Source organism: Mycobacterium sp. NPDC050441 (assembly GCF_040655355.1).
Taxonomy (GTDB): domain Bacteria; phylum Actinomycetota; class Actinomycetes; order Mycobacteriales; family Mycobacteriaceae; genus Mycobacterium.
On the sequence record NZ_JBFAJS010000011.1, the window covers coordinates 169129 to 226799 of the forward strand.

The following is a 57671-nucleotide window of genomic DNA, read 5'->3' on the forward strand; positions in this document are numbered from 1 at the left end:
GCTGGGTTCCTACTGGGCCTTGCTGGTGTCCATCGTCTCGATACCGATTTTCGGAGTCCGGATCGCCGACGAGGAGAAGATGCTGCGCACCGAACTCGACGGCTACGACGAGTACACCGAGAAGGTGCGCTACCGGTTGCTGCCCTACGTGTGGTGAAGAGGGCGACGTGAAGATCGGTCTACAGGCAGCGGTGTCCTCCGTCGTCGGCTTCGCGGTCTTCGTGATCCTCGTGTTCGCGCCTGCCGGCACGTTCGACTACTGGCGGGGCTGGGTGTTCATCGCCGTGTTCTCCGCCGTCTCGTTGTTGCCGAGCATCTACCTCGCGGTACACGATCCCGCGGCACTGCGGCGCCGGATGCAGGCCGGGCCGAGATCCGAGTCCCGGCCGGTGCAGAAATTCGCGAGCGCGATGGCATTCCTGTTACTCGCGGTCATGATCGTGGCCAGTGCACTGGATTATCGGTTCGGATGGTCGGCCGTACCCACGGCTGTGTCGGTGCTCGGTAATGCATTGGTGGCGACCGGACTTGGCATCGCGATGCTCGTGGTCATCCAGAACAGCTATGCAGCCGCCAACATCACCGTGGAGGCCGGCCAGACGGTGGTATCCACCGGTCTGTACGGGCTCGTCCGCCATCCGATGTACGCCGGAAACGTGATCATGATGATCGGCGTACCGCTGGCTCTCGGCTCGTACTGGGCGCTGCTGCTCATGATCCCGGGGTTGGCTCTGCTCGGCGTGCGCATCGTCGACGAGGAGAAGATGCTGCGCACCGAACTGGACGGCTACGACCCGTACATCCAGAAGGTCCGCTACCGACTGCTGCCCTACGTCTGGTGAGCGACGATGCGGGCAGCGGCTTCGACCGCGGCCGCACGGCGTGAGGCGATTACGGCTGGGTCACGGGTGACCGCTTCGCGGCTCGGTAGATGCGCCCAGGCCAGTCCGATGCCGAACAGCAGCACGATCAGCTCGGTCGAATCCCAGACCGAGTCGACATGGCCGTCGGCCTGGGCGGCTTCGATCGCGGCGACTGCCTGGGCGTGTGGTGACGGACCGTCGGTCTGCGGTTCGTCGAGGGTGAACCCCTCCAGTTGGGCCCAGCGGATCATGCGCAGATGCTCGGGACGGCGGTAGGCCAGGTCGTAGATGTCGCCGACGAATTCGGGGACAGCGTCCGGCTGGAGAGTGACCGATCGGAAGAACTCGGCACCGTCGGCGGCGAACACCTCACGGAACAGGGTTTCCTTGTCCCCGAAGTGCGCGTAGAGCCGCTCCTTGCTGGCGTGCGCCGCCCGGGCGATCCGGTCGATCCGCGCCCCGGCGAGGCCGTACTGGGCGAATTCGGCGCGCGCCGCCGCGAGGATCTCATCACGCAGTTCCGTCGTGCTTCTCACAGGTGAATCATAACCAGACGAACTAGTTCGTTCGGTATTGTGGGTGCATGGGCAGCAATGCCACCGACCAATCCCCTCCGAAGGAGCCCTCCGTGGCCGTCACCGAGATCCACGCGATCATGAACCCACCCGCCCGCATCGAGAAGATGCGGCGCGTCGTGGAGACCGTCGCCGACGGAATCGACCCGCTGGTCAAGGTGTGCCAGCCCTATGTGGCCGGGCTGGAGAATCTCCCGCGCGACGGCCGATTCCTCTTGGTGGGCAACCACACCCAGTTCGGCACCGAAGGACTGTTGATCCCGTACGTGGTGCGCCGCGAGATCGGGATGCGGGTCCGGCCGCTGACCGACCGGCGGTTCGGCGGCCTGCCGGGGCCGGCAGGCGATCTGCTGGCCGCGTGCGGCGCCGTCGTCGGCGCGCCCGAGAGCGCAAATGAACTGATGCGGCACAACGAACCGATCCTGGTGTTCCCCGGCGGCGGCCGGGAGATCCCCAAGTTCAAGGGCGAGCAGTACAAACTGCGTTGGCAGGGTCGCACCGGATTCGCCCGGATCGCCGCCGAGCACGACTACCCCATCGTTCCGGTCGCCCTTGTCGGCGGCGACGACGTGTACGTGAGCCTTACGACGCGCGAGCACTGGATCGGACGACTCAGCGAGGCGGTGTCCGAGAAGCTGACCGGTCGCGGCGACATGGTATTACCCCCGGTGCGCGGCATCGGGCCGACGATGATCCCGCGCCCCCAGCGCATGTACCTGCGCTTCGCCGAGCCGATCAGCACCACGAAACCGGCGCGGGCCTCGGACACGAAATGGGTCGGCACCGTCAAGCAACGCACCCAGGAATCGCTGGAACAGAGCCTCGACGCACTGCTGGCTGTCCGCCACGAGGACCCCTACCGCGAACTGAGCCCTCTGGCCTGGCGCAACGCGGCCCAGAGCGGATAACGGCGAACCGCCGGGCACCGGGCCGAGTTAGCCGCATACTGCAGTGATGGAACTGTTGACCGGCTTCGGCCTGGCCACCGCGGCGGGGCTCAATGCCTACATCCCGTTGCTGGCCCTCGGCCTGCTGTCACGCTTCACCCATCTGGTGTCACTGCCGGCGGGGTGGTCGTGGCTGGAGAACGGCTGGGTGATGGCGATCGTCGCGGTATTGCTGGTCGTCGAAGTGGTCGCCGACAAGATCCCTGCACTCGACTCCGTCAACGACACCATCCAGACCTTCGTCCGGCCCACCGCAGGCGGCATCGTCTTCGGGTCGGGCACCGCTTCGGCGACCGCCGCCGTCGCCGACCCCGGCGCGTTCGCCCAGTCCGGCCAATGGATTCCGGTGGCGATCGGCGCCATCACCGCACTCGTGGTGTCGCTGACCAAATCGACGGTGCGTCCGGCCGCCAACATCGCCACCGCCGGAGTCGCCGCCCCGGTGCTGTCCACCGTCGAGGACGTCACCAGTGTCGGCCTGGTCTTCGTGGCGATCCTGCTACCGATACTGGTGCTCGTTGCACTACTGGCCCTGATCTGGGGCGCATTCCGGCTGTGGCGGTGGCGCAGACGACGGGTAGAGGCCAAGGTCGGCGTCAACGCACGCAGCAATGCCGCGCGCCGACCCGCCGCGGTAGATCCCTGGGAGTAGACCCGAGCGGGGGACGCGTCAGATCCACACACCCTTGCCGACGGCAACCACACCGCCCGCACTGATCGCGAACCGCTCACGGTCCTTGTCGAGGTCCACGCCCACCATCTCGCCCGGCCCCACCACCACGTTCTTGTCCAGGATCGCGTGCCGCACCACGGCGCCGCGGCCGATCCGCACCCCCGGCATCAGCACGCTGCCCTCCACGATGGCGCCGTCATCGACGACCACGTTGGAGGACAACACCGAATTGCGTACAGAGCCAGCCGAGATGATGCTGCCGGCGCCCACCACCGACTCCTGTGCCGAGCCGCCGTTGACGAACTTGGCCGGGGCCAGGTTCTCCGACTCACCGCGGATCGGCCAGCGCTTGTTGTAGAGGTTGAACACCGGGTGGACCGACACCAGGTCCATGTGTGCGTCGTAGAAAGCGTCCAGCGTTCCGACGTCGCGCCAATAGCCGTGGTCGCGTTCGGTCGCCCCGGGTACTTCGTTGTTGTTGAAGTCGTAGACCGCCGCCATCCCGTCGGACACCAGTCGCGGGATGATGTCGCCACCCATGTCGTGGTCGGAGTGGTCGTCGTCGGCATCCGCACGGATCGCGTCGATGAGCACCTTGGTGGTGAAGATGTAGTTGCCCATCGACACGAAGGTCTGCTCGGGATCGTCGGGCGTGCCCGGCGGGTCCGCGGGCTTCTCCACGAAATCCTTGATGCGCCCGGAGTCGTCGGCGTCGATGCAGCCGAACGCGCTGGCCTCCGCACGCGGCACCCGGATTCCGGCCACAGTCGCCCCGGCCCCGCTGTCGATGTGGAACCGCAGCATCTGCTCAGGATCCATGCGATACACGTGGTCGGCACCGAAGATGATGATGTAGTCGGGATCTTCGTCGTAGATCAGGTTGAGCGACTGGTAGATCGCGTCCGCCGATCCGGTGTACCAACGCGGCCCGAGCCGCTGCTGGGCCGGCACCGGGGTGATGTACTCACCGGCCAGACCCGAAAGGCGCCAGTTCTGGCTGATGTGACGATCCAGTGAATGCGACTTGTATTGCGTGAGAACGCAGATCCGTAGATAGCGGGCGTTGACGAGATTGGACAGCACGAAGTCGATCAGCCGGTAGGCACCGCCGAAGGGAACTGCCGGCTTGGCGCGATCGGCGGTCAACGGGTACAGCCGTTTGCCCTCTCCCCCGGCCAGAACGATGCCCAGCACATGTGGCAACTCCCTCATGCGTCCAAACCTATCCGCCAACCAGCACCGCGGCCAGCCAATGGCAACAGAAGTCTGCAGCGCGTGGCTAGACCCGCCGAGACCTACTACCGTCTCGGATATGCGGGTGGCCATGATGACTCGGGAATATCCACCCGAGGTGTACGGCGGTGCCGGTGTGCATGTGACCGAACTCGTCGCACAGTTGCGTCAGCTTTGCGACGTCGACGTGCACTGCATGGGCGCCCCGCGTGACGGGGCGTTCGTGGCGCAGCCCGATCCCGCGCTGCGCGGTGCCAACCCGGCCCTGTCGACGCTGTCCGCGGACCTCAACATGGTCAACTCGGCCGAGGCGGCCACGGTGGTGCACTCGCACACCTGGTACGCCGGGATGGCCGGACATCTGACCGGGCTCCTCTACGGCATCCCCCACGTGCTGACCGCGCATTCCCTCGAGCCGATGCGGCCGTGGAAGGCTGAGCAACTCGGCGGGGGCTACCGGGTGTCCTCATGGGTGGAGCGCACCGCGATCGAGGCCGCCGACGCGGTGATCGCGGTGAGTTCCGGCATGCGTCACGACGTGCTGCGCACGTATCCGGCACTCGACCCAAGCCGGGTCCACGTGGTGCGCAACGGGATCGACACCGATGTCTGGTACCCGACTCCGCCGGCCGACACCGACTCGGTGCTCGCCGAACTCGGGGTAGACCTGAGTCGCCCGATCGTGGCGTTCGTCGGGCGCATCACCCGCCAGAAGGGCGTGGCCCATTTGGTGGCCGCGGCCCACCGGTTCAGCCCCGACGTGCAGCTGGTGTTGTGTGCCGGTGCCCCCGATACCCCCGAGATCGCTGCCGAGGTGTCCTCAGCGGTGGCCGAGCTGGCCCGGGCCCGTACCGGAGTGTTCTGGGTGCGCGAAATGCTGCCGATCAACAAGATCCGCGAAATACTCTCTGCTGCAACAGTTTTCGTATGCCCATCGGTGTACGAGCCGTTGGGTATCGTGAACTTGGAAGCGATGGCATGTTCGACGCCGGTGGTCGCCTCCGACGTCGGCGGTATCCCCGAGGTCGTCGCTGACCGACAGACCGGGCTACTCGTGCACTACGACGCCAGCGACCCGCGCTTCTTCGAGATGCGTCTGGCCGATGCGGTCAACTCACTCGTGGCCGAGCCGGAAACCGCCCGAAAGTACGGGGAGGCCGGGCGTCAACGCTGCATCGCCGAGTTCTCCTGGGCGCACATCGCTGAGCAGACCCTGGAGATATACCGCAAGGTGTCCGCTTGAGCGGACACCTTGCGAGTCGATCAGCTGGTGACGGCCTTGAGTTCGTCGCCCAGCGCAGCGGCCTCGTCGGGAGTCAGTTCGACAACGAGGCGCCCACCGCCTTCCAGCGGTACTCGCATAACGATTCCTCGCCCCTCTTTGGTTGCTTCCAGTGGACCGTCACCGGTCCGGGGCTTCATCGCCGCCATCGAGTGCTCCCTCCAACAGTGCCGACCCGCTTAAGCGGGCCAGGTTGTGGCCGAAGCCGCCCACTCGTTGGCGGCACCCGGCGTTGAACTGCTACTGAACTAGCCCTATTCTTCCTTATCCGCGGCGGTGGTTGTGCAAAGACCCGTCGGATACCGACCGAAGGCATGTTTTACCGGTCACAATTACTGCGTCGGCACCCAGCAGGCCGCGATATGGTCGTCGACCATCCCGGTGGCCTGCATCAACGCATATGCCGTGGTGGGGCCGACGAATTTGAAGCCCCGCCGCTTGAGTTCCTTGGCCATCGCGGTCGATTCCGGGGTCACGGCAGGCACTTGGTCCAGGTCAGCGGGCCGCGGCCGGGCCGGAGGGGCGAAGGACCACAACAGCTCGCTCAAGTCGACGTCCAGCTCGGTGACCGCCCTCGCATTGGCGACGGTCGCGACGATCTTGGCCCGGTTGCGCACGATGCCCGCGTCGGCCATCAACCGCTCGACATCTTCGTCGGTGTACTTCGCGACCCTGCCCGCCTCGAACCCGTCGAACGCCGCCCGGAAATTCTCCCGCTTGCGCAGAATGGTCAGCCAGCTCAACCCGCTCTGGAAGGCCTCCAGGCTGATCCGCTCGAACAACGCACCAGAATCCCGCAGGGGGACGCCCCACTCGGTGTCGTGATAGTCGCGATAGAGGGTGTCGCCGGCGGCTGCGCTACTCGATGAGACCGCCCAGCCGCAGCGGATGCGGCCATCGTCGGTCATGGCTCCTCCGAGGTGCGGACCTCACCTGCGGTGGCCGACACCTCCTCGTCGTCGGCGTCGGCCTCGTCATCGAAGTCCTCGTCGAAGTCCTCGGGCACACCGTAGGCCGCGCGCACCGTTGCCAGTTCCCCGCGCACCGCGTCGAGTTCGCGGCCCAGCCGATCCAGCACCCAGTCGACCTCGCTCGTCTTGTATCCGCGGACGACCTGGGCGAACTTGAGCGCATCCACATCGGCACCGGTCACGCCCGAGGCAGGCAGGACCGTGGCGGTGGTACCCCGCGGAAGCGGCGGCAGCGTCTCGCCCCGGCCGAAGATGACGCTGCCCAGACCGAACAGCACCGTGGCCACCAGAACCAGCACCACCAGGTACAGCAGTATCAGTGTCACGCCCTCGATACTGCCTCACGCATGCGACATCTAGCGCGGCCGCAGGGTCGCCATCGGCGGCCGGTCGGCCAGGGAGACCGACGACACCCGCGGGGTGAAGTCGTCACCGTCGGCGTAGAACTGCGTCAGCCCCACCCCGGAATCGGCAATCCCGCAGCGGGACAACAGGGTCGCGATGACCTGCCGGCTCATCGAGGCCAGCTCGGTGAGCGGGCGGTTGCGGTGGGCCCGGACCCCGAGGTTCACCTGGGCGATGGCGTCCAGGCCGAGGCGGTCGTAGGTGTCGACCAGCAGCCCGATCTCCACGCCGTAGCCGGGGGCGAACGGTACCGAGGTCAGCAGTTCGCGGGTGCCCGCGTACTCGCCGCCCAGCGGCTGCAGCACGCAGTTCAGCTCGGGCCGCAGCGAGGCCAGCAGCGGGCGTGCCACCAGCTCGGTGACCCGGCCACCGCCGTTGGCGTCCTCGGCGCCGCTGACCTTGAGCGGCCGCCGGTAGAACCCCTTGACCAGGTGCACACCGTCGGCGGTGAGCAGCGGACCGAGCAGTTTGGGGACGAACATCGGGTCGGGGTCGATCAGATCGGAGTCGACGAAGGCGATGATGTCGCCGGTCGTGGCGGCCAGCGACCGCCAGAGCACCTCACCCTTGCCCGGCTGCGGCGCGATCTCGGGCAGTGCCACCTCACGGCTGACGACTCGGGCCCCGGCGGCGACCGCACGGATCTCGGTGTCGTCGGTGGATCCCGAATCGAGCACGATCAGTTCGTCGACCAGTCCGCCGAGCAGCGGGGTGATGGTCTCGACGACGGAGGCGACGGTCTCTTCCTCGTTGAGGGCGGGCAGCACCACCGAGACGGTGCGGCCGGCCTTGGCGGCCTCGAGCTCGGCGATCGTCCAGCTCGGCCGGTTCCAGCTGTGGTCGGTCAGCCAGCGGTGGCCGATAACGCCGTCGACGAAAGACAGATCAGGCAGAGCGGTCATGCCAGTCCCCTCACTGTTCGTGCGGGTGCCCGCACTCCCTGGATCGACGCGACCATCTCCAGCACGCGCCGTGTGGGTCCGACCTCATGTACCCGGAACATGGCGGCTCCATCCGCGGCGGCCAATGCCGTCGCGGCCAGGGTGCCCTCCAGGCGTTCGGTCAGATCCACACCCAGAGTCTCCCCGACAAAATCCTTGTTGCTCAGTGCCATCAGCACAGGCCATCCGGTCTTAACAAGATCTTTTACGTGACGCAACAAACTAAGACCGTGATGAGTGTTTTTACCGAAATCATGGGTCGGATCGATCAAGATCCGGTCGCGTGGCACACCCGTTGCTACCGCTCGTTCGGCCGCGGCGGTCACTTCGGCGATGACGTCGTCGACGACGCCGCGTTCGGTGATCCCGTAGTTCACCCGGAACGGCCGGGTGCGCGGCACGGCGCCGCCGGTATGTGAGCACACCAGACCGGCACCGAATTCGGCCGCCACCTCGGGCAGACCCGGATCCGCGCCGGCCCAGGTGTCGTTGATCAGATCGGCCCCGGCCGCACAGGCCTGTTTGGCCACCGCCGCACGCCAGGTGTCGACGCTGATCAACTGGTCGGGGTAGCTGCTGCGCAGCCATTCGATGAACGGCACGACACGGGCGATTTCTTCGTCGGCGTCGACCATGCTGCCCGGGCCGGCCTTTACTCCGCCCACGTCGATGACGTCGGCGCCCTCATCGATCACACGCTGCGCCGCGGTCTTGGCGGCGTCGTCGGTGAAGGTGGCGCCGCGGTCGTAGAACGAGTCCGGCGTCCGGTTGACGATCGCCATGATCAGCGCACGGTCACCCGCGACCGGGCGCCCGCAGAACAGGCCATTGCTCGTCGACAACACGCCTCCATAGTGCCTGGTGCGGCATCCGCCGCGAATTTCTACCTCTGGGTCGTGCCCCGACGCGATCGGTGACCCGGAAGTAGAAATCGGCACGCCTACTTACCTGGGCCGCTTACCGGCCGTCACTTCGTCGGCGTATTCGGGGTAGAAGGGCACGTAGCCTTCCTCGCGGCCGGCCAGCACATACAGCGGGTCCTTGACGTCGGCGCCGTAGCCCTGCTTGCGCAGGTCGACCTTCTGGCTCTTGAACGTCGAGGTGTGCGCCAGTTCGGAGACGACGCGGACGAAAAGCGGCACGGCGTAGGACGGCAGGTGGCTATAGAACGCGTCGGCGACCTCTTTGCCGTCGAACTCGTGGTCGGCCTTGAGCTGCAGAGCAGCCATGCCGGCGCGGCCGCCTGCACCGGGCACCTCCACCCCGAACACCGTGCACTCGTCGACGGCCGGGTGCCCGGCGAGCGCGGCCTCGACCTCGGTGGTGGCCACGTTCTCGCCCTTCCACCGGAATGTGTCACCGAGCCGATCGGCGAATGCGGCGTGGCCCAGGCCCTGGGAGCGCATCAGGTCGCCGGTGTTGAACCAGACGTCGCCTTCCTTGAAGGCGTTGCGGACCAGCTTCTTCTCGCTGGCGGCTTTGTCGGTGTAGCCGTCGAACGGCTGCATTGCGTTGATCTTGGACAGCATCAGGCCCGGCTCGCCGCGCTTGACCTTGCGCAACCGGCCGTCGGCGCCGCGGGCGGGTTCGCCGCTGTCGGCGTCATATTCGACGAAGGCGACGGGGCTCGGGCAGATGCCGGTGGACTTCGACACGTTGAAGACGTTGACGAAGGCGGTGTTGCCCTCGCTGGCGGCGTAGAACTCGCACACCCGCGGGATGCCGAACCGCTGGGTGAACTCGTCCCAGATGGCCGGGCGCAGTCCGTTGCCGACGATGACGCGAACCTTGTGCGCGCGGTCGGTCGGCTTGGGCGGCTGGTTGAGCAGGTAACCGCAGATCTCGCCGATGTAGACGAAGGCGGTCGCGCCGTAGGAGATGACCTCGTCCCAGAAGCGGGATGCCGAGAACGACTTGCCCAGGGCCAGCGCAGCACCCGAGTTCAGCGCCGAACCGACCGAGACGGTCAGGGCGTTGTTGTGGTAGAGCGGCAGGCAGCAGTACAGGGTGTCATCGCTGCGCAGGCGCAGCCCCAGGCCGCCGAACCCACCCAGTGCGCGCAGCCAGCGGTAGTGCGTCATGACGCTGGCCTTGGGCATGCCGGTGGTGCCCGAGGTGAAGATGTAGAAGGCCTTGTCCTTCGCCAGGACCGCCGACGCGCTGGCCGGGTTGGTGGTGGGCGCGGTGGCCGCCAGCCGACGCAGCTCCTCGACAGTGATCAGTCCGTTGACCTCGGCGCCGCATTCGGTGATGTGCTCGATCAGATCGGATTCGGCCACGACTGCCGCGGCGTTGAGCAGCCCGATGCTGTGGGCCAGCACCTTGCCGCGCTGGTGGTAGTTGAGCATGCCTGCGACGGCGCCGCACTTGACGACCGCCAGCATCAGCAGAACGGCATCGGGCGAGTTTCGCAGCATCACCCCGACCACGTCGCCGTGGCCGACGCCTTTGGCGGCGAGGACGGCCGCATACCGGTTGACCGTCTCGTTGGCCTCGCGGTAGGTGATGCGCTCATCGCCGAACTTGAGGAAAACCCGGTCGGCGTACTGGGCGGCCCGCTCCTGGAAGACCTTGCCGATCGACGTCTTGGCGGTCGGACGGGCCATCATTCCGGTGACGACACCCCGCACGATGACCGGCGCATCCATCAGCAGACCGGGTACCTGGCTGGCGAGGTCGAGTAGGCCGACGCTGCTCCTGGTGCCCGATTTCTGGTCGGTCATGCGGTGTCCCCCTGCGCGTTGTTATGGGTCTCGAGATGGCTCTCGTGTGGCCAACACCATAGCCGCGCCTGGTAACCGCCGTTACCGCCGGTTCTAGGTAACCGGCTCGCACGCCTCGAGCGCGGCGGCGACCTCGTCGACCACGACCAACCGATCCAGGGCCGCCTCGCTCACGTAACCGGAGGCGACGAGCCCGCGCAACCAGTTCAACAATCCGTCGTAGTGGCCGAACGGGTCGAGCAGCACCACCGGCTTCTCGTGCATCCCGAGGTAGCCCGCCGTCCAGGCCTCGAAGAACTCCTCCAGCGTGCCGATGCCGCCGGGTAGCGCGATGAACGCGTCGGAGCGGTCCTCCATCTCCTTCTTGCGCGCCCGCATGGTGTCGGTGACCACCAGTTCAGCGGCGTCCACGTCGGCGAGCTCGCGGTGAACGAGCGCCTTGGGGATCACGCCGACCGTGCGGCCGTTGCTGGAGCGCGCCGCCCGCGCCACCGCACCCATGGCCGAGACATTGCCGCCGCCGGAGACCAACGTCCATCCGCGCTTGGCGATCGCCACTCCAACCTCACTGGCCAAGGCCAGCAGCTCGGGATGGGTGGGACCCGAGGCGCAATAGACACACACCGCAAACTCGCGGTCAGATTCACCGGACACGCACACAACCTAGAGGGTGCTGGTGAACCGCCGATGTCGGGTGGGCGATGTCCGTTGGGTGATGGACTCAGCCCACCCCCGCGGGGAGACTGAACGGAACTCCGAGGGCGATCCTGGTGACTGAAGGCGGCGATGACTGACTACGACGATCAACCGGCACGGTTGAGCCGCGAGTTCATCCTGGACACTGCGATCGAGCTGATCGATCGCGAAGGTCTGACCAAGCTGACCATGCGACGGCTGGGCACGGCCTGCGGTGTCGAAGCCATGGCGCTGTACCGCTATGTGCACAGCCGGGGCGACCTCCTGACCGGCGTGGTCAACCACATCGTGGACCGCCTCTACGCCGATCAGCTCGCCGCGCGCCGGCAGGAGGACGGTTGGCAGGACTTCCTGCTGCGGCTGGGTCACGGTGTGCGGCAGATCGCCCTTGACCATCCCGAGGTGTTCCCTCTGGTGGCGACCGAGGCGCCGGAGGCCCCCTGGGTGCGGCCGCCACTGCGCAGCCTGCGCTGGATGGAGACCTTCCTGGAGACGCTGATCTCCTACGGGTTCGACGATGACGCGGCCGTGGCTGCCTACCGCACGTACACCACGTTCCTGGTGGGGCAGTTGCTGCTCGAGGTGTCGGCACGTGGGGTCAGGCTCAGCCCCGACGAAGCGGCTCTCAACGACGAGCCGCGGCCCGATACGTCCCTGGCCGACTACCCGAACCTGCGTCGGCTCCAGCCGATGCTGGCCGAGGATCACAGCACCGATGAGTTCGAGGAAGCGTTGGAGGCCCTGCTCGACCGCATCGAAACCTGGCTGAACAGGCATTGAGCAGCGCTGTTTACAACGTAAACCGATCCGGTTATGCTCGATTGCACCGTGGAATCGAACCAGCACGATCATGAGCTGCACTGGATAGCTCACACCGCACCCGAAGGCCTCGTCGTTCAGGTCTTCGGACAGGTCGATGCCCACAACGAATCGACCTGGGAACGCATGCTCGGCGAGTCCGCCGGCGCCGCTCCCGAGAATTCCTTGCTCATCGTCGACGGCGGTTCCCTGGATTTCATGAGCTGCGGGGCGCTGGTCGCCCTGGCCAAGCAGGCCGTCGACAGCCGCCAGCAAGGAGTCATCGTGCGGCTCGTCACCGCACAGTCGAGCATCCGACGAATCATCGCTGAATGCGGTATGGACGACGCGATCTCGGCGCACCCGGATGTCGATTCGGCGTTGAAAGGCGACTGCCCACCATAGGATTCGGTGGATGGCTGTCGACTGGGTGATCGCACCGCGTGACCGCGCGCTCGACGGCCTGGAGGCGGGCCTGCACGAGCGTTGCGGCGCCGCATTACTGGGCCCAGCCGGGGTGGGCAAGACATCAGTGGCCCGGACCGCGGCCGAACACCTCGCGCCGGATTTCCGTCGCGTCCTGTGGATCACCGGCACGGAATCGGCTGCGGCAGTTCCGTTTGCGGCGGTCGCGCACCTGATCGACATCCCCTCGGCGGGCAGGACCGCCGACGTGATGCGCGCCGCGCGTGAGGCGCTCGGATCCGAGTTGTTGATGGTCGTCGACGACGCGCACCTGCTGGACCGCTTGTCGGCGGCGCTCGTGTACCAACTCACCGTGAGCGGCGCGGCCAAACTCATCGTGACCGCGTCCGCAGAGGCGCCCAATGACGTCGCGGCGTTGTGGGGCGACCGGCTGGTGAACCGTGTCGAGATGTCGCCACCGGGCCACGATGACGCCCGGTTGGCCGATCAGGTCGACACGTTTCTCGCCGACCTGCCCGACGACGTGGCCGTGGTCCTGCGACAGCTGGCGGTGCACGATCCGCTGCCACTCACCGATCTGACGGCACTGACCAGCGCCGATGCCGTGCAGGCGGCCCAACTTAGCGGTGTTGTCCGCGTCGACGACGACCTGGTGCACTGCGTGCATCCACTGTTCTTGAGCGCCATGCGGGCCACCATCGGCGGGCCCGGCCTGCGGCGGCTGCGCAATACGGTGGTCGAGCGGTTGTCCACAGCGCCACGGCCCGGCGTCGTGGACCGATTACGGGTGGCGGTGCTGGCCCTCGACAGCGACGTGTCCCTGCCCGTAGACGAACTCGTCGGCGCGGCCGGCGAGGCGCTGCGGTTGGGCGACCTGGAGTTGAGCGAACGGCTGGCGCGGGCCGCGACAGCGTCCGGTGGTGAATTCACGGGACTGCTGACTTTGGCGTACGCGTTGGCCTGGCAAGGCCGCGGCCGCGAGGCCGATGCGGTGTTGGGACAGATAGACCCGGCCGGCCTGTCGGAGGACCAACTGATGGCGTGGGCGCTGCCGCAGGCGGCCAATCAGTTCTGGATGCTGTCAGAACCCGAGCGCGCCACGGCGTTCTTGAGGGCCACCCGCCGACGGGTGTCGACACCGAGGGCCCAGACCACGCTCGACGCGTTGGCGGCGACCTTTGCGATGAATGCCGGTGCGCCGCAACGTGCTTTGGGGCTGGCGCTTGAGGTGCTGGCCTCCCCCGCGGCCGATGACACCGCGGTCGGCTGGGCGGGGTCGACGGCGGCGCTGAGTTGCGCGCGCCTCGGCGCCTTCGACCGGGTGGACCCGATGGCGGAGCGCGCACTGGCCGCAGGGCATCCGGGCCTGCTGCGGTTCACCAGCGGGTTCGGCCAAACCACGGCGCTCCTGATGACCGGCCAGCTGGACCGCGCCGAGGATCTGGCTCAGCGGATCACCGATTTCACCCAACTGCTGCAGCCCGGCCGCGCCGTCGGCGAGGTGCTGATGGCTGACGTGCTGCTGGTGCGCGGTCAGTTCGACGAGGCGATTGCCTTGTTACGCAAGGCAACTGCCGCGTTGGCACCGACCGGATATTCGTGGGGCCCGCTGGCCTGGATGCTGTTGGCCCAGGCGCTCGGGCAACGGGGCATGCCGGTCGAAGCCGGAAAGGCACTGTCCCGCGCGGAATCCCGGCACGGGCTCAAGTCGATGCTGTTCGCGCCGGAGCTGGCCCTGGCCCGGGCCTGGACCTGCAATGCCCGCAAGGATTCGGTGGGTGCGGTGACCGCGGCCCGCGAGGCCGCCAAAGCCGCTGAGCGCGGCGAACAATCCGCGGTGATGCTTCGGGCCTTGCACGACGGCGTCCGATTGGGTGATACCCGCGTCGGCGACGCACTGGCCAGGGCGGATCTGGATTGCGCGTTCGGGCAGCTGACGTTGGACCATGCGCGTGCGCTGGCCGCCGGGGATGGCGCGGCGTTGCAAGACGTCTCGGCTCGGTACCGCGACGTCGGGATGCTCGCGGCCGCCGGGGACGCGGAACGCCAGGCTTCTACGTGAGTGGCATCGATGGACGGACGCAGGTCGCAGGACGAGGGACCGACGAATCGCCGCGCAGCAGCCACCGAGACCGGACGTAGAATGCGCTGTTAGACCGCACGGATCTTCCAGGGGGCTCGATGAACCAGTTCGTCGCCAACACGGGCGCCATCACCGGCCTGCAGGGGGTCGTCGGCAGCGTCAGTGACGACATGAACAACTTCAAGAATGCGTTCTCGGGTCCATCGGATCTCGCATCGAGCCACGGCCCCATCGGATCTTTTGTGCAGGGCGCATCCTCTGGCGCCATGTCATCCCGGGATGGCGCCCTCGGTGCCACCCAGGTGGCCGCCGGCAGGATGGCCGATTTGCTCGGCCAGGCGTCGAAGGCCTACGAGCGTGGCGATCTGGCCGCCGCCGAGCGGCTCAAGGCTCAGGCCGATGCGCTCGGCGGAAGCTCCTCGGCGTCCGGAGCCGGCGGGGGCAGTGCTCCAGCAGCAGGCGGTGGCGGCGCCGACGGTGCGGGCCAGATGATGGGCCAATTCAGCCAGATGGCCGGGCAGATGATGCAGTCGGTCACTCAACCACTGCAAGGCCTGACCCAGGCCGCGACACAGGTTCCCCAGCAGGTCATGCAGGGAGTGCAAGGCATCGTCGAAGCCGCCACCCAGGCGGCCGGAGGCGGCGGTGACGCTGCGGCCACGGCGGCCGACGTCGGCGGGGCGGGGACCGAGGACGCCATCAAGGCCAACGCCGCCGGCCATCAGGGGCCCGGGGACGGCCAGGGTGACGGCTCCGACGGCGGCCCGGCGGATCCGCACGACGGCAAGCACGACGGCAAAGACGACAAGAACGACGCCGAGCACCGCAAACACGACGGTGAGCCCGACCGCCGGGCCGAGGCCGGCGCCAGCGCCGTCGGGCACAACGAACGACTGGGCGATCGAGCCGCGGCCGGTGTGCAGTCGGAGGACGGCTATGGCGTCGGCGTGGTACCGACCCAGGTCCACAACATCAACCCGCGGCGGCAGTAGCGCTCAACTCACCGCCGTCCAGCCGCAGCCAGCGGTCGATGCCGATCGCCTCCAGGAACCGTTCGTCGTGGCTGACCACCACGAAAGCCCCCCGGTAGGCGTCCAGCGCCGATTCCAGCTGCCCGACGCTGACCAGATCGAGGTTGTTGGTCGGCTCGTCCAACAGCAGTAGCTGAGGCGCGGGTTCGGCGTAGAGCACGCAGGCGAGCGTCGCCCGCAGCCGCTCCCCTCCCGACAATGCCCCGACCGGCAGATGGATGCGGTCGCCGCGAAACAGGAACTGCGCCAACAGATGCATGCGCCGCGTGTGCGACAGGCTCGGGGCGGCCGCAGCCAGACTCTCGGCCACCGTACGGTCCTCGGCCAGTAGATCCAGCCGCTGCGACAGGGAGGCGATGCGCCCGTCGACCCGTTGCACCGTGCCGGAGTCGGGTTCCAGCGCGCCGTCGATGATCCGCAGCAGGGTCGATTTGCCCGCCCCGTTGGGGCCGATCAGGGCGATGCGCTCCGGACCGCGAATGGACAGACCAATACCGTTGTCGGCGAACAGTTTCTGTCCGCCTCGGCTGATCTGCAGCCCGTCTCCGGCGAACAGCGTTCGTCCAGCGGGCACCACGGTGTCGGGTAGCTCAAGTGCGATCACTTTGTCATCACGCAACATTCGTTCGGCTTCGTCGAGCCGGTTGCGCGCGTCACCAACACGTTTGGCATGCACGTCATCGGCGCGGGCCGCCGATTCCTGCGCATCGCGCTTGAGCTTGCCGGCCACGATCTTCGGCAACCCGGCATCCTTGACGTTGCGTGCCGCGTTGGACGAACGTCGAGCGGCCCGCTCACGCGCCTCCTGCATCTGCCGCTTCTCGCGCTTCAGCTGCTGTTCGGCGTTGCGGATATTGCCCTCGGCCACCGCCTGCGCCGCCCCCACGGTTTCCTGGTACGCGGTGAAATTGCCTCCGTAGAAGATCATTTCACCGCGGTACAGCTCGGCGATCTGATCCATCCGGTCCAGCAGCACCCGGTCATGGCTGACCACCAGCAGGCACCCGGTGTAGCTGTCGAGCGCGTCATACAGGCGGTGCCGGGCGTCGCTGTCGAGGTTGTTGGTGGGTTCGTCGAGCAGGAGAACGCCGGGCCGCTTCAGCAGTTGGGCCGCCAGCCCCAGCGACACCACCTCCCCGCCGGACAAGGTGCCCAACCGGCGGTCCAGAGCCAGGTCGTCAAGCCCAAGCCGGTCCAACTGGGCACGCGAGCGTTCCTCGATGTCCCAGTCATCGCCGATGGTGGTGAACACCTCCTCGCTGGCGTCACCGGCGGCCAAGGCTGCCAATGCATCGAGCACCGGGGAAATCCCCAGCACCGCAGCCACGGTGAGATCGGCAGTGAACGGCAGACTTTGGGGCAGATAGCCTACGGCGCCGTCGGCCGTCACCGAGCCTGATGAGGGTCGATACTCCCCGGCAATCAGCTTGAGCAGCGTGCTCTTTCCGGCGCCGTTGGGTGCCACCAGCCCGGTGCGGACGGGGCCGATGGAAAATGACAGGTCCGAGAACAGTTCGATGTCATCGGGCCAGGAGAACGACAAATGGGAAAAGACGATAGACATGCTGGTACTCCAAGGTGATGCGGGCAACAGGCACCGCATAGTGGGACAGGAATGCAGAACGAAGAGCCGGGATTACCCGGAGATGACCTCTTCGTTGTCCTTGGATCCCAGCATGTTTTCGGCCCACCTCGGTTGACAGCAGATGCGATACCCATAGTACGCACGCATGCAACCCATTTCCGGTTCAGAACGTTTCGCGCAGCCGATCCAGTTGACGCCGTTCACGTTTCGTCGGCCTTCCGGCACCTCGATCGCGGACCGGAACCGCCGCCACGATCTCCTTGGGCGGCGGTGGCGGGCTGCGGTCGATCAGGCACTCGGAGGCCACCGGGGGCCCAACGCGTTTGGCGATCGGGCGGATGACCTCCACGATCCGTTCGCGTCCGTCCAACCGGACCCGCACCTCGTCGCCCGGGCTCACGTGTTGGGCCGGTTTGGCGGGCACGTTGTTGACCCGGACGTGTCCGCCGCGGCAGGCGGCCGCAGCCGCGGACCGGGTCTTGGTGATCCGCACGGCCCAGATCCAGCTGTCGACGCGGACGGTGCTCACGTCAGGTAGCGCCGCAGCATGTCGGTGGTCGCCGTGATCGCGGCTACGTCCACCCGCTCGTCGACCTTGTGCGCGAGGTTGGGGTCACCCGGCCCGTAGTTGACCGCGGGAATCCCCAGCGCGGCGAACCGCGACACGTCGGTCCAGCCGTACTTGGCGCGAACCTGTCCCCCGGCGGCGGCCACCAGCGCGGCCGCGGCGGGTTTGGCCAGCCCGGGCAGGGCGCCTTCGGCAGCGTCGGTCAGTTCGATGTCGACGTCCAGGCCGTCGAACACCTCGTGCACGTGGGCGACGGCCTGCTCGACGCTGCGGTCGGGCGCGAATCGGAAGTTGACGGTCACCGATGCGGCGTCGGGGATGACGTTGCCGGCGATGCCACCGTCGATACGGACCGCCGACAACCCTTCCCGGTACACGCAGCCATCGATGTCGACGTTGCGAGGCCGATACGCCGTGAGCCGGTCCAGAACAGCGCCGAGCTTGTGAATCGCGTTGTCGCCCAGCCACGATCGCGCGGAATGGGCGCGGGTGCCGGCGGCGCCGACGACGACGCGGATGGTGCCCTGGCAGCCCGCCTCGATGAAGCCGCCGGAAGGTTCGCCGAGGATCGCGACGTCGGCCTGGAGCCAGTCCGGCAGCTCGCGTTCGATGCGGCCGAGCCCGTTGGCGCTGGACTCGATCTCCTCGCAGTCGTACATCACCAGGGTGATGTCGTGGCTGGGCTCGGCGATCGTGGCGGCCAGGTGCAGGAACACCGCGTCACCCGACTTCATGTCCGAGGTGCCGCAGCCCCACATCTCGCCGTTCTTGATGTGGCTGGGCAGGTTGTCGGCAGCGGGCACGGTGTCGGTGTGCCCGGCCAGCAGTACTCGCGACGGGCGGCCCAGGTCGGTACGGGCCAGGACTGCGTCGCCGTTGCGGACCACCTCGAACCACGGCGCCTGCGCGCGCAGCGCAGCTTCGATCTCGTCGGCGATGCGCTGCTCATGACGTGACTCGCTGGGGATGTCCACCAAGGCAGCGGTCAGCGCGATCGGATCGGCAGTCAAATCCAGCGATGAGCCGCTTGCGCGAAGAGCCGAAGAGTGCGCCACAGTCCTCGACATTAGTCCAGTACCGTGTAGCAACGTGACTGCAGCATCTGGCGTCGGCCTGGCCACCATCACCGCCGACGGGACCGTCCTGGACACCTGGTTTCCCGCCCCTGAGCTGAGCGCCTCCGGCGAGGCCGGCACGGTGAAGCTGACGGGTGACGACATCCCCGCCGATTTCGCGAGCCTGACCGGCCCCGATACCGACCGTGGTGTCGAGGTGGTGGCAGTACGCACCACGATCACCGACCTTGCAGACAAGCCCGCCGACACGCACGATGTCTGGCTGCGCCTTCACCTGCTGTCGCACCGTCTGGTCGCGCCCCACGGCGCCAACCTGGACGGCATCTTCGGCCTCCTGACCAACGTGGTGTGGACCAACTTCGGCCCCTGCGCGGTCGACGGCTTCGAGAGCGTCCGGGCCAAGCTGCGTCGTCGTGGCACCGTCGCCGTCTACGGCGTCGACAAGTTCCCCCGCATGGTCGACTACGTGCTGCCGTCGGGCGTCCGGATCGCCGACGCCGACCGCGTCCGCCTGGGAGCGCACCTGGCTGCGGGGACGACGGTCATGCACGAGGGCTTCGTGAACTTCAACGCCGGCACCCTGGGCACCTCGATGGTGGAGGGCCGGATCTCGGCGGGTGTGGTGGTCGATGACGGCTCCGACATCGGTGGCGGCGCGTCGATCATGGGCACGCTCTCCGGTGGCGGCAAGGAGGTGATCTCGGTGGGCAAGCGCTGCCTGCTGGGCGCCAACGCGGGCCTCGGCATCTCACTCGGCGATGACTGCGTTATCGAGGCCGGGCTCTATGTCACCGGCGGCACCAAGGTCACCACGGCGGACGGCCAGACCACGAAGGCCGTCGAGCTTTCCGGGGCCAACAACCTGCTGTTCCGCCGCAACTCGCTCTCGGGCGCGGTCGAGGTAGTCAAGCGTGACGGCACCGGCATCACGCTCAACGAGGCGCTGCACGCCAACTAGATTTCCCCGCCGAACGTCGGCTTGTGTGTCACTATTCGCGAAAAGGTGACACACGAGCCAACATTCGGCACATCAAAACGGCTCAGGTGCACGGGATCCCGTGCGGGCCACCGATCCAGTGACCGGGCGGGGATTGCCAGGGGCACCATTTCTTGACCTGTCCGGGCGGGCCCAAGTTGACGCCTGGATTCCAGTCGACCCAACCCGGGCCCGGAATCCACGGAATGTTCGGGCCGTGACCGGGATCAGCCTGCGCTGACGCCGCTCCCAGTCCCAGGGATCCAGCGCCGAGCGCACATGCAATGAATGCCGTTCCAGCGGCTCTCTTCAGATTCATGTGGAGTCTCCTCCTTACCCGCCTCCCCGACCCTCGACTTCAGCCAAAGGCGTCGACGTGCAGTACCAGGACTCAAGGTTGACATCACCGATCGGCGGGCCAACCCACGCCCTTGCATGTCCCACCATACGCCTCACGGTATTCGACGCTGGATCGCCAACTCCCGGACTAGGCAGCTCCCATACGGGTACCGCCGCTTGAGTTTTGACGCGTGTGTTACCTGCAGCGGGTCAGGTTGCGGACAGCTCGAGTGGGTGTGCGCACAATGCTGCAGGTCTGCGGCGCGTTGACCAGCAGACACGCACTCTCGCGGAGATGAATTACTCGGCGGCGAGCACGCAGAACTCGTTGCCCTCAGGGTCTGCCAATACCACCCAGGTCTCCTCGCCCTGCCCGACGTCGACGTGGCGAGCACCCAGGGCGATCAACCGGTCCACCTCGGCCCGCTGATCATCGGGGGTGAAATCCGGGTGCAGACGGTTCTTGACTACCTTGTCCTCTGGCACGGCCGTGAACAACCAGGTCGGGCCGGCACCCGGCGGCGGGGTCAGCAGGACATCTCCCTCAGCGTCGGTGTGCCGGGGCCAGCCGAGCACCTGCGACCACCACGCTCCCAACGCTTCGGGATCGTGCGCGTCAATGCAGATCTCCGAAAATCTCAGTCCCATTGCGCCAGTTCCTTTTTCATCACCTTACCCATGGCGTTGCGTGGCAGGCTGTCCACCAACCGCACTTCCCGGGGCCTCTTGTGTGCTGAAAGTTGTTGGGCGACAAACTCGATCAGAGCCCCGGGGGCAGCGTTGCCGACGACGAACGCGACGATGCGCTGCCCGAGATCATCGTCGGGCATCCCGACCACGGCGACCTCGTCGACACCGTCATGACCCAGCAGCACGGTCTCGATCTCACCGGCACCGATGCGGTACCCGCCGGATTTGATCAGATCCACCGACTCGCGTCCGACGATGCGGTGCATGCCGTCGGCGTCGACCACCGCGACGTCGCCGGTGCGGTACCAGCCGTCGGGATCGAAGGCGTCGGCGGTGGCCTCGGGCCGGTTGAGGTAGCCCTCGAACACCATGGGGCCCTTGATCTGTAGCCGTCCGATGGTCTCGCCATCGTGCGGCACCGGGGCGCCGTCGTCGTCGACGAGGCGGGTCTGCACCCCGGCCAGCGGCAGCCCGACCCAGCCGGGCCTGCGTTCACCGTCGACCCGGGTGCTCAGCGTGATCAGCGATTCGGTGCTGCCGTAGCGCTCCACGGGCGCACGTCCGGTCAGCCGCACCAACTCGTCGAACACGGGTACCGGCAGGGGCGCACTGCCGGAGACCAGCAGCCGCGCCGTCGACAGGGCCAGCGCGGAGTCGAGATCCTTGACCATCCGCGACCACACCGTCGGCACCCCGAAGTACAACGTGCCCTGCGCCTGTGCGTACGCGGCCGGTGTCGGTTTCCCGGTGTGTACGAAGCGGTTTCCGATCCGCAGCGAGCCGAGCAGGCCCAGCACCAGACCGTGCACGTGGAACAGCGGGAGGCCGTGCACCAGGGTGTCGTCGGCGGTCCACTGCCACGCCGCGGCCAGCGCGTCGATGTCGTCGGCGATGGCCCGGCGGCTCATCGGCACGCCCTTGGGCGCCCCGGTGGTCCCGGAGGTGTACATGATGATCGCGGTGGAATTCGGCGGCGGCTCGGGATAGCGGTGCCAGGACCGGGCGTGCAGCCGCACCGGGATGTGCGGCAGTCCCTCGGCCTCCTCGGGCCGTTCCCCCAGCCAGGCCTGGGCTCCGGAGTCGGCGAGGATGTGCCGACGCTCTGCCGTGCCGACGTCGGCGGGTACCGGGACCACCGGCACGCCGGCGATCAGGCATCCGATGATGGCGAGGACCGTCGTCGGGGTCGGTGTCGCCAGGACGGCGACACGCTGCGCGACAGCGACGCGCTCGGCCACCGACGTGGCGGCGCCGACGAGATCACTGCGGCTCAACACGGCACCGTCGATGGAAACGGCGTCGGCGAGCTCGGCGCCGGCGGCGACGGCCGCGGGGTTCAGGGAGGCCAGCAACACTCTTGTGAGGCTACCGGCGTGCCGCCCGGTGATCCCACGCACTCGACAGGATGCGAAGTTGGCGCGAGGCTGGTGCCCATGGGCACAGCTGGACGCGACCGCGACGACTCCGGCCGGCCGCGCAGCACTCGCCCGCGTGACGCACTTGGCCGGCCGTTGCCCTACGGCAGTGACGGCGTCGCACGCATTCCCGACGACCTGGATCTCCCTCCGGGTGAAACTCTGGTCTACGCCCAGGATCTGCTCGACCGAGGTCAGGCGTTCAGCGCGCACGAAGTGCTCGAAGCGGCGTGGAAGAACGGCCCGGAGCACGAACGTGAGCTCTGGCAGGGGCTGGCACAGCTGGCGGTGGGCATCACCCATGTGCAACGCGGCAACCGGACTGGTGCCGCGGCCCTGTTGAGGCGGGCGTCGGCGCGGCTTGCCCTCGTCAACCGACCGGCGCCGTACGGCGTCGACGTAGTGCGTCTGGTCGACTTCGCCGCCACCCTCGCCGACGATATCGAGAACGCCGATGACATCGCGTCAACGCGATTACGTACCCGCCTGACGGCCACCATCCAACAGACCGCGACGCGCGAGGTGTACCGGAACAACTGGTTGACGCTGCGCGAGGATGCGATCGTCCGGCCCGACGGCAGCACCGGCGTCTACGCCGTGGTGGACAAGCCGACGTACGCCCTGGTGATTCCGTACGACGCCGATCGGGATCGGTTCCACCTCGTCGAACAGTTCCGGTACCCGCTGGGGCTGCGTCGCTGGGAGTTCCCGCAGGGCACCGCACCCGAACAAGAACACCTGGACCCGACTGCACTGGCCCACCGCGAGCTCCGTGAGGAGACCGGCCTGCGTGCGGCGAGCATGCAACGGCTCGGCCAGCTCGACGTGGCTGCCGGAATGAGCAGTCAGCGGGGCTGGGTGTTCCTGGCGACGGGTCTCACCGAAGGTGAGCACGAACGCGAGCACGAGGAACAGGACATGCACAGCGCGTGGTTCTCACGCGCGGAACTGGACCAGATGATCCGGGACGGCGAGATCACCGATGCCCAGTCGATCGCCGCGTTGGCATTTCTGCTGTTGCGCGAGAGCGGGATTCATCATTGACATCAACTTAGGTTGAGGTTCTAGCGTCGAGCGCGTGAGTCAACCAGAGGTGATAGTCGACCAAGTTGTCCTCCGAGACGGCTTCGTCCCATTGATCGATATCAGCAGTGCGCGCAATGGCGACACGCGCCAACGTCAGGCGGTGGCCGATGCCATCGGCCGGTGCTGCGAAAGCAGCGGGTTTCTCCTGCTTGCCGGCCATGGAGTGCCCGATGCCGTGATCGACGATGTCAATCGCGCGCTGCGCGAGTTCTTCTCGCTCCCGCAGGCGGTCAAGGAGCAGCTGAGGGCGGATCCCGCTGATCCGCTGGCCCGCGGGTTCAGCAGCGCAGGCAACCTCGCGGCCACCAACGACGGAGCCGATCACGCGGCCGAGCACGAATCACCTGACCGCGTCGAGAAATTCGTGTACATCCCGCTCGGCAACCCGGAGGGGTTCGACGGGCCCGGATGGACCGATGAACGCGTGCCCGTCGCCGAACGCTGGCCCGAGGCGCCGGGATTCCGCACCGCCTACCAACGCTATTACGACGAGATGGCAGCGCTTGCCACCGAACTGGCGCGACTATTCGCATTGGCCCTGGGCCTGCGCGAGGACTGGTTCGATACCTTCATCGACCGGCACAACTCCAACCTGATGGCCAACCACTACCCTGCTGACGATCAACCGGCGGGCCACATCCGACTGAGCCGGCACAGCGACTGGGGCAACCTCACGATCCTGCTGCAGGACGAATCCCAGAGCGGACTACAGGTTCGGGGCGATCGCGGCGAGTGGCTCGACGTTCCTGTGGTTCCGGGCTCCTTCGTCATCAACATCGGTGACCTGCTGGCCAGGTGGACCAACGACCGGTGGGTCAGCACCGTGCACCGCGTCGTGAGCACGGGAGCACCCACTGCCGAGCGGTTCAGTCTCCCGTTCTTCCACCAGCCCAACTACGACGCCGTCATCGAGTGCATTCCCACCTGCGCCACAACCGACAGTCCACCGAAGTATGAGCCGGTGGTGTCAGGGCCGTATCTGCTCAACAAGTTCAAGGTCGCCTACGACCTGAGTCCCGGCTGAGGTTGGGGCTCAGCGCCGCTCGGCCAGGGCCCGCAGGAAAAACGTCAGGTTGGCCGGACGCTCGGCCAGCCGCCGCACGAAGTAGCCGTACCACTCGTTGCCGAACGGTACGTACACCCGCACATGGTTGCCCGCCTCGGCGAGCCGGCGTTGTTCGGCATCGCGGATGTTGTAGAGCATCTGATACTCGAAACCGTCCACGCCGCGGCCGAATTCGTCGGCAAGCGCCGGTACCGCCTCGATGACCTCCGGGTCATGTGAGGCCACCATCGGGTAGCCCGACCCGGCCATCAGCACCCGCAGGCATCGCAGGTAGGAGTCGGTGACCTCCGCCGCGTCGCGGTATGCCACCGCGGCGGGTTCGTCGTAGGCGCCCTTGCACAGCCTGATCCGGGCTCCGGATGCGGCGAACTCACGGCAGTCGGCCTCGGTCCGGTGCAGGTAGGCCTGCAGAACTGTTCCCAGCCAGTCGAATTCGGTCCGAAGGTCCCGCACGATCGACAGGGTCGAGTCGGTCGTGGTGTGATCCTCGGCGTCCACGGTCACCCATGCCCCCACTTCGCGGGCCTTGGCGCAGATGGTGTGCGCGTTCTCGTAGGCGATCTTCTCGCCATCGCGGGGCAATGCCTGCCCGAGCGCGGAGAGTTTGAGTGACACCTCCAGCGGCCGCACTGCCGCATCGACGTCACCTCGGCGCGCCAATCCGTCGAGCAGCGCCAGGTAGGCCTGCACGGTGCGTTCGGCATCGTCGTTGCTGGTGGTGTCCTCGCCGAGGTAGTCGACGCTGACGAAGCGGCCCGAATCCCGCAGCGCACCAACGGTGTCGAGCGCCTCGGGTACGGTCTCCCCCGCCACGAAACGGTCCACCACCTTGCGGGTGATCGGGAGGTGTTCGGCCGTGTGGCGCAGCCGCGGCGAGTGCGAGGCGGCCAGGATCGCCGGGCGGGCAACCCGCTGAAACACACCCATCTCAGGCCTCCATGTGCGGGTAGGTGTGGTTGGTGGGCGGCACGAACGTCTCCTTGATGGAGCGGGCCGAAGTCCAGCGCAACAGATTCAACGCGGAGCCGGCCTTGTCGTTGGTGCCCGAGGCCCGAGATCCGCCGAAGGGCTGCTGGCCGACGACGGCGCCGGTCGGTTTGTCGTTGACGTAGAAGTTGCCTGCCGCGTTGCGTAACCGGTCTTGGGCAGTCAGTACCGCGGCGCGGTCGTCGGCGATCACCGCACCCGTCAAGGCGTAGCGGGCGCCGGTGTCGACGACGTCGAGGATGCGTTCGTACTCCGCGTCGGGGTAGACGTGCACGGCCAGGATCGGTCCGAAGTACTCGGTGGAGAAGGCCTCGTCGGTCGGGTCGTCGGAGAGCAGGACGGTGGGCCGCACGAAATAGCCTTCGCTGTCGTCATATTCGCCGCCGGCGGCGATGGTGACGCCTGCGGCGCCCTTCGCCCGCTCGATCGCCGCGACGTTCTTGGCGTAGGAGCGTTCGTCGATCACGGCGCCGCCGTAGTTGGTCAGGTCGGTGACATCGCCATATTTCAGTTCCGAAGTGGCCGAGAGGAAATCGTCGCCCATCTGGTGCCATACCGAGCGCGGGATGAAGGCCCGCGAGGCGGCCGAGCATTTCTGCCCCTGGTAGTCGAAGGCACCGCGAATCAGGGCGGTGCGCAGGACATCTGGGCGGGCCGAGGAGTGTGCGACGACGAAATCCTTGCCGCCGGTCTCGCCGACCAGTCGTGGATAGGTGTGGTAGCGGTCGATGTTCGCACCCACTTCACGCCACAGGTGCTGGAAGGTGGCGGTCGATCCGGTGAAGTGGATGCCGGCCAGTCGCGGATCTGCCAGTGCCACATCGGACACCGCGATCCCGTCGCCGGCGACGAGGTTGATCACCCCGGGTGGCAGCCCGGCGGCCTCGAGCAGCTGCATGGTCAGGTAGGCCGCGAAGGTCTGGGTGGGCGAGGGTTTCCACACCACGGTGTTGCCCATCAGTGCGGGCGCGGTGGGCAGGTTGCCGGCGATCGCGGTGAAGTTGAACGGCGTGATGGCGTAGACGAAGCCTTCGAGCGGCCGGTGGTCGGTGCGGTTCCAGATGCCGGGGCTGCTGATGGGCTGCTGCGCCAGGATCTGGCGGGCGAACTCGACGTTGAATCGCCAGAAGTCGATCAGCTCGCAGGGGGCGTCGATCTCGGCCTGGTAGGCGCTCTTGGACTGGCCGAGCATGGTGGCCGCGGCGATCTTCGCCCGCCACGGTCCGGACAGCAGGTCGGCCGCGCGCAGGAACACCGCGGCGCGTTCGTCGAACGGCATCCGGGCCCAGTCGTTCTTGGCGGCCAGCGCGGCGTCGACGGCCGCACTGGCATCGGAGTGTTCGGCGTTGGTCAGGGTGCCCAGCTTCGCGCTGTGGCGATGCGGTTGCACGACGTCGATGCGCGCGCCGCCGCCCATCGTGTGCTTGCCGCCGATGACGTGCGGCAGGTCGATCGGGGCGCCGGCAAGCTCGCCGAGCGCGGTGGTGAGCCGGGCACGTTCCCCCGAGCCCGGTGCGTAGTCGTGAACCGGCTCGTTGGCCGGCGAGGGCACGTCGGTGATGGCATCCATGAGTCAAGAATCCCCGACGTGACCCACGTAACACTTGTCTGATTCGACAAGCCTGACCACATGTATCAGTAGAATCAGACAATGTGAGCACCACCGGTGTCAGCCTGGGCCAACTGCTGTTGGCGCTGGATGCCACGCTGGTCCGGCTGGTTCAGGCGCCTCGCGGCCTGGATCTGCCGGTGGCCTCGGCTGCGCTGATCGATTCCGATGACGTGCGTCTGGGCCTGGCCCCGTCCGCGGGCGCCGCCGACGTGTTCTTCCTGCTCGGGGTCTCCGAGGCCGACGCGTTGAGCTGGGTCGAGCAGCAGACCGCGCGCCGGGTGCCCGCTGCAATCTTCATCAAGGAGCCGTCGGGCGCCGTCGTCGAACGTGCGGTGGCGGCAGGCACCGCGGTGGTGGCCGTCGATCCGCGCGCCAGGTGGGAGCGGCTGTACCGGTTGGTCAACCATGTCTTCGAGCACCACAGTGACGGCGCGCTGCACGATTCGGGCACCGACCTTTTCGGCCTGGCCCAGTCCGTGGCCGAACGCACGCACGGCATGGTCAGCATCGAGGATGCCCAATCACACGTCTTGGCGTATTCGGCCTCCAGCGACGAGGCCGATGAGCTGCGCCGGTTGTCGATTCTCGGCCGGGCGGGCCCGCCGGAGCATCTGGCCTGGATCGCCCAGTGGGGCATCTTCGACGCGCTGCGGTCGCGGCCGGAGGCGGTGCGGGTGGCCGAGCGGCCCGAGCTGGGGTTGCGCCCCCGACTGGCGATCGGCATCTTCGCACCCACGGTCGACGAGCGGCGGGCAGCGGCCTTCGTCGGCACCATCTGGGTGCAACAGGGCAGCCGCCCGCTGGCTGAGGATGCCGACGAGGTGCTGCGCGGTGCCGCCGTGCTGGCCGCGCGCATCATGGCCCGGCTGGCCGCGGCGCCGTCGACACATGCCGTACGGGTGCAGGAACTGTTGGGGTTGGGCGAGGCCGGGGCTCCGGTCGAGGTGGAGTTGATCGCCCGGGAACTCGGGGTGGCCACCGACGGCCGGGCCGCGGTGATCGGTTTCAGCGGCTGGGCCACGGCATCCGGCCCCGGAGGGGCCCAGGGCACGCGGCTGGCTGATGTCCTGGCGTTGAGCGCCAGCGCTTTTCGCCATGACGCACAGATGGCCTCGATGGGGTCACGGGTGTATGTGTTGTTGCCCAGCACCGGCAAGGCGGTGACGTCGTGGGTACGGGGCACCGTGGCGTCGCTGCGCACCGAGTTGGGGCTGCAGCTACACGCGGTGATCGCCAGCCCGGTGGCCGGGTTGTCCGGCGCAGCGGCGGCCCGCGCCGACGTGGACCGGGTGCTCGACACCGCCGAGCGCCACCCCGGAACCCTGGGCGCGGTCACCTCACTGGCCGAGGCGCGCACCACGGTGCTGCTCGACGAGATCGTCACCGCCATCGCCGCCGACGAACGGCTGATCGATCCGCGCGTGCGGACGCTGCGGGCCGACGAACCGGTGCTCGCCGAAACTTTGGGCGTGTATCTGGATTGCTTCGGTGATGTCGCCGCGGCGGCACAGCATCTGCACGTGCACCCCAACACCGTGCGCTACCGGATTCGCCGGGTCGAGCAACTGCTCGGGGCCTCACTCAACGATGCCGATGTGCGACTGCTGCTCTCGTTGAGCCTGCGCGCCACGGCGTGATTCCCCTGTCCACCATTCGGTTGACAGACGAATCAGTCGTGAAGTCGTCGCGCGGAAGCGACCGAAGCGGCACCGTAGGGGTATGACTACCGAAGCGGTTCAGCAGGAATCCGAACATCCGTTTCTGAGCGGGAACTTCGCACCGGTGCATGACGAGGTCACCGTCACCGACCTCAAGGTCACCGGAACCATTCCGGAGTATCTCGACGGACGCTATCTGCGCACCGGACCCAACCCGTTGCGGGCTCCCGATCCGCAGCACCATCACTGGTTCCTGGGCGACGGCATGGCGCACGGGATCCGGCTGCGCGACGGCGCGGCGACCTGGTACCGGAACCGCTGGGTACGGTCGGCGTCGGTGGCCCGTCAACTCGGTGAGAAATGGGCCGGCGGCGCGCACGCCGGCGGATTCGATTTCCCGGCCAACACCAACATCATCGGCCATGCCGGCAAGACGCTGGTGATCACCGAGGCCGGTGCGCGGCCGTATGAGCTCACCGAGGAACTCGACACGGTGGGGCCGTCCGATTTCTGCGGCACCCTGTTCGGCGGCTTCACCGCGCACCCCAAGCACGATCCGAAAACCGGTGAGCTGCACGCCGTCTCGTACAATCCGCTGCGCGGCAACCTGGTGAGTTACTCAGTCACCGGCGTGGACGGCAGGGTCCGGCGCACCGTCGACATCGCTTTGCCCGCGCACACGATGATGCACGATTTCACCCTGACCGAGAAGTACGTCGTGATCTATGACCTGCCGGTCCTGCTGGACCTGACGACCATGGTCAAGAGCGCCCCGGCGCGGGCCGCGGCGCGACTGCTGACCGGATTCGCCGCCCGGCACGCGGCTCCGGACTTCGTGTTGCGTGCGGCGATGCGCGGATCCGAACGCGCTGCGCTTCCGACGACGTCGATGCCCTACCGGTGGGCACCGGAGCATGGTGCCCGTATCGGGGTGCTGCCGCGTGAGGGTTCAGCCGCCGACATCCGGTGGTTCGACGTGGCTCCGTGCTACGTGTTCCACGCCCTCAACGGGTACGACCAGACCGGGCCCGACGGCGAGCAGATCGTGCTCGATGTCGTGCGGCACCCCGCGGTGTTCACCACCGGGGACCGGCTGTTCACCGACTCGATCACGTTGGACCGCTGGACCATCGACCTTCGCACCGGCCAGGTGCACGAGCAGCGGCTCGACGACTCTGCCCAGGAGTTCCCGCGCGTCGACGATCGACTCACCGGCCTGCCGCACCGGTACGGCTACACCGTCAGCCTTCCAGCGGAACCGGACGCGGCACCGGCCACCATCCTGCGCCACGACGTGCGCGACGGCAAAGCCGAGCGGATCGGCTTCGGGCCCGGACGCGAACCCGGCGAGTTCGTTTTCGTCCCGTCCGGACCGGACGCCGACGAGAACGATGGCGTGGTAATGGGTTTCGTCTACGACCGTGCCGAGAACCGCAGCGATCTGGTGCTGCTCGATGCCGCCAGCCTGGCACCCGTTGCGACCGTGCATATTCCGGTCCGGGTTCCGCACGGCTTCCACGGCAATTGGGTGGCGTCGGACCGTTAGCATCGGCAGATGACCGAAACCGGTCCGACCACGACCTCGGATTCGAGGCCCGCCGTCGGCGAGCCGTCCGACTGGCACTGGATGTGGGAGACCTACGTCTGCGGGCTGTGCATTGCGGCGATCGTCGCGGTCGTGCTGCTGCGGAACACGATCGGCGGCAACGTACCGGTGGCCTGCGGCTCACTCACCGCGATGGTCGCGATCGTTCTGGTGTTCGGGCGCAACATCATTCACGATGCGGATCCGATTGCCGGCCCGGTGCGGGCACGCACGGCGACGTTCGTGGCTGTGATGATCGGACTGTGGCTCGTCGCGCTGCTCGCAGCGGCGCCGGCCGTCGCGGCCATCCCGGCGCTCTATCCGCTGATCTTCGCCACGCTGCCGCTGGCAGCGGCGTTGACGCTGACCTTCCTGGTCACTCTCGCACCGTTGGGCCTGGCCGTGGCAGTCCACGGGCTGGCGTGGCCGAGCCTGCCTCCGGTGGCGGCGGTAACACTGGTGGGTGCGGTGGCAGCCCCGATCATCGGCACCACGATCATGACGACCATGCGCCAGCGGCAGCAGCTGGCCGAGACGGTTGCCGAGCTGGCAGCCAGCCGGGCCCAGGCCGCTGAGTTGTCACGCGAGGCGGGGGTGGCCGCCGAGCGCGAGCGGCTGGCCCGGGAAATCCACGACACCCTGGCCCAGGGGTTCACCAGCATCGTGGCGCTCGCCCAGGCGGTGCAGGCCGAGAGCGACAGCGATCCGGCCGCCGCCGCCCGGCATGTGGAGCTGATCCGCAACACCGCGCGAGACAACCTGGCCGAGGCCCGCACCATGGTGACCCGATTGACCCCGGCCGCCCTGCAGGAGGGCACACTGTCCGCCGCGCTACGTCGCCAGTGCGAACGCCTGGCCGCCGAAACCGGCATCGTCGTCGACATAGATATCGACGACGACCTACCGCAGCTCGGCATGGCCACCGATGTGGTGTTGCTGCGCAGCGCCCAGGAGGCGATGACGAACGTGCGCCGGCATTCCCAGGCCAGTGGACTCCAGGTCCGGCTCCAACCCACGCCGGACGGGGTACGACTTTCCTTGTCCGACAACGGCGTCGGCCTACAGCCCGATCACGTCGACGGATTCGGCCTGCGCGGAATGCAGGCCCGGCTGGATCAGGTCGGCGGCACCCTGACGCTGTCGGTGCCCGACGGCGGCGGTGTGCGGGTCGTCGTGGCGGTGCCGGCATGACGACCGTCCTGCTGGTCGATGACCATCCGGTGGTCCGCGAGGGGCTGCGCGGCATGATCGACGCCGAGGAAGACCTGACCGTGATCGGTGAGGCCGGCTCCGGGGCCGAGGCGATCGGACTGGCCGGAAAGCTGTGTCCCGATGTCATCTTGATGGATCTGCGGATGCCCGGGATCGACGGCGTCACCGCCACTGCACAGATTCTGGCCGACAATCCTTCGATCCACATCGTGGTGGTCACGACGTACGAAAGCGACACCGACATCCTTCGCGCCGTCGAGGCCGGGGCGACGGGCTACCTGCTCAAGGACGCATCCCGCGCCGAGTTGGCCCGCGCGGTGCGCGACGCGGCGCGCGGCAAGACGGTGCTGGCCCCTGGGGTTGCCGACCGGTTGGTGAACGCGGTCCGGGCGCCCGCGGTGACGTTGTCGGTGCGGGAGGCCGAGGTGCTGGCCCTGGTGGCCACGGGCGCCACCAACGCCGATATCGGCCGCGCCCTGCACATCAGTGAGGCCACTGTGAAGACGCATCTGCTGCGGGCATTCCACAAACTCGGGGTGTCCGATCGCACCGCGGCCGTGACGAAGGCGATGTCGCTGGGGCTATTGGGCTGACAACCGCTGGACCGCAGCGGCGATGCGCTCGTCGGTTGCGGTCAGGGCGACCCGCACATACTGCGCCCCGGCCGGACCGTAGAACTCGCCCGGCGCGACGAGGATCCCACGCTCGGCCAACCACGTGACGGTGTCGCGGCAGGCCTCACCGCGAGTGGCCCACAGGTAGAGCCCGGCTTCGGAATGCTCGATGGTGAACCCGGCCGCCTGCAGTGCCGGCAGCAGAACCGCTCGACGCTGCGCGTACCGCTCGCGTTGCACGGCTTCGTGCTCGTCGTCGTCGAGGGCGACGACCATCGCGGCCTGCACCGCCGTCGGCACCATCATCCCGGCATGTTTGCGGACCGCGAGCAGTTCGGCGACCACAGCCGGGTCACCGGCGACGAACCCGGCGCGGTAGCCGGCCAGCGAGGAGGTCTTGGACAACGAGTGCACGGCCAGCAGCCCGGTGTGGTCACCGTCGCAGACCGACGGATGCAGGACACTGAGCGGCTCCCCTTCCCAGCTCAGGCCCAGGTAGCACTCATCGGAAGCGATGAGCACGCCGCGGTCGCGGGCCCAGGACACCACCTTGCGCAGGTGGTCGGCCGGGAGCACCTTCCCGGTGGGATTGCTGGGTGAGTTCAGGTAGATCAGCGCGGGACGCTGCGGACCCAGCTGGGTCAGTGAATCGGCGCGCAGCACCTGCGCCCCGGCCAGCAGGGCGCCGACCTCGTAGGTCGGGTAGGCGAGCTCTGGGACGACGACGGCATCGCCGGGGCCGATCGCCAGCAGCGTCGGCAGCCAGGCGATCAGCTCCTTGGTGCCGATCACCGGCAGCACCGCATCTGGTGCCAGGTCGGTGATCCCGTACCGGCGTCGCAGCGCCGCTTCGGCCGAGGCGCGCAGTGCCGGGGTTCCGGCCGTCGTCGGATAGCCGGGGGCGGAACTGGCGGCGGCCAGGGCTTCCCGGATCACCGGCGCCACCGGGTCTACCGGAGTACCTACCGAAAGGTCGACGATTCCGTCGGGGTGCGATCGGGCCAGAGCGGTGACGTCGGCCAGGGTGTCCCACGGAAACTCTGGCAGTGTCGCCGAACGACGCTGTCGCACCACGTCAGTCTCGAAGCCGGATTCGACTGTGCTCAGTCCTCGGCCTTGGCCGGCAGATCCTTGATCATCTGCGGATCGTTGTCGGTCTGGCCGACCTTGGAAGCGCCGCCGGGTGAGCCCAGCTCGGAGAAGAAGTCAGTGTTGGCCTGCGCGTAGCTGCTCCACTGGTCCGGCACATCGTCTTCGTAGTAGATGGCCTCGACCGGGCAGACCGGTTCGCACGCGCCGCAATCCACACACTCGTCGGGGTGGATGTACAGCATGCGGGCACCCTCGTAGATGCAATCGACCGGGCACTCTTCGATACATGCCTTGTCTTTGATGTCGACGCAGGGTTCGGCAATGACGTACGTCACTGATGTCTCTCCTGTCCAGTGGGCTGCTGGGCTCGGTGGTCGGGACTCTGATGAGTTCGACGTCACAGTATGCGTTGCCCATACTTGGACGCTCGTCTCAGTGTGCCCTAACTTCACGCGCCATCCGGTCAAGGGTGGCGCGCGTAGTAACTGATACTAAACGTTGCACATACACCGCGCCTAGCCGCCCGACCGATTCCTTCGACCCGGCCCAAATCAGTCAATTAGTTGCATAGGACCGTCGGTCCCACCTACTCTGCGGACATGGGGTTGACCTATCCGCATCTTTTGTCGCCGTTGGACCTCGGCTTCACCACGCTGCGCAACCGGGTGGTGATGGGCTCGATGCACACCGGCCTCGAGGACCGCGCCGGTGACACCGCGAAGCTGGCCGAGTACTTCGCCGAGCGGGCCCGCGGCGGCGTCGGGCTGATCATCACCGGCGGCTACGCGCCGAACCGGACCGGCTGGCTGCTGCCCCTCGCCTCACAACTGGTGTCGTCCACAGAAGCGCGGCGCCACCGCCGGATCACCGGCGCTGTGCACGAGGCCGACGGCAAGATCCTGCTGCAGATCCTGCATGCCGGACGCTATGCGTATCACCCGCTCTCGGTGAGCGCATCGTCGATCAAGGCTCCGATCAACCCGTTCAAGCCGCGACGACTGCGTGATGTCGAAGGCACCATCGACGATTTCGTCCGCTGCGCACTGCTGGCCCGCGAGGCCGGTTATGACGGCGTCGAGATCATGGGCAGCGAGGGCTATCTGGTCAACCAGTTCCTGGCACCGCGCACCAACAAACGCACCGACGCGTGGGGCGGCACCCCGCAGAAACGCCGCCGCTTCCCCGTCGAGATCGTGCGACGGGTGCGTGAGGCGGTGGGCTCCGACTTCATCATCTGCTATCGCCTGTCGATGGCCGATTACGTCGAGGACGGTCAGACCTGGGAGGAAATCGTCGCCCTGGCAACGGAAGTCGAGGCCGCCGGAGCGACGATCCTCAACTCGGGCTTCGGCTGGCACGAGGCCCGGGTACCCACGATCGTCACCTCGGTACCCAACAGCGCGTTCGCCGACATCAGCAGTGCCGTGGCCGAGCACGTCTCCATCCCGGTGGTGGCATCCAACCGGATCAACATGCCGCAGACCGCCGAACAGATCCTGGCCGACACCCACGTCCAGTTGATCTCGATGGCGCGGCCCCTGCTCAGCGATCCGGACTGGGTACTCAAGGCGGCCGAGGAGCGTGCCGACGAGATCAACACCTGCATCGCGTGCAATCAGGCCTGCCTCGACCATGCCTTTGTGCACAAGAAGGTTTCGTGTCTGCTCAACCCCAGGGCCGGGCGGGAGACGACACTGGTGCTCAGCCCGACACGTCGGGCCCGTTCCGTGGCCGTCGTCGGGGCCGGCCCGGCCGGGCTCGCCGCCGCGGTCAACGCCGCCCAGCGTGGCCACCGGGTGACGCTGTTCGAGGCGGGATCGGCAATCGGTGGCCAATTCGACCTGGCCAGAAGGATTCCCGGCAAGGAAGAGTTCAACGAGACCATCCGGTACTACACGACGATGCTCGACAAGTTCGAGGTCGACGTGCGGCTGGGGGTTCGAGCCGGGGTCGACGACCTGACCGGCTTCGACGACGTGGTGCTCGCCAGCGGGGTGACGCCGCGGCTTCCCGCCATTCCCGGGATCGATCATCCGAAGGTCCTCACCTACGCCCAGGCCATCACCGGTGCGTACGTGGGCAAGTCGGTGGCGGTGATCGGCGCCGGCGGAATCGGCTTTGATGTCAGCGAATTCCTGACGACCGACCAGTCGCCGACACTGAACCTCAAGGAGTGGAAGGCCGAGTGGGGCGTGGCCGATCCTCAGGAGGCCCGTGGCGCGCTCACCACTCCGCTGCCCGCGCCCGCCGTTCGCGAGGTGTATCTGCTGCAGCGCACGAAAGGCCCGCAGGGCCGCAGCCTCGGCAAGACCAGCGGATGGGTGCATCGAGCCTCACTGAAAGCCAAAGGAGTGCATCAGCTTTCCGGAGTGAACTACGAGCTCATCGACGATGACGGTCTGCATATCAGCTTCGGTTCCGAACGCCGGGATCGACGCGTGCTCCCGGTCGACAACGTGGTGATCTGCGCCGGACAGGAATCGGTGCGTGATCTCGAAGAGGACCTGCGGCGCAACGGGATCGAACCCCACATCATCGGGGGCGCTGCCGTGGCAGCCGAACTCGACGCGAAACGAGCAATCAAACAGGGCACCGAGTTGGCCGCTGCGCTCTAGGCCTGCCTAGTTGCTGTTCAGCCGCTCAGTTGCGCGACGCACCGGTCGGATTCCACAAACGGGCGTAAGCCGTCGACCGTGACCGGCGCCTCCCAGGCCGTCATCGCCCCCTGCATCAGACCCAGGTGGACCGGGCAGATCACCTCGGGGCGTACCCGCGCAATTTCCAGAAACGGACAGTGCCGCAACGCGATTTCGTTGCCCACGGCGTCGGGCTCGGGGGCGAAGCCGAGGTCGTCGAGCAGGTCCACCAACTTCTCCACCGGTGTTCGGTCGGACACTTCGGATCGGGCGACCGCCAACCGGGCACCCATCCTGCGCCCCGCTGCACTGGTGCCCGCACCCGGCGCTGCCTCGGCCGCGACCGATTCGGCCAATGCCTCGGCGAGCAGCCGGTAGTCCCGTGGACCGCCGGGGTCCATGCCCCCAACCGCGGCGAACAGCTGCGGTGGGCGCCCGGGCTTGTCACGCGCCTCGGCGACCCGGCGGATCTGTTCCTGCTCGAGGAGGGCATCGAGGTGGAATCGCACGGTGTTGGCGTGCACATCGAGTTGTTCGGCGATGGCCGCGATGCTCATCGGCGCGTCAGCGTCGCGCAACACGGTCAGGACATCGCGGCGTCGCCCACGGGGTGCGCTCATGACTGTTGTGGCGGCAGGCTCGCCACCAGCGGTGCATCAGCACCCACCGGTCCCAGCTTGGCCGCGCCGCCCGGCGAGCCCAACGGCCCGTCCTGTCCTGGCAGCGTCTCGGAGAAGAACGCGACGTTGTCATCCTTGTAGGCCGCGAACTCGTCGGGTAGGTCGTCCTCGTAGTAGATGGCCTCGACCGGGCAGACGGGTTCGCAGGCACCGCAGTCCACACATTCGTCGGGATGGATGTAGAGCGCGCGCGCACCCTCGTAGATGCAGTCGACCGGGCATTCGTCGACGCACGCGCGATCCATCACATCCACACATGGCTTGCCGATCACGTATGTCATGGCTCATAGTTTATACAAGGTTAGTTTGTAAAAACTGGAGCAACGCGATGACGGCACATACAACCTCATCAATCAGCACCGACCTCGCCAGCACGCGACCATTCCCGCCGCGTCTGGGGCCACGCGGAAATCTGGTCTACAAGCTCATCACGACCACCGATCACAAGCTGATCGGAATCATGTACATGGTCGCCTGCTACGTGTTCTTCTTCACCGGCGGATTGATGGCGTTGTTCATCCGCACCGAACTCGCCGAACCGGGGCTGCAGTTCCTGTCCACCGAGCAGTACAACCAGCTGTTCACCATGCACGGCACCGTGATGCTGTTGTTCTACGCCACCCCGATCGTGTTCGGATTCGCCAATCTCGTGTTACCCCTGCAGATCGGCGCACCCGACGTCGCGTTCCCAAGGCTCAACGCGCTGTCATTCTGGCTGTTCGTATTCGGCGCACTCATCGCCCTCGCCGGGTTCATCACCCCCGGTGGCGCCGCAGACTTCGGCTGGACCGGTTATGCCCCACTGAGTAACGCCATCCACTCCCCCGGCGCCGGCGGTGACCTGTGGATCTTGGGCCTGGCCGTCGCCGGTCTCGGCACCATCCTCGGAGCCGTCAACATGATCACCACCGTGGTGTGTATGCGCGCACCCGGCATGGTGATGTTCCGGATGCCGATCTTCACCTGGAACATCCTCGTCACCAGCATTCTGGTGCTGATGGTGTTCCCGCTGCTGACTGCCGCACTGTTCGGCCTGGCCGCCGACCGTCACCTCGGTGCCCACATCTACGACCCGGCCAATGGCGGAGCCATCCTGTGGCAGCACCTGTTCTGGTTCTTCGGCCACCCCGAGGTCTACGTGGTGGCGTTGCCGTTCTTCGGCATCGTCACCGAGATCATCCCGGTGTTCAGCCGCAAACCACTGTTCGGCTACACCACTCTGATCTACGCGACGATAAGCATCGGCGCCCTGTCGATGGCGGTCTGGGCACACCACATGTTCGCAACGGGAGCCGTTCTGCTGCCGTTCTTTTCCCTCATGTCATACTTCATCGCCGTGCCGACCGGCATCAAGTTCTTCAATTGGATCGGCACAATGTGGAAGGGACAGTTGACCTTTGAAACACCCATGCTGTTCTCGGTGGGCTTCATGGTCACGTTCCTGCTCGGCGGACTGTCCGGTGTCATGCTGGCCAGCCCACCGATCGACTTCCACGTCACAGACAGCTACTTCCTGATCGCGCACTTCCACTACGTGCTGTTCGGCACCATCGTGTTCGCCTCGTTCGGAGGGGTGTACTTCTGGTTCCCGAAGATGACCGGCCGGTTGCTCGATGAGCGCCTCGGCAAAATCCATTTCTGGTTGACGTTCATCGGTTTTCACACCACATTCCTGGTACAGCACTGGCTCGGCAACGAGGGCATGCCGCGGCGCTATGCCGACTACCTGCCGTCGGACGGTTTCACCACACTCAACGTGGTTTCCAGCATCGGCGCCTTCATCCTGGGCGTCTCGATGCTGCCGTTCGTATGGAATGTCTTCAAGAGCTGGCGCTACGGCGAACCGGTCGTCGTCGATGACCCGTGGGGCTACGGCAACTCACTGGAGTGGGCCACCAGTTGCCCGCCCCCGCGGCACAACTTCACCGAGCTTCCCCGGATCCGTTCCGAGCGACCGGCTTTCGAGTTGCACTATCCGCACATGGTCGAGCGGATGCGGGAAGAGGCGCACGTGGGCCGGCATTGAATGTGAAGCCACTGCGAATTTTTCGCAGTGGCTTCACGGTGGCTTCACATTCGCGGACTCAGGCCTGCTTGAGTGCCTCGATTTCGAGGGTGATGGTGACCTTGTCGCCGACGACGGTGCCGCCGGTCTCCAAGGGCATGTCGATGTCGATGCCGAAGTCCTTGCGGTTCAGCACGACCGAGGCCTCGAATCCTGCGACGGCGCCCTGGCCCATGCCGGGGTTCACACCGTTGTACTCGAGCTTGAGGGAAACGGGCTTGGTCACGCCCTTGAGGGTGAAGTCGCCGTCGACGATGTAGTCGTCACCATCAGGCCGCACGCCGGTGGAGACGAAGGTAGCGGTCGGGTGGTTCTCGGCGTCGAAGAAGTCTGCGGACCGCACGTGCGCGTCGCGCTGCTCGTTGCGGGTGTCGATGGAGTTGACGTCGATGGTGGCGCTGACCGACGGGGTGCCGTCCTCGGCGACGGTAACCGCACCGCTGAACGTCTCAAAGCTGCCGCGAACCTTGCTCACCATGAGGTGGCGGACCGAAAAGTTGATCGACGAGTGCACGGGGTCGATGGCCCAGGTGCCTGCGGTCAGGTCGGTGGCTACTGCTGCGGTCATGGTGTCTCCTTGGGTTGTGCGGCCCGGTCGATCCGGCACCTTCACTGGAGACAACCGGACTGCAGTCCGATTCCATTCCCGAATTTCAGAATTTTTCTGCCGATCTTGAGCCCGGCGGCGCATCATGCTCTGGTCAGCAATCTTCATCACTGTTAATTTCAAGATCGGACCCACTGGTATGCGCCTACTTTCTTTCGCCCTGGTCTGTGCCGTAGCAACGACGATTCTCGCCACTGCACCTACCGCCAACGCGTACCCGAATTGCGCTGCAGCGCGCGCTGCCGGCGCCGCCCCCCTCTATGCGGGGCAGCCCGGCTACAGCTCGAAGCTGGACCGCGACGGCGACGGCATTGCCTGCGAGACCGGTGGCGGCTCGGCATCCGGCAGCCAAGGACTCCCGCTGTATGGCGGCGGTCCGGCGGCAACCAGCCCGGCGCCACTCGCCCCGGCGGTTCCCGCGAGCCCAGGCACAGGCACAGGCACAGGCGGCTACACCACCGTCGTCAATTGGACCGGCGCGAACTGCATCGGCATCACAGCACCGTCCGGCCCGGCAGGCACTCTGCAGACCGGCACGCACTGCGGCGGGCAGGCGACGTTGTTCAGCAGTGGCGTCGGCGACCAGATGGTCGGTGCCGATCCCATCATCGGTGACGCCGGGAGCCTGGCCTGCGAGATCCTCAGCGGTCGGTTGATGGACTCAGGTACCGCCGGCGACGGGCACGACGTGAACTGCCTGACCCGCGCGAGCGCGCTGTCGTAACTCCGCGAGCGACCGCGAGGTGCCGAAAGCTAGGCCGCCAGCGGCGAGTAATCCGTGGACCGCTGACGGGCGGGGCGACCGATGCCCTCGGCGATCGCGACGAGCTCGGCCACAGTTTTGGCCGACCCGTTCTCGGAACCGGCCATCCGGGAGATGGTCTCCTCCATCAACGTGCCGCCCAGATCGTTGGCACCGCCGCGCAGCATCACCTGGGTCCGCTCGATACCGAGCTTGACCCAGCTGGTCTGGATGCTCGGAATCCTGCCGTGCAACATGATCCGGGCCAATGCATGTACGGCGCGGTTGTCGCGGTGCGTCGGCCCGGGACGGGAACCTCCGGCCAGGTACAGCGGTGAGGACTGATGCACGAACGGCAGCGGCACGAATTCGGTGAAGCCGCCGGTCTGGTCCTGGATGCCACGGAGCACATTGAGGTGGCCGACCCAGTGCTTGGGTGTGTCGACGTGGCCGTACATCATCGTCGACGACGAACGCAGGCCCACCTGGTGCGCGGTCGTCACGACGTTGATCCACTCCGAGGTCGGCAGCTTGCCCTTGGTCAGCACCCAGCGCACCTCGTCGTCGAGGATCTCGGCGGCAGTGCCGGGGATCGACCCCAGCCCGGCCTCGCGCAGCGAAGTCAGCCATTCCCGCACGGACAACCCGCTGCGGGTGACGCCGTTGGCGATCTCCATGGGTGAGAACGCGTGCACGTGCATCGAAGGCACCCGCGCCTTGACGGCCCGCACCAGGTCGGCGTAGCCGGTCACCGGCAATTCGGGGTCGATGCCGCCCTGCATGCAGACTTCGGTGGCACCGGCGACGTGCGCCTCCCAGGCCCGGTCTGCCACCTCGTCGGTGGACAGCGAGTAGGCATCGGCGTCGCCCTTGCGCTGCGCGAAGGCGCAGAACCGGCAACCGGTGTAGCAGATGTTGGTGAAGTTGATGTTGCGGTTGACGACGTAGGTGACGTCATCGCCGACGACATCGCGACGCAGCGAATCGGCCAGTGCGGCAACGGCCTCCAGTGCCGGACCATCCGCAGTGGCCAAAGCGAGGTACTCGTCGTCGCTGCAGCCGCCCGGATTGCGTTCGGCGGAGCGCAACGCGGCCAGCACATCGGTGTCGACGCGTTCGGGGGCGCGGGCGGCCAGTTCGTGCACCTTGGCGCGGATCGACTCCCAATCGCCGAACGCGCTGTCCAGGTCGCTGCGGGTCTCGGTGAGCCTGCCCTCGGAGTCGATCGCGGAGTGCAGATCGATACGGCCCAACGATTCGGATGCTTCGTCTGGCTCCTGCCAGGGCCGGCCGACCGGATTGACGTCAAGGGCGAACCCGGTCTCGGGATCAGCCAGCGCATCGACGTGCCCGCGCACCCGCGGATCGATCCAGGCCGCACCGGCCTGCACGTACTGCGGTTGCGCGGTGAGCCGCTGCACCAGGTCGTAACCGGCCTCGGCGGTGACGCCGGCCAGATCGTCCAGGGCGGGCCAGGGCCGTTCGGGGTTGACGTGATCGGGGGTCAGTGGTGACACGCCGCCCCAGTCGTCGACGCCGGCGCCGATGAGCGCCAGGCATTCATCACGCGACACCAGATTCGGCGGCGCCTGGATCCGCATCTTCGGGCCCAACACCAGGCGCGTCACCGCGATCGTCGCGATGAAGTCGTCGATCCCGGTGTCGGGCGTCGAGGCCATCGCGGTGTGGTCCTTGGCCCGGAAGTTCTGCACGATCACTTCCTGAACGTGCCCGAACTCTTTGTGGGACTTGCGGATTGCATGCATGGTCTCGGCACGCTCGGTCAGCGTCTCGCCGATGCCGACCAGCAGGCCGGTGGTGAACGGGATCGACAGCCGGCCGGCATCGTCCAGAGTGCGCAGACGGACCGCCGGATCCTTGTCGGGGCTGCCGTAATGGGCCTCCCCCTTGTTCTCGAACAGGCGCCGGGAGGTGGTCTCCAGCATCATGCCCATCGACGGCGCGACGGGCTTCAGGCGAGACAGCTCCGACCAACTCATCACGCCGGGATTCAGATGCGGCAGCAGGCCGGTCTCCTCGAGCACGCGAATGGCCATGGCCCGCACGTAGTCCAGGGTGGAGTCGTAGCCGCGCTCGTCGAGCCACTGCCGGGCCTCGTCCCAGCGATCCTCGGGGCGGTCACCCAAGGTGAACAACGCCTCCTTGCAGCCCAACTCGGCACCGCGGCGAGCCACGTCGAGAATCTCGTCGGGCTCCATGTACATGCCCGTGCCCGCCGCGCGCAGCTTGCCGGGCACGGTCACGAAGGTGCAGTAGTGGCAGGTGTCGCGGCACAGATGCGTGACGGGGATGAAGACCTTGCGCGAATAGCTGACCGGAAGCCGGCCGTCGGGACCACGCCGGCCCGCCGATTCCAGGCCCGCATCGCGCACCCGCGCGGCGCTGGCACACAGATCGGCCAGATCCTCGCCGCGGGCGGTCATCGCGATCGCGGCCTCGTCGACGTTGAGGGTCACGCCGTCCCGGGCCCGCCGTAACACCCGGCGTAGGGCCGCCGAAGTGGTCGGCGCGCTGGGCGCAGCAGACTTCGGTGGGACGGCCGGGGTGGGCAGATCGGCGCCGTGCTGGGGGTTCAGAGCCACTTCCGTGTAACCCCGTCGTTGTGCACGATCATCCACGCGTCTCACATTCTGAAACCAATGCGCCCGGCATACCGGCCACAGTAGACCCAGCATGTAACCGCAACGCGGGGCCCTTAGGGGACACACAACTTAAAGGTGCGACGAACGGGTTCCCGACCACGTAAGTTATTTCCGTCGGGAAGGGGATACCGGAGGAGTCGTGATGTCCACAAGTGTTCGTTCGTATCTCGTGGCGGGAGCCGCCGCAGCCACCGCCACGGCCATCGCCCTCGCCCCGGTACAAGCGGCCCCGGCGGACATCGCCGTCCCTGCGCACCCGACATCGACCCAGCCTCAGCTGACGCAGGCGATGATCGATCTGCTCGCTGCGGCGAGCCGGATGACCGCCGCGGTGGCACCCAAGGTGTCCACCGAGTCCGGCGCCCCCACACCGGGAGTGGCCCCGACAGCGGCGACGACCGGGGATGTCGGTGTCCAGAACGCGGCCGGCGACTGGCTGACCTCGGCCTACCAAGGCATCCAGTATTGGGTGGATTACGGCGTCGACCTCGCCCAATGGGCCTTCGGCTTGGTCCCCTACGGCTACCTCATCGGCGACCAGATCGGCATCTTCTATGACACCCTGATCCGGCCGATTGCCAACGGCTACTTCTACGGCTGGCTGGTTCCGGTCGTCAACGATCCGCTGAACCCCTACGTGTGGTCGAACGGGTTCGTCAATACGGTCAATGCAGCAGTCAACGCCGGCATCAATTTCGGCATCGCCGAGTTCAACTACTTCTTCGGCTGGATCTTGCCGCCGCTTCCGCCACGCCCGTTCGCCGCTACGCAATCACTGGCCGCCGCACCCGGCGCCCTCTTCCCGGGCCTGCGCGGTCTCGTCGGTGATGTCGTGTTGCCACCCGCCGACTTCGTGACCGATGCCGCGGTGAACACCATCAACGGCGCCTACGACGTCGTGCACAACGCGACCAACTTCGCGGTCAACGGGGCTGACAACGTGCTCGATTCGCTGCGGCTGAACTTCCTCAGCCGCCAGCTCGACATCAACTACAAGCTGGTCAGCGCGCTGTCCAGCCAGGGTGTCGGCCTGACCACCGATCTGATCCAAGTCCCTGACCGCTACCTCAACGACGTGCTGAAGAACGGCCAAGGGCTACTCGAGGCCGCAGGCACCGAAGCTCGCTTCGTCGGCAACAGCTTCACCTCGCATGGCAGCAACGCGCTCAACGCCGTCGGCAATTACGTCGACGACCAGATCAACTACTTCACCCCCAGAGTCGCCGCGACCGAGACGAACACCGACGAGGTGGCGAATGTGCCGACCTCGGTGCGCGCGTCGTTGCAGGCCCCGGTCGACACGGCCAAGGACACGACACCGACGCTGACGAGTCCGGTCACCAACCGCAACGTCCAGACGAAGACGGCCGACAAGGCGACGGACGTGCAGTCGCGAGTTCAGACCCGGGTCCAGAGTGCGGTCGATGCCGCGAAGAAGGTCGGCGACGACACACGTGACGCGGTGAAGACGGCCGTCAAGAACGTCACGCCGAAGCCGAAGGTGAAGAAGGAAAAGACGGCTTCACCCACGAATTCAAAGCCGAGCGATTCCAAGCAGTCCAAGGACTCCAACGACAACGGCAAGTCGAACAAGGACAGCAAGTAATAGGTCAGCGGCGGTGACGCCGTCGCAGCATCGCCACCGGTGGTAGCGCGCCGGCGGCGATGAATATCAGCGAGCCGTAGGCCATCAGTCCCGGACCGGCGAAGATGATGTCACCGCCGGGTCCACCGAAGGTCATCGCGACGACGGTGGCCAGCCAGGTCCACAGCGGCAGCGCCGCCATCCGCATGGAGTCGGTCCAGTACATGGCCGCCCACACAAGCGCGGTATTGACCGCTCCGGCGGCCAGCGCGCTCACCGGGAACGGGATCGATCCAATATATGAAGGCAGCAGAAGGGCGCCTACGACGGCCGAGATGATGCCGTCAACCGCGAGCAGTGCCAGGACGACGCGGCCCAGCACAAGGTCGGAGGGCGGGGTCAGGTCGGCATGCTGTCGAGCAGACCGACAAGCGAACCCACCACCCACTGGAAGTTGTCCGCACGGTCCTGCCAATGCTGCAGGTTCGGATCCAGATCGGGGTCCATGAATGTCCCTTCGACGCCTCTGATTGACCGGAGCTTACCGCGTTCGGTTCGGCTATTGCAGATGCAGTCCCGTCAGCAGGTCGGTTTCCCACCCGCGCGCATCGCGCTCGCCCGCGTCGCCCGATACGAGCACGTAGTGCTCCTCCCCGAGCAGTGGCAGGGCGAGGTTGTTGGACAGTGCGAATGCACTGCCGTCGGCGGCGACGGTGACCTGGGTGGCGTGCGCCCGCATCGCGGCGACCTTGGCGGGCAACTGGGCGCTGGCGTCGACGACTGCGTCGATCCGGTCGTCGGCGTACCCGAACGGAACATCCCCGACATCGATCCGGATCCAATCCGCCGGCACGCCCTGTAGGCCTTGGAGGCCGGTCCGCATCGCGGTGCTGGCCATGACCGTCCAATAGAACTTGGGCACGGCCCATCCTGCGGCCGCGACGGCCTCGGTGGTGACGCGGTGAGCTTGTTTGTGGTCGGGGTGCCCATACCCGCCGTCGGGGTCGTAGGTGACGACGACGTGCGGTCGCATGTCCTCGATGATGCGCACGAGTTCACTTACCGCTTCATCGAAATCGGCGTCGATGAAACGCTGTTGCTTGCGTGCCGGTGAACCCTCCATGCCCGAGTCCCGCCATCGACCGGGGCCGCCGAGGAATTGCGGTCCGCCGATACCGAGCGCGCTCAGCGCCTCGGTCAGCTCGCTGATCCGATATCCGCCGAGTTGATCGGCGTGGTCGACAGCCAACCGGGCATAGCGGTCGCCGATGACCTCCCCCTCCTCTCCGAGCGTGCACGTCACCACACGGACGTCGGCGCCGCGCGCCGCGTAATGCGCGATCGTGGCACCGGTGGTGAGGGTTTCGTCGTCCGGATGGGCGTGGACGAACAACAGGCGGGGCGTTTCGCTGGGCATCGTGACCGACGATAGCGACGCGCCGGTGGCCGCGCAGAAAGACGCGCGCCGCCGCACATCCGCGCCTACATTCACTCAAGTGAACCGGCGCGAGCTTGAGTTCGGCTGCAGCATCGTCGTGATCGGGTTGTTGGCCGGCCTCGCAGGGATGGCGACGACGATTCTCCTGCACTTCGTCGAACACCTCACCTACCACTTCACATTCGGTCCGCTGCTCAACGGCGTGACCGACAGCAGCCCGGTGCGACGCACGGTCGGACCGATGATCGGTGGAGCACTGGCCGGTTTCGGCTGGTGGATTCTGCGTCGGCATTACGAGGTTCCCGGACTGGCCTCGACCATCGCCGATCACCGGCCCATCCCCCGGGTTGCGATGACGCTCGATGCCGCGCTACAGGTTCTGATCGTGGGCGCGGGTGCATCCCTGGGCCGCGAGGGCGCGCCCCGTCAGGTAGCCGTGGTACTCGGTGATGCCGGCACCTCGCGGTGGGCGCTGACACCTCGTGACCGCGAGATTCTGCTCGCCTGTGCAGCGGGCGCCGGACTCGGAGCGGTGTACAGCGTCCCAGTCGGTGGAGCCTTGTTCGCGATCCGGATCATGATGCACACGTGGCACCCGCGAGCCGTCGGCGCCGCGTTGATCACCTCGGCACTCGCCGTCGCGGTGGCTTCGCCGGTGACACATGTGCGGGCACCGCTCGATTGGCCGAAACCCGAACTGTCGTATCTACTCACCGCCTTCGCCCTGGTGCTGGCGCCGCTGGCATTCGCGGTGGGGGCGGCGTTCAACCGGATCATGGCGATGGCGCGGCCCGCTGCACCGGTCACGTCGTGGCTGATCATTCCCGGCGTTGCCGCGGCGGGACTGCTGGTGGGCCTGGGTTCGGTGTGGTTGCCGGAGCTGCCGGGCAACGGCAAGAGCATTCTCACGGTCAGCCTGAACAGTGCCCTGACGGTGGGCGCGGCGGCGGCGATACTGCTGCTGAAGCCGATCCTGACGGCGATCTTTCTGCGTGCCGGCGCGGTGGGCGGCATGCTCACACCGTCGCTCGCAACCGGCGCGGCCCTGGGGTCCCTGATCGCCCTGTCGATCAACACCTGGACCGAACAGACCGTGAGCGTTGCAGCCGTGTCGTTGACCTGTGCCGCTGGAGTGCTTGCGGTGACGCAGCGCGCGCCGATTTGGGCAGCGCTGTTCGTCTGGGAGCTGGCGCGGCCGCCGTACTGGGTACTACTGCCCTTCCTCGCGGCGGCGCTGGCGGCCCACGGGCTGCAATCGCTTGCCGAGCGGCGCTGAGCGGGTTCGTCCATCGCGGTCGCCGGCACGTCCGGAGCTACAAAGACTCAATAGCATCTAGATAGTTTGCGAAACGAACGGTTTCCACGCTTGGGAAACTCCGGGCGCTCGATTAGCGGAGCATTCGATCAATATTCTTTGCTAGCTACAGCGAGAATACTGCGATCCGAGGGCCAAGCCCGAGTGAGAACCCTGCGAAACAGACCATAAAGAGGTACCGAAGTTGCCAATAGCAACTTTATAGCAGACACATCCAGAGAACGTGGCAGCAGGTGCTTGGATCACACAAATTCTTAACGGGACCGGCACGCCACTTCCCACGAGCCGGACCAGGAGGACCGGCGGCATGGACCGGTGGGAGAACAGTCCCGCACACTCCCCAATACCGGCATCAACGGGGCAACAAACGGGCCGTCCAGACGGCCCGCTTCTTGCCGCGTGACCCACCCCGAGAACCGCTCAATGCCGTCGGACACAACGGCGACACTCCGACACAACCTCGGAGCCACCGCATCAACGGAGCCCCAAACACCCTATCTACCTGCGGGTATAGTTAAGCTCCCATGCCCGCCGCGCACATGCGGGCGCGAATTGCTGAATCGTCGATGTTGCACCCCGCACGTCGGCGGCACCCCGGACCAACGGCGCAGCACGTGCAATTCACGCAAATCAACTCCGAGACGCGGTGACCCGCCTTTGGTCGCGCATCCGCACACGTCGCCAGATGCAGCTATCCCTGTGGGTACGAGTTTCACGGGTCGGATGGAGCTGACGCCGACCGCCGAGAAAGTACGGACAATTCTTTGCCATGACTAAGCGAATCGCGAAGCCTCCTTGCTACCGGCTACAGATAACGAGCAAATGCGCAGCGGAGGAGCAAAATTCGGCAAAACCAATTTCAAAGAATTGGTTGGTTACTTATCTGGCTCTCAGGTACGGTTTGCTCGTCCAAGATCCACACCACCCCAAGGGGAAACCATGGAAGTTGCTGCACGGTCATATCTCACTGCCGGAATTGCGGCAGTCGGGGCGACTGCATTGATTGCTAGTCCGATCGCTCCCATGCCGCCGGACATCACCGTCAGGGCAGACGAGCTGTCGTCGGTGTTCGCCGACTACACCCCGACGGCGCTGAGCTCGGCGCTGCTGGGTCTGCCGAGCACGGCCGCCATACGCGATGCGATCGGCAATCTGGCCCTTGGCGGGCTGGGGGCGTTCAACATCGGCTTGGCGGGCGCTGCCGATGTCGCCGACATCGGCGCAGTGGCGTTCTCCGACATCGCATCTTCGATGGCGCTGACCGGCCAGACCATGAACACCGCGTTGGTGGCGGGCTTCCTCGCCGCGATCGGGTTCGAGGTTCCCGCCGGTGCGAACGCCTCGGCAGCGGCGGCGACCACACTGGTCAGCACCGCCGACGTCCGCGATGCCATCGGTAATCTGACGCTCGGCTTCCTGACGGCGGTCAACGCCGGCCTGGGCGGGCTGGCCGATGTCGCAGACATTGGCTCCGTGGCGTTCTCCGACATCGCCGCGTCGCTGGCACTGACCGGACAAACCGTCGCGACCGCGCTGACCGCCGGGTTCCTCGCCGCCATCGGTTTCGAGATGCCGGCCGAAGGTGGCGCGGTCACCGCGTCCGCAGCGAGAACGATGGTCAGCACCAACGATCTTCGCGACGCTGTCGGCAACTTGACCCTGGGCTTCCTCACGGCAGTCAATGCCACCCTGGGTGGGCTGGCGGACGTGGCTGACATTGGGGCCGTGGCGTTCTCGGACATCGTGACCTCTCTGGCGGTCACCGGTCAGACCGCCGCCACTGCACTGACGTCCGGATTCCTGGCCGCAATCGGCTTCGACATCCCGCAGACGGCGGCGAGAACCGCCGCGGCTGCAATGGTCAGTCCCAGCGGCGTCCGTGATGCCGTCGGCAACCTGACCTTGGGCTTCCTCGGGGCCTTCAACGCAGGTCTCGGTGGTCTTGCCGATGTGGCTGACATTGGGGCCGTGGCATTCTCGGACATCGCCGCGTCCCTGGCACTGACCGGGCAAACCGCCGCCACCGCACTGACAGCCGGATTCCTGGCCGCCATCGGCTACCAGGTCCCGACCGAGGAGCAGACCAGCTCACTGGCGGCCGCGACAATGGTCAGCCCGAACACCATCCGCGACGCCGTCGGCAATCTCACCCTCGGTGGGCTGGCGGCGTTCAACGCCAGCCTGGCCGGGCTGGCCGACGTGGCCGACATCGGCGCGGTGGCATTCTCCGACATCGCCTCGTCCCTGGCGCTGACCGGACAAACCGCCGCCACCGCACTGACAGCCGGATTCCTGGCTGCCATCGGCTTCCAGCCGCCGGTGGAGCAAGCCTCTGCCACGGCCGCATCCCTGGTCGGCCCCAGCGATATCCGCAACGCAGTAGGCCACTTGACCTTGGGTGGGTTGGCGGCGTTCAACGCCAGCCTGGCTGGGCTGGCCGACGTGGCCGACATCGGCGCGGTGGCATTCTCCGACATCGCCTCGTCCCTGGCGCTGACCGGACAAACCGCCGCGACTTCCCTCACTGCCGGATTCCTGGCGGCCATCGGCTTCCAGGTCCCCCAGCCCCAAACACCGGAATCGGTTGGGCCGGCATCACTTCCGCAGACCAAGGCATTGGTGAGTGTTTCGCTTCCCAAGGCAGAGGTCGCCAAGGACGAGGTCGTCGATGTCAAGCAGGCGACCACCGACGTTGCCGTGGACAAGGCCGGGGCTGTGAAGGAGGTAGCCATCAAGGATGCCGACAGCGGGATCACGGTCACGAAGGACGATGCCGTGAAGGTCACGGACGAGAGCACCGGGAACACGACGGTCACCGTGAAGGACGGCACCGTCAAGGAGACCGAGAACAGCACCACCGGCCAGACCAACGGGTCGGACACCGACACCGGCAGCAGCACCGGTAGCGGGAGTGGCACCGGAACCGACAGCGGGAGCGGAACCGGCGCCGGAAGTGGCACCGACGGTGACACCACCACACCTGCGCCTACTAAGCGGGATGAGCGCAAGCAACTCCGCAATCAGCAGAACCAGGATCGCAAGACCGCCCGCCAGGAACAGAAGGCAGACCGGGCGGACAACCAGCAATCCACTCGCGCCGAGCGCACCACCGAGCGCAAGGCCCAGGCCACCGAGCGTAAGCAGCAGCGGCAGGCCGACAAGCAGGAAAGGAAGACACAACGCCAGCAGCACAACGGCTCCAGCAGCGGCGGCTCCGACAGCGGCAGTTCCGAGTAGGAGGTAGACGTACCGGGTGAGCCCCAACCTCACCCGGTACCGGCCCCGTTTCCCGCGATTCCCCCCGTCGCCAGGAAACGGGGCCGCTCCGCGTTCAGGCCGCAAGGCGTGGCCGTCGATGACGTTTCTCGCTGGCGGCGGGGAGCCCCGAGCCGACGGCGGACTGACCGACTACGGGCAAACCGCGACAACGAAATCCGTAGTTTTCAAAACTGACCGACACTGTCACTTAGTTGCCAGTGCAAGCAGTTCATCGACTGGCCATCCCGGCGGTCCGACGAGTGTCCGGTGTCGCACCCAGGGGCCTCTTGTTTTACAGATCACATCAGTATGTCCAATGTGCGTGCGCTAACTTCCCCGCCCGGCAAGCGCGGACATTACCGCTGGGTAACCTAACCGGACTTATCGACCGAGCCTTCGCTGGCAACTTAGTGACATAGATAGTCACATCTTTGCTATGAGGATCAGACGCCGTGGACAATAACGCTACGCACAGTATCGCAATAACGTGTCGCGACCACGGGAAATCCCGACTACCAGCAATATCTCAGATACTCGGCGTTCATTTGCGGAGCGATACAAGGGTTCCGAGGACCTGAAAATTAGTTAAGAAAATTTGCAGACAACCCAACTTACTTTGGGGTAACTTCTGCGCCGACGTTAGTTACGCTCCCGTAAGGAGATTCAATGCAGCTCGCTTCCCGGTCATACCTGGCCGCAGGCGTGGCACTCGTAGGTGCCAGCGCCATCGCGGTCAGCCCGATGGCTCCGTCCGTGCCGTCCACCGCGCCGGTACACATGCCGGTCGCCCTGACGGCCGCCGTGGACAACCCGTTGACAGTCTTCCAACCGGTGGCGACCGCCACGCAGACGTTGATCAGCAACATCATCGAACGCCAGACCACCAATCCGGCCCCGATCCCGCGGCAGCTCGTCGAGAACGCCGTCGCCGGTTACCAGGTGGCGATCAGCACGCCGCCGGTCTGGCAGATCGCGAAGGTCCTCGCCGACGGAGTCATCGCCGCCCAGAACTTCGGCCCCAACCTGGCCGCGCTCGGTGAAACTACGTCTGCAGCCGGGACTGCTCTCAGCGAAGCCCTGAGCCAGTTGGCCGCCGGCCTGCCCGCCGGGCTTGAGGCCGCGGCCGCAAAGATCGCCGCCGGTGACGCCGGTGGTGCCCTCGACGGCCTGGTGCAGGACGGGATGCAGCCCCTCATCAACATCTTGATCTTCGCGGTGTCCCCCGAGATCAACGCCGTCGGGCATGTACTCAACATTCCGCAGCCGCTCATCGACGCTGCGACGGAGACCGCACTCGGAGTCGTGATCGGACTGGCCGCCTCTACGGTCGGCGTCGGGTACGACCTGGACGGTCAGCCGCGAGCCATTCTGAAGCAGGCTCTCGTCGGAGCTCAGGATGTGGCGAACGCCGTCGCCACCGGCGATCCGGTCAAGGTGATCAACGCCGTCCAACACGGCATCGCCGATTTCGCCGAGAGTGTGGTCTTCCAAACCGACGCGACGATCTCAATGGGCAACTACATCGAGGACACTTTCGCCAACGCCCTCAAGCAGATCAAGCCCAAGCCGTACACCCCGCCGATCGACATCCCCACCGCCAAGGCTCTGGCCGCTCCGGCACCCGTGGCGATCGAGGTCTCGACGCTGACGGCGGAGACGCCGGAATCGGCACCAGTTATCAACGCGGGCAATGTCTCTGACGCCGTCGCGGACGCCACCGATGGTACGGCTGCACCAAAGGCCGACGCCTCGGACACCGCTGCCGGCGCCGGTGCGGACGCGACCGACAGTGACGACACCACCAAGGTCGCCACCAAGCTGTCGACCAAGGCTTCGCCGAAGGCCGCCAAGGGACAGGCAAAGGAGAACTCCGCCAAGGCAGTCCGCACCCAGGTGAAGTCCGCCGTCAAGAAGCTCACCGACGGCCTGAAGAAGGACAAGACCGGCGTTCAGAAGGGCGCGGAGAAGAAGGCTCAGTCCTCGAGCGGCTCCGACAAGAGCTCCGACAAGTAACCCACAGCACCACCCGGCAGGCCCCTCCATCAGACCGATGGAGGGGCCTCCCGTTCCAACCCCAGTCGCCCAGCGCGCGGCAGACCGACGCGGCGGCGGCAGTCCGATGACGGGCGAACCTCGTCAACGCAACCCCTCAGTTATTCGCAGTTGACCTAGTCCCGCAAGGAGATCCAATGCAACTCGCTTCCCGGTCGTACCTGGCCGCAGGCGTGGCACTCGTCGGTGCCGGCGCCATCGCAGTCAGCCCACTGGCCCCGCCCGCCCCGGACATTCACGTTCCCGCAATTGACGCCTCGTCCGCGGCGGTGAACCTCACTGCCGCAGCCAATCCCCTGCAGGTGTGGGCCGATGTCATCGGAGCGGCCTTCGAGAACGTAGGCGGTCTGGGCGGACAGTTGGCCGGGGATCCCGCCCCGATCTTGCGACAGATCATCGCCAACCAGCTGCACAGTGTGAACGTCCTGGGCACAGCGACACAGGGACTCGTCGACGGCATGTCCGCCGCACTCGACCCCGAGAATTTCATGAGCTTTCAGGCGGCCGTCAAGAGTGCCCTCGATCTGATCGCTGCCGGAGATCTCCAGAATGGCTTCGCCGCCCTGACCACAAGTCCCCTCATGCTCGGGCTGCCGCTGCTCAGCTTCGTGGGCAACCAGTGGGTGCCCGGGGCCTGGTCCGTGATCGCTCAACCCTTCACGAACCTCGCGAACCTGGTGACCAATCTTCCTGAGGGCGTCCCGGCACTGCTGTTGAACGGCGTCCTCTCCCCGTTGACGGCGACCGCTGCGGCCAACGGATACGTGCTCGAGAAGCTGGCCGCCGCCGCAACCGCCGGCGATGCGGCCGAGTTCGTCGGGACGTTGGTGAATGCTCCTGGCACCATCACCGGTGCCTTGCTCAACGGATTCGAGATCGCCAACGGCGACGGCATGCCGCCCACGTTCATGGCGGGCATCCTGAGCGCCGAGCACGGCTTCACCCCTGGTGGAACCATCTCGACGGTGCTGAACACGCTCTCCCAGATCGCCGACTCGCTGGCCACCCCCGGCGCAGACCGTGACAACCTGTTCGGCAACCTGCCGGGCCTTGGCGCAACCTCGAAGACGATGTCGGTGACTTCGGCGCTCACCCCGGCAGCCAAGACGGTGACGCTCGACGTCGCGCCGGCCAAGGAGATCACCGCGGCACCTGCTGCATCGCAATCCAATTCGGCACCGCAAGAGCCCGTGGCCGCCGAAGCAGCCGCGTCGTCGGACACCACCCCCGCAACCGACGCCGACGAGGCCTCGACTGACAACGACGGCGCCACCAAGCTGTCGACGAAAGCATCACCGAAGGCCGCCAAGGGAGAGGCAAAGGCGAACTCCGCCAAGGCAGTCCGCGACCAGGTGAAGTCAACGGTCAAGAAGATGACCGACGGACTGAAGAAGGACAAGCCCAGCACCCCCAAGAAGGCCGATTCGTCCACCGACTCCGCCAAGGGCTCCGACAAGTAACCCACAGCACCACCGGCAGGCCCTCTCCATCGACACGATGGAGAGGGCCTTTCGCTTCTTTGGAAATTCTCGGCCTGCCGGACGGGCTGAAGCAGTCCGCCGAGGGGTCAGCGGCAAGAACGCCACTGCGGGCAAGCACCGCGCGGGTGGCTCGTCGTCGTCAGGCTCGGGCGCAGGTTCCGGCGATGCATCCTGATTCGACCAGCCAGTGGGCCTCCTGGCACGAGGGGCCCACTGTGCGCCTTCTAGCGCCCCTTCGTCCAACTGCCTGCGTCGCCGACGATGCCGACCGGCACCGCGCCGGACAGGCTCACGTTCTGCACGCTCGGTCCAGCTGCGACGATCGTCGTGTCCTGAAGGATCGGAAGAACCGTCGACATGTTCCACAGCCGGGGTTCGACAGCCTGGATCACCTCGGCGATATTCTGCGAACCATCCAGGGCCGCATCGATTTTCGGCTGGATGGTGTGATCACAGATCCCGGTGATATTGCTGGGCGCCTGCACCAGTTCGCCCGAATCCGGAGCCGGAATCGGCTGAGTGGATGTCGGCGTGGTGGCCGGCGCTGAGGGCGCGACGGTAGTGGTGGACTTCGTTGTCGGCGACGGCGCGACACCGGGTACAGCAGTCGAAACCGAGGTCGCTTCCAGCGCCCGGCAGCCGTAGCGCGAAGCGAGGGTGGTGGCCAAGTCTCCCCCGGCCTGATGCCAGCCGACGACGGCGTCGACGCGGTTGTTGGTCAACGCATCGCCGTAGAGCGCGACCGGATCCAGGGCCAGTACCGAGGCGTCGATACCGACGTTGCGCAGTTGATCGGCCGCGGTGTTGGCGACGGCGACCGATGTCGGATCATTGGATGCCACGCCGAGCACCAAGGACAACGCCGCACCGTCCTTGGTGATGCGCTGCCTGCCGTTGTCAGGTGCAGGCGGTGCGCCCGGTGCAGGCGGCTCGGCCGCCGGCTCGATCTGATAGCCCGCGCCGCGCAACAGGTCCAGCGCGGCCTCCCGCGACATCGCCGGCGGTGCCGTCGGTACGTAGCCGGGGTCCGACGGAGAGCGCACCTGGGCCTGCGCCAGCGTCACGGTGTTGTCATCACCCGCACCCACCGATGCCAACAGGTCGACATCGATCAAGCCCAAGATCGCCTTGCGCACTTGAACTTCCGACAGGTTGGGCTGCCCGCCGCGCAGCGTCATCTGCATCACTCGCGGGGTCACGATCCTCGCGGTGCGGACATCGGGGATGGCACTCAACTGCGCAAAAGTGGCTGCGCCACCGTGTACCTGGGCCACTTGGGTGTCACCGTTGCGGATCGAGTCGGCGAGTGCCGCCGGCGCCCCGCCGCGGCGGAACAACACCAGATCGGGCTTGGCCGGCACGCTCCAGTACCGGTCGTTGCGGGCCAGCAGGATCTCATCGCGTTGCGGGTCAATACTTTCCACCCGGAACTGGCCACCGGTCACCGGCATCGCCCGGGCCAGGCCGGCACCGAAGCCACCGGGAACATCTTTGATGATGTGGGCCGGGAGGATGTCGTTGAACAGTTCCCGCCACGCCGGATAGGGCTGGGAGAAGGTGACCACCGCCTGCTTGCCGCCCTCCACCGATTGCACACCGGTGATCAGGTCATAACCTGCCGGGTCGACGACGCCCGGCTGGCTGACCATCTGGCGCCACAGATACCAGTAGTCGTCGGCGGCGATGGGCGCGTTGTCGGTCCACTGCGCTTCCGGACGGATCTTGTAGGTGACCGTGAACGGGTTCTGGTTGGTCACCTCGGCCGATTCGAGCAGAGTCGGATCGAGCTCCCAGTGCGAACCCGTCGGAGACTTCGGGTCGGGAACCGGCCGAAACGAACTCGGCAGCACCATCGAGGCGACCGCCGCGTTCACCGGAGACTGGTCCGACAGCAGGTGCGGGTTGAACCCTGGGCCGATCGAATCGATGGCCATGATGATCTGCGTCGCCTTCATCGGGGGCGGCGGTGTCGTCTCGGTCGTCTCGGTGCTCTGCGGGGCCGGCGGCGGGCTGACCGTGCAGCCGCTGAACAGGAGCGCCGGCACCGATATGAGCGCCCCGATAGTCAACTGGGCACAGCGGAGGGGTGTCGGCACGCTAATCAGGGTATCGACCGTTCCGGGTCGCCACCGCCGCGCATATGCGCTGGGAGGTGAACGGCACCACAGCTACTGGCATCGACTGGATAGATCCAAGCATCCAAGACGGCATAAACACGCGCTATCCAGTACTTTCACTCTGCGACAAGGGCATCGAGTCTGCGGTCAGATCGTGATTTCGGCGGATTTCACGATCTGAACGCAGTCTCGGCGACAGAAGGCCTGAGCGAAACCTATCCGCGCGCTTTGGCCCGAGCCTTCGCCCGAGCCCGCAGCGACGCGGTCAGCTCGACCTTGCGCACGCGGACGACCTCAGGCGTCACCTCGACGCACTCGTCCTCGGCGCAGAACTCCATCGCCTGCTCCAGACCCAACTCGAGCGGACGCGCCAGCGTCTCCATGACATCGGCCGTCGACGACCGCATGTTGGTCAGCTTCTTCTCGCGGGTGACATTGACGTCAAGATCCTCGGCGCGCGGGTTGATACCGACCACCTGGCCCTCGTAGGTGTCCTCGCCCGGCTCGACGAAGAACTGTCCACGGTCGGCCAGCTGAATCATCGCGAACGGGGTGATCGAGCCGGACCGGTCCGACACCAGCGAACCGGTGTGGCGGGCCCGGATCTCGCCGGCCCACGGTCGGTAGCCGTCGAACACGGCGTTGGCGATGCCGGTACCGCGCGTCAGGGTCAGGAAGTCGGTCCGGAATCCGATCAGTCCGCGGCTGGGCACGATGAAGTCCATCCGCACCCACCCGGCGGCGTGGTTGGTCATCTCCTCCATGCGGCCCTTGCGGGCGGCCATCAGCTGGGTGATGGCGCCGACGAATTCGTCGGGGCAGTCGATGGTCATCGCTTCGAACGGCTCGTGCAGTTTGCCGTCGATGTTGCGGGTAACCACCTGCGGCTTGCCGACCGTCAGCTCGAACCCTTCGCGGCGCATCTGCTCGACCAGAACGGCCAGCGCCAGCTCGCCTCGGCCCTGCACCTCCCAGGCGTCGGGACGGCCGATGTCGACGACCTTGATCGACACATTGCCGACCAGCTCCGCATCGAGACGGTTCTTGACCATCCGGGCGGTCAGCTTGTGGCCGGAGACCTTGCCGGCCAGCGGCGAGGTGTTCGTCCCGATGGTGACCGAGATCGCCGGCTCGTCGACGGTGATGCGGGGCAGCGCATGGGCGTGCTCGGTATCAGCCAGGGTGTCGCCGATCATGATCTCCGGCATACCTGCGACGGCCACGATGTCGCCGGCGACGGCCTCATCAGTAGGCGTACGTTCCACGCCCTCGGTGACCAGCAGCTCGGTGATCTTGGCGTTGGTGATGACGGGATGACCGTCGACCTCCCGCATCCAGGCGACCTGCTGACCCTTGCGGATCCGGCCCTTGTAGATGCGGATCAGCGCGAGACGGCCCAGGAAGGCCGAGGCGTCGAGGTTGGTCACGAGTGCCTGCAGCGGGGCCTCCGGATCACCCTGCGGCGGCGGAATGTGCTCGAGCAGCACATCGAAGAGGGGGTCGAGATTCTCGCCGTCGGGGTTCTCGCCGTTGGCGGGCTGCGTCGTGGAAGCGATGCCGGCGCGTCCCGACGCGTACAGCGTGGGAAGGTCCAGCGCCTTCTCGGCGGCAGCCTGGGCCTCGTCGTCAAGGTCGGAGGCGACGTCGAGCAGCAGGTCGTGGCTTTCCTCGACCACCTCGGCGATGCGCGCGTCGGGCCGGTCGGTCTTGTTGACCACCAGGAGCACGGGCAGGTGCGCGGCCAGGGCCTTGCGCAGCACGAACCGGGTCTGAGGGAGCGGCCCCTCCGAGGCGTCCACCAGCAGAACCACACCGTCGACCATG

At 66.7% G+C, this 57671-nt stretch carries 49 protein-coding genes and 2 pseudogenes (2 of these 51 only partly in view); 25 read left to right on the top strand and 26 right to left on the bottom strand.

The window, feature by feature from the left end:
* Both AB0I14_RS28035 and AB0I14_RS28040 read left to right on the top strand, forming a co-directional pair.
* Positions 1 to 157, top strand: partial view of an isoprenylcysteine carboxylmethyltransferase family protein gene (locus AB0I14_RS28035; protein ID WP_358028901.1) — the 3' end only. It extends 518 nt beyond the left edge of the window; the window shows 157 of its 675 coding nt (coding positions 519-675); the start codon falls outside the window, past its left edge; it ends in the stop codon at positions 155 to 157.
* 10 nt (positions 158 to 167) lie between these two features.
* Complete coding sequence (locus tag AB0I14_RS28040) at positions 168 to 842, top strand: isoprenylcysteine carboxylmethyltransferase family protein (protein WP_358028904.1); 675 nt, start codon at positions 168 to 170, stop codon at positions 840 to 842.
* Here the strand turns inward: AB0I14_RS28040 and AB0I14_RS28045 are convergent.
* The gene (locus AB0I14_RS28045; protein WP_358028906.1) at positions 830 to 1399 is read right to left on the bottom strand and encodes a TetR family transcriptional regulator; all 570 of its coding nucleotides are present in this window, start codon (positions 1397 to 1399) and stop codon (positions 830 to 832) included. The genes AB0I14_RS28040 and AB0I14_RS28045 overlap by 13 nt on opposite strands.
* Positions 1400 to 1518: 119 nt before the next feature.
* Here AB0I14_RS28045 and AB0I14_RS28050 point away from each other — a divergent pair, with 119 nt between their 5' ends.
* Both AB0I14_RS28050 and AB0I14_RS28055 read left to right on the top strand, forming a co-directional pair.
* Positions 1519 to 2346 (top strand): lysophospholipid acyltransferase family protein, encoded by an 828-nt coding sequence (locus AB0I14_RS28050; RefSeq protein ID WP_358029056.1) that lies wholly within the window; start codon positions 1519 to 1521, stop codon positions 2344 to 2346.
* A gap of 46 nt (positions 2347 to 2392) precedes the next feature.
* Entirely contained in the window at positions 2393 to 3037 is a 645-nt protein-coding gene (locus AB0I14_RS28055; protein WP_358028907.1) for a DUF4126 domain-containing protein, read from the top strand.
* An 18-nt stretch (positions 3038 to 3055) separates the two neighbouring features.
* Here AB0I14_RS28055 and glgC read toward each other — a convergent pair whose 3' ends face one another.
* A complete protein-coding gene (glgC, locus tag AB0I14_RS28060) occupies positions 3056 to 4270 on the bottom strand; it encodes a glucose-1-phosphate adenylyltransferase (protein WP_358028909.1) in 1215 nt (404 codons plus the stop codon).
* Between the two features lie 100 nt (positions 4271 to 4370).
* Here glgC and glgA point away from each other — a divergent pair, with 100 nt between their 5' ends.
* A complete protein-coding gene (gene glgA, locus AB0I14_RS28065) occupies positions 4371 to 5534 on the top strand; it encodes a glycogen synthase (protein ID WP_358028911.1) in 1164 nt (387 codons plus the stop codon).
* Positions 5535 to 5554: 20 nt separating this feature from the next.
* Here the strand turns inward: glgA and AB0I14_RS28070 are convergent, their stop codons facing one another.
* From AB0I14_RS28070 to AB0I14_RS28100, 7 genes are all read right to left on the bottom strand, one after another.
* Positions 5555 to 5722 carry a DUF3117 domain-containing protein gene (locus AB0I14_RS28070; RefSeq protein WP_003885506.1) on the bottom strand — a complete coding sequence of 56 codons (168 nt, stop codon included), beginning with the start codon at positions 5720 to 5722 and terminating at the stop codon, positions 5555 to 5557.
* 183 nt (positions 5723 to 5905) lie between these two features.
* Positions 5906 to 6481 (bottom strand): DNA-3-methyladenine glycosylase I, encoded by a 576-nt coding sequence (locus AB0I14_RS28075; RefSeq protein WP_358028916.1) that lies wholly within the window; start codon positions 6479 to 6481, stop codon positions 5906 to 5908.
* Entirely contained in the window at positions 6478 to 6870 is a 393-nt protein-coding gene (locus AB0I14_RS28080; RefSeq protein ID WP_358028919.1) for a DivIVA domain-containing protein, read from the bottom strand. Before AB0I14_RS28080 ends, AB0I14_RS28075 begins: the two co-directional genes overlap by 4 nt.
* 30 nt (positions 6871 to 6900) lie before the next feature.
* Entirely contained in the window at positions 6901 to 7812 is a 912-nt protein-coding gene (locus AB0I14_RS28085; protein WP_358029059.1) for a glucosyl-3-phosphoglycerate synthase, read from the bottom strand.
* Positions 7813 to 7847: 35 nt separating this feature from the next.
* Positions 7848 to 8672: a dihydropteroate synthase gene (gene folP, locus AB0I14_RS28090; RefSeq protein WP_358029062.1), complete on the bottom strand. Its 825-nt coding sequence runs from the start codon at positions 8670 to 8672 to the stop codon at positions 7848 to 7850.
* 162 nt (positions 8673 to 8834) lie between these two features.
* Positions 8835 to 10613 carry a long-chain-acyl-CoA synthetase FadD6 gene (gene fadD6, locus AB0I14_RS28095; protein WP_358028922.1) on the bottom strand — a complete coding sequence of 593 codons (1779 nt, stop codon included), beginning with the start codon at positions 10611 to 10613 and terminating at the stop codon, positions 8835 to 8837.
* Positions 10614 to 10706: 93 nt separating this feature from the next.
* Positions 10707 to 11267, bottom strand: a complete 561-nt coding sequence (locus AB0I14_RS28100; protein WP_358028925.1) for a TIGR00730 family Rossman fold protein — start codon at positions 11265 to 11267, stop codon at positions 10707 to 10709.
* Positions 11268 to 11399: 132 nt separating this feature from the next.
* Here AB0I14_RS28100 and AB0I14_RS28105 point away from each other — a divergent pair, with 132 nt between their 5' ends.
* The 4 genes from AB0I14_RS28105 (at position 11400) to AB0I14_RS28120 (ending at position 15608) form a co-directional block, all read left to right on the top strand.
* The gene (locus tag AB0I14_RS28105) at positions 11400 to 12089 is read left to right on the top strand and encodes a TetR/AcrR family transcriptional regulator C-terminal domain-containing protein (protein WP_358028928.1); all 690 of its coding nucleotides are present in this window, start codon (positions 11400 to 11402) and stop codon (positions 12087 to 12089) included.
* 48 nt (positions 12090 to 12137) lie between these two features.
* Positions 12138 to 12512 (top strand): anti-sigma factor antagonist, encoded by a 375-nt coding sequence (locus AB0I14_RS28110; protein WP_358028931.1) that lies wholly within the window; start codon positions 12138 to 12140, stop codon positions 12510 to 12512.
* 10 nt (positions 12513 to 12522) lie between these two features.
* A complete protein-coding gene (locus AB0I14_RS28115; protein WP_358028934.1) occupies positions 12523 to 14595 on the top strand; it encodes an AAA family ATPase in 2073 nt (690 codons plus the stop codon).
* A gap of 119 nt (positions 14596 to 14714) precedes the next feature.
* Entirely contained in the window at positions 14715 to 15608 is an 894-nt protein-coding gene (locus AB0I14_RS28120; protein ID WP_358028937.1) for a type VII secretion target, read from the top strand.
* Here AB0I14_RS28120 and AB0I14_RS28125 read toward each other — a convergent pair.
* From AB0I14_RS28125 to dapE, 3 genes and pseudogenes are all read right to left on the bottom strand, one after another.
* A complete protein-coding gene (locus AB0I14_RS28125) occupies positions 15589 to 17211 on the bottom strand; it encodes an ABC-F family ATP-binding cassette domain-containing protein (RefSeq protein ID WP_358028939.1) in 1623 nt (540 codons plus the stop codon). The two genes, AB0I14_RS28120 and AB0I14_RS28125, sit on opposite strands and share 20 nt — an antisense overlap.
* Before the next feature lie 187 nt (positions 17212 to 17398).
* Positions 17399 to 17761, bottom strand: a pseudogene (locus AB0I14_RS28130) (RNA-binding S4 domain-containing protein); the annotation flags it as partial.
* Positions 17758 to 18867 (bottom strand): succinyl-diaminopimelate desuccinylase, encoded by a 1110-nt coding sequence (gene dapE / locus AB0I14_RS28135; protein WP_358028942.1) that lies wholly within the window; start codon positions 18865 to 18867, stop codon positions 17758 to 17760. The gene dapE and the pseudogene AB0I14_RS28130, both read right to left, overlap by 4 nt.
* Between dapE and dapD the strand changes: the two genes are divergently transcribed.
* The gene (gene dapD / locus AB0I14_RS28140; RefSeq protein ID WP_358029065.1) at positions 18866 to 19834 is read left to right on the top strand and encodes a 2,3,4,5-tetrahydropyridine-2,6-dicarboxylate N-succinyltransferase; all 969 of its coding nucleotides are present in this window, start codon (positions 18866 to 18868) and stop codon (positions 19832 to 19834) included. The two genes, dapE and dapD, sit on opposite strands and share 2 nt — an antisense overlap.
* Positions 19835 to 20491: 657 nt before the next feature.
* Here the strand turns inward: dapD and AB0I14_RS28145 are convergent.
* Together AB0I14_RS28145 and AB0I14_RS28150 are read right to left on the bottom strand one after the other, a co-directional pair.
* Positions 20492 to 20839 (bottom strand): VOC family protein, encoded by a 348-nt coding sequence (locus AB0I14_RS28145; RefSeq protein ID WP_358028945.1) that lies wholly within the window; start codon positions 20837 to 20839, stop codon positions 20492 to 20494.
* Positions 20830 to 22236, bottom strand: coding sequence for an acyl-CoA synthetase (locus AB0I14_RS28150; protein ID WP_358028947.1), 1407 nt, complete (start codon positions 22234 to 22236; stop codon positions 20830 to 20832). The genes AB0I14_RS28145 and AB0I14_RS28150 overlap by 10 nt, the downstream gene beginning before the upstream one ends.
* A 78-nt stretch (positions 22237 to 22314) precedes the next feature.
* On the opposite strand from AB0I14_RS28150, the pseudogene AB0I14_RS28155 reads away from it, so the two are divergent.
* The 3 genes and pseudogenes from AB0I14_RS28155 to AB0I14_RS28165 form a co-directional block, all read left to right on the top strand.
* Positions 22315 to 22791, top strand: a pseudogene (locus tag AB0I14_RS28155) (DUF309 domain-containing protein); the annotation flags it as partial.
* Entirely contained in the window at positions 22783 to 23340 is a 558-nt protein-coding gene (locus AB0I14_RS28160) for an NUDIX hydrolase (RefSeq protein WP_358029068.1), read from the top strand. The pseudogene AB0I14_RS28155 and the gene AB0I14_RS28160, both read left to right, overlap by 9 nt.
* Positions 23341 to 23374: 34 nt before the next feature.
* A complete protein-coding gene (locus AB0I14_RS28165) occupies positions 23375 to 24406 on the top strand; it encodes a 2OG-Fe(II) oxygenase family protein (RefSeq protein ID WP_358028949.1) in 1032 nt (343 codons plus the stop codon).
* Between the two features lie 9 nt (positions 24407 to 24415).
* Here AB0I14_RS28165 and AB0I14_RS28170 read toward each other — a convergent pair whose 3' ends face one another.
* Positions 24416 to 25375 carry a proline dehydrogenase family protein gene (locus AB0I14_RS28170; protein ID WP_358028951.1) on the bottom strand — a complete coding sequence of 320 codons (960 nt, stop codon included), beginning with the start codon at positions 25373 to 25375 and terminating at the stop codon, positions 24416 to 24418.
* Between the two features lies 1 nt (position 25376).
* Positions 25377 to 27005 (bottom strand): L-glutamate gamma-semialdehyde dehydrogenase, encoded by a 1629-nt coding sequence (pruA, locus tag AB0I14_RS28175; protein ID WP_358028953.1) that lies wholly within the window; start codon positions 27003 to 27005, stop codon positions 25377 to 25379.
* Positions 27006 to 27088: 83 nt separating this feature from the next.
* Between pruA and AB0I14_RS28180 the strand changes: the two genes are divergently transcribed.
* From AB0I14_RS28180 to AB0I14_RS28195, 4 genes are all read left to right on the top strand, one after another.
* Entirely contained in the window at positions 27089 to 28684 is a 1596-nt protein-coding gene (locus tag AB0I14_RS28180) for a helix-turn-helix domain-containing protein (RefSeq protein ID WP_358028955.1), read from the top strand.
* 82 nt (positions 28685 to 28766) lie between these two features.
* A complete protein-coding gene (locus AB0I14_RS28185; RefSeq protein ID WP_358028957.1) occupies positions 28767 to 30251 on the top strand; it encodes a carotenoid oxygenase family protein in 1485 nt (494 codons plus the stop codon).
* 9 nt (positions 30252 to 30260) lie between these two features.
* Complete coding sequence (locus AB0I14_RS28190; protein ID WP_358028960.1) at positions 30261 to 31481, top strand: sensor histidine kinase; 1221 nt, start codon at positions 30261 to 30263, stop codon at positions 31479 to 31481.
* Complete coding sequence (locus tag AB0I14_RS28195) at positions 31478 to 32095, top strand: response regulator transcription factor (RefSeq protein ID WP_358028962.1); 618 nt, start codon at positions 31478 to 31480, stop codon at positions 32093 to 32095. Before AB0I14_RS28190 ends, AB0I14_RS28195 begins: the two co-directional genes overlap by 4 nt.
* Here AB0I14_RS28195 and dapC read toward each other — a convergent pair.
* Both dapC and fdxA (AB0I14_RS28205) read right to left on the bottom strand, forming a co-directional pair.
* Positions 32084 to 33190, bottom strand: a complete 1107-nt coding sequence (dapC, locus tag AB0I14_RS28200; RefSeq protein ID WP_358028964.1) for a succinyldiaminopimelate transaminase — start codon at positions 33188 to 33190, stop codon at positions 32084 to 32086. The two genes, AB0I14_RS28195 and dapC, sit on opposite strands and share 12 nt — an antisense overlap.
* A 29-nt stretch (positions 33191 to 33219) precedes the next feature.
* The gene (gene fdxA, locus AB0I14_RS28205) at positions 33220 to 33543 is read right to left on the bottom strand and encodes a ferredoxin (protein ID WP_358028966.1); all 324 of its coding nucleotides are present in this window, start codon (positions 33541 to 33543) and stop codon (positions 33220 to 33222) included.
* 264 nt (positions 33544 to 33807) lie between these two features.
* Here fdxA (AB0I14_RS28205) and AB0I14_RS28210 point away from each other — a divergent pair, with 264 nt between their 5' ends.
* A complete protein-coding gene (locus tag AB0I14_RS28210; protein WP_358028968.1) occupies positions 33808 to 35823 on the top strand; it encodes an NADPH-dependent 2,4-dienoyl-CoA reductase in 2016 nt (671 codons plus the stop codon).
* Positions 35824 to 35840: 17 nt separating this feature from the next.
* Here AB0I14_RS28210 and AB0I14_RS28215 read toward each other — a convergent pair whose 3' ends face one another.
* Positions 35841 to 36464 carry a helix-turn-helix domain-containing protein gene (locus AB0I14_RS28215; protein ID WP_358028970.1) on the bottom strand — a complete coding sequence of 208 codons (624 nt, stop codon included), beginning with the start codon at positions 36462 to 36464 and terminating at the stop codon, positions 35841 to 35843.
* Positions 36461 to 36805 (bottom strand): ferredoxin, encoded by a 345-nt coding sequence (fdxA, locus tag AB0I14_RS28220; protein WP_358028973.1) that lies wholly within the window; start codon positions 36803 to 36805, stop codon positions 36461 to 36463. The genes AB0I14_RS28215 and fdxA (AB0I14_RS28220) overlap by 4 nt, the downstream gene beginning before the upstream one ends.
* A gap of 47 nt (positions 36806 to 36852) precedes the next feature.
* On the opposite strand from fdxA (AB0I14_RS28220), the gene ctaD reads away from it, so the two are divergent.
* The gene (gene ctaD, locus AB0I14_RS28225; protein ID WP_358028976.1) at positions 36853 to 38550 is read left to right on the top strand and encodes a cytochrome c oxidase subunit I; all 1698 of its coding nucleotides are present in this window, start codon (positions 36853 to 36855) and stop codon (positions 38548 to 38550) included.
* A gap of 58 nt (positions 38551 to 38608) precedes the next feature.
* Here the strand turns inward: ctaD and AB0I14_RS28230 are convergent, their stop codons facing one another.
* Entirely contained in the window at positions 38609 to 39157 is a 549-nt protein-coding gene (locus AB0I14_RS28230; protein WP_358028979.1) for a YceI family protein, read from the bottom strand.
* A 178-nt stretch (positions 39158 to 39335) separates the two neighbouring features.
* On the opposite strand from AB0I14_RS28230, the gene AB0I14_RS28235 reads away from it, so the two are divergent.
* The gene (locus AB0I14_RS28235) at positions 39336 to 39920 is read left to right on the top strand and encodes an excalibur calcium-binding domain-containing protein (RefSeq protein ID WP_358028982.1); all 585 of its coding nucleotides are present in this window, start codon (positions 39336 to 39338) and stop codon (positions 39918 to 39920) included.
* A gap of 29 nt (positions 39921 to 39949) precedes the next feature.
* On the opposite strand, the gene AB0I14_RS28240 is transcribed toward AB0I14_RS28235, so the two are convergent.
* Positions 39950 to 42541: a bifunctional FO biosynthesis protein CofGH gene (locus tag AB0I14_RS28240; protein ID WP_358028985.1), complete on the bottom strand. Its 2592-nt coding sequence runs from the start codon at positions 42539 to 42541 to the stop codon at positions 39950 to 39952.
* Between the two features lie 202 nt (positions 42542 to 42743).
* Here AB0I14_RS28240 and AB0I14_RS28245 point away from each other — a divergent pair, with 202 nt between their 5' ends.
* Complete coding sequence (locus tag AB0I14_RS28245; protein WP_358028988.1) at positions 42744 to 44207, top strand: hypothetical protein; 1464 nt, start codon at positions 42744 to 42746, stop codon at positions 44205 to 44207.
* Positions 44208 to 44211: 4 nt separating this feature from the next.
* Here AB0I14_RS28245 and AB0I14_RS28250 read toward each other — a convergent pair whose 3' ends face one another.
* Both AB0I14_RS28250 and mshB read right to left on the bottom strand, forming a co-directional pair.
* Positions 44212 to 44568: a hypothetical protein gene (locus AB0I14_RS28250; protein WP_358028991.1), complete on the bottom strand. Its 357-nt coding sequence runs from the start codon at positions 44566 to 44568 to the stop codon at positions 44212 to 44214.
* 177 nt (positions 44569 to 44745) lie between these two features.
* Entirely contained in the window at positions 44746 to 45603 is an 858-nt protein-coding gene (gene mshB, locus AB0I14_RS28255) for an N-acetyl-1-D-myo-inositol-2-amino-2-deoxy-alpha-D-glucopyranoside deacetylase (protein WP_358028994.1), read from the bottom strand.
* Positions 45604 to 45682: 79 nt separating this feature from the next.
* On the opposite strand from mshB, the gene AB0I14_RS28260 reads away from it, so the two are divergent.
* The 4 genes from AB0I14_RS28260 to AB0I14_RS28275 all read left to right on the top strand — a co-directional run bounded on the left by AB0I14_RS28260 (position 45683) and on the right by AB0I14_RS28275 (position 53709).
* Positions 45683 to 46900 carry a chloride channel protein gene (locus tag AB0I14_RS28260; protein ID WP_358029071.1) on the top strand — a complete coding sequence of 406 codons (1218 nt, stop codon included), beginning with the start codon at positions 45683 to 45685 and terminating at the stop codon, positions 46898 to 46900.
* A 978-nt stretch (positions 46901 to 47878) separates the two neighbouring features.
* Positions 47879 to 50176: a hypothetical protein gene (locus tag AB0I14_RS28265; protein ID WP_358028997.1), complete on the top strand. Its 2298-nt coding sequence runs from the start codon at positions 47879 to 47881 to the stop codon at positions 50174 to 50176.
* Between the two features lie 687 nt (positions 50177 to 50863).
* Complete coding sequence (locus AB0I14_RS28270) at positions 50864 to 52210, top strand: hypothetical protein (RefSeq protein WP_358029000.1); 1347 nt, start codon at positions 50864 to 50866, stop codon at positions 52208 to 52210.
* 176 nt (positions 52211 to 52386) lie between these two features.
* Positions 52387 to 53709 (top strand): hypothetical protein, encoded by a 1323-nt coding sequence (locus AB0I14_RS28275; RefSeq protein WP_358029003.1) that lies wholly within the window; start codon positions 52387 to 52389, stop codon positions 53707 to 53709.
* A gap of 245 nt (positions 53710 to 53954) precedes the next feature.
* On the opposite strand, the gene AB0I14_RS28280 is transcribed toward AB0I14_RS28275, so the two are convergent.
* Both AB0I14_RS28280 and typA read right to left on the bottom strand, forming a co-directional pair.
* Positions 53955 to 55832, bottom strand: coding sequence for an ABC transporter family substrate-binding protein (locus AB0I14_RS28280; RefSeq protein WP_358029073.1), 1878 nt, complete (start codon positions 55830 to 55832; stop codon positions 53955 to 53957).
* Positions 55833 to 56062: 230 nt separating this feature from the next.
* Positions 56063 to 57671, bottom strand: partial view of a translational GTPase TypA gene (typA, locus tag AB0I14_RS28285; RefSeq protein ID WP_358029006.1) — the 3' portion only. It continues 293 nt past the right edge of the window; only the last 1609 of its 1902 coding nucleotides appear in the window; the start codon falls outside the window, past its right edge; it ends in the stop codon at positions 56063 to 56065.

Bases quoted from the DNA above. Each gene is read 5' to 3' on its own strand.
- AB0I14_RS28050 (WP_358029056.1), top strand. From the start codon at position 1,519: ATGAACCCACCCGCCCGCATCGAGAAGATGCGGCGCGTCGTGGAGACC.
- glgA (WP_358028911.1), top strand. From the start codon at position 4,371: ATGCGGGTGGCCATGATGACTCGGGAATATCCACCCGAGGTGTACGGC.
- dapE (WP_358028942.1), bottom strand. From the start codon at position 18,867: ATGTCGAGGACTGTGGCGCACTCTTCGGCTCTTCGCGCAAGCGGCTCA.
- AB0I14_RS28245 (WP_358028988.1), top strand. From the start codon at position 42,744: ATGTCCACAAGTGTTCGTTCGTATCTCGTGGCGGGAGCCGCCGCAGCC.
- AB0I14_RS28125 (WP_358028939.1), bottom strand. From the start codon at position 17,211: ATGTCTATCGTCTTTTCCCATTTGTCGTTCTCCTGGCCCGATGACATC.
- pruA (WP_358028953.1), bottom strand. From the start codon at position 27,005: ATGGATGCCATCACCGACGTGCCCTCGCCGGCCAACGAGCCGGTTCAC.
- ctaD (WP_358028976.1), top strand. From the start codon at position 36,853: ATGACGGCACATACAACCTCATCAATCAGCACCGACCTCGCCAGCACG.
- AB0I14_RS28185 (WP_358028957.1), top strand. From the start codon at position 28,767: ATGACTACCGAAGCGGTTCAGCAGGAATCCGAACATCCGTTTCTGAGC.
- AB0I14_RS28235 (WP_358028982.1), top strand. From the start codon at position 39,336: ATGCGCCTACTTTCTTTCGCCCTGGTCTGTGCCGTAGCAACGACGATT.
- AB0I14_RS28145 (WP_358028945.1), bottom strand. From the start codon at position 20,839: ATGGGACTGAGATTTTCGGAGATCTGCATTGACGCGCACGATCCCGAA.
- AB0I14_RS28170 (WP_358028951.1), bottom strand. From the start codon at position 25,375: ATGGGTGTGTTTCAGCGGGTTGCCCGCCCGGCGATCCTGGCCGCCTCG.
- AB0I14_RS28120 (WP_358028937.1), top strand. From the start codon at position 14,715: ATGAACCAGTTCGTCGCCAACACGGGCGCCATCACCGGCCTGCAGGGG.
- AB0I14_RS28215 (WP_358028970.1), bottom strand. From the start codon at position 36,464: ATGAGCGCACCCCGTGGGCGACGCCGCGATGTCCTGACCGTGTTGCGC.
- mshB (WP_358028994.1), bottom strand. From the start codon at position 45,603: ATGCCCAGCGAAACGCCCCGCCTGTTGTTCGTCCACGCCCATCCGGAC.
- AB0I14_RS28055 (WP_358028907.1), top strand. From the start codon at position 2,393: ATGGAACTGTTGACCGGCTTCGGCCTGGCCACCGCGGCGGGGCTCAAT.
- AB0I14_RS28070 (WP_003885506.1), bottom strand. From the start codon at position 5,722: ATGGCGGCGATGAAGCCCCGGACCGGTGACGGTCCACTGGAAGCAACC.
- AB0I14_RS28075 (WP_358028916.1), bottom strand. From the start codon at position 6,481: ATGACCGACGATGGCCGCATCCGCTGCGGCTGGGCGGTCTCATCGAGT.
- AB0I14_RS28265 (WP_358028997.1), top strand. From the start codon at position 47,879: ATGGAAGTTGCTGCACGGTCATATCTCACTGCCGGAATTGCGGCAGTC.
- AB0I14_RS28190 (WP_358028960.1), top strand. From the start codon at position 30,261: ATGACCGAAACCGGTCCGACCACGACCTCGGATTCGAGGCCCGCCGTC.
- glgC (WP_358028909.1), bottom strand. From the start codon at position 4,270: ATGAGGGAGTTGCCACATGTGCTGGGCATCGTTCTGGCCGGGGGAGAG.
- folP (WP_358029062.1), bottom strand. From the start codon at position 8,672: ATGGCGATCGTCAACCGGACGCCGGACTCGTTCTACGACCGCGGCGCC.
- AB0I14_RS28275 (WP_358029003.1), top strand. From the start codon at position 52,387: ATGCAACTCGCTTCCCGGTCGTACCTGGCCGCAGGCGTGGCACTCGTC.
- AB0I14_RS28270 (WP_358029000.1), top strand. From the start codon at position 50,864: ATGCAGCTCGCTTCCCGGTCATACCTGGCCGCAGGCGTGGCACTCGTA.
- AB0I14_RS28195 (WP_358028962.1), top strand. From the start codon at position 31,478: ATGACGACCGTCCTGCTGGTCGATGACCATCCGGTGGTCCGCGAGGGG.
- AB0I14_RS28105 (WP_358028928.1), top strand. From the start codon at position 11,400: ATGACTGACTACGACGATCAACCGGCACGGTTGAGCCGCGAGTTCATC.
- fdxA (WP_358028973.1), bottom strand. From the start codon at position 36,805: ATGACATACGTGATCGGCAAGCCATGTGTGGATGTGATGGATCGCGCG.
- AB0I14_RS28115 (WP_358028934.1), top strand. From the start codon at position 12,523: ATGGCTGTCGACTGGGTGATCGCACCGCGTGACCGCGCGCTCGACGGC.
- AB0I14_RS28230 (WP_358028979.1), bottom strand. From the start codon at position 39,157: ATGACCGCAGCAGTAGCCACCGACCTGACCGCAGGCACCTGGGCCATC.
- AB0I14_RS28210 (WP_358028968.1), top strand. From the start codon at position 33,808: ATGGGGTTGACCTATCCGCATCTTTTGTCGCCGTTGGACCTCGGCTTC.
- fadD6 (WP_358028922.1), bottom strand. From the start codon at position 10,613: ATGACCGACCAGAAATCGGGCACCAGGAGCAGCGTCGGCCTACTCGAC.